Raw genomic sequence first — 55996 nt, 5'->3', positions numbered from 1 at the left:
GCCACCATCGCACGGAGATACTCCTCCGGGGCGCCCAGACCGTAGATGCAGGAGACGGTCGACACCACGACGACGTCCCGCCGACTCAGCAGGGAGTTCGTCGTGGAGTGGCGCAGGCGCTCCACCTCGGCATTGATCGACGAGTCCTTCTCGATGAACGTATCGGTCTGCGGGACGTACGCCTCGGGCTGGTAGTAGTCGTAGTACGACACGAAGTACTCGACGGCGTTGTGTGGCATGAGCTCTCGGAACTCATTGGCGAGCTGTGCCGCGAGGGTCTTGTTGTGAGCGAGAACGAGCGTCGGACGCTGCACCTGCTCGATGAGCCAGGCCGTCGTCGCTGACTTTCCCGTGCCGGTGGCGCCGAGCAGCACGACATCGGTCTCGCCGGCGTTGATGCGGGCGGCGAGGTCGGCGATCGCGGCCGGCTGATCGCCGGACGGCATGTACTCGCTGACGACCTCGAAGGGGCGAACGGATCGTGTGGTCTGCACCGTTCCAGCGTAGGCGGGACCACGGACATCGGGGCGGTCAGCCGCGCAGCCGCTCCCACAGCTCGTCAGTCTGCGCGATCGTGTCCGCGAGAGAGCCCGACGTGTCGATCACCACGTCGGCGACAGCGAGACGTTCCTCGTCAGAGACCTGGGCGGCGATCCGCGCGCGGGCGTCGTGTGCGCTGGCGCCTCGAAGCGCCACGAGCCGACGCTCACGCACCGCGGCCGGCGCATGGGCCACCACGATCGCCTCCCATGGATCGTCGACGCGCGCCTCCACGAGCAGCGGCACGTCGTACACGACCACCGCATCGGGATCGTCGGCGAACGCGCGCTCGAAGCGTTCGGTCGAGGCCTGACGCACCGCCGGATGCACGATGGCGTTCAGACGTTCCCGCGCCGCAGCGTCGGAGAAGACGATCGCGCCCAGTGCGGCACGATCGAGCGACCCGTCGTTTTGGATCACCTCGGACCCGAACTCGGCCGCGATCCGCTCCAGCACTGGAGATCCCACCGACTGCACCTCTCGCACGATGGCATCGGCATCCACGATGACCGCGCCGTGCTCGGCGAGACGCCGTGCGATCGTGGATTTGCCGGACGCGATCCCGCCGGTCAGTGCGATGAGAGGCATGCCTCGAGCATGCCACGACCTCACGCCGGGTCCTGCTCCGCATACGAGAGGCCGCCGAACAGCACGGAGGACTCGACGCTCGTGGCGGACTCGTCGGCCGCGACGCGGGCGCTGTGCACCAGGACCTCCGTCCGATAGCCGACGGTCTCGGTCAGGGCGACCCCGACGCCGACGGACGGGATGACCGCGCGGCTCACGGCGCCGAGTGCTTCCAGCACGCCGCGATAGATCACGGCGGCCTGCCTGCGGGCCTCGGCCGCAGTGGCCGCGCGCGTGACGACGACGAGCGCATCCGCGCCGTCCTCGCCGACGAGCGCGAACGACGGCGCATACCGCCGCACGCTCCGTCTCCAGTGGTGCAGGACGTCGCCCGCGACGTCTGCGCCGAATGCCGTGCGGATCTCCGCCAGATCCGCCACACGCACTGCGACGGTCGAGACCAGCTCGCCGCGCCATCGGGCGCGCTCGATGACATCCGTCATCGCTGTGCGGAGCGTCGCCGCCAGAAGGATGCCGTCGGAAGTGACCCCCCTGCTGGTCATCCACGCGAAGGAGCGCAGCTCGACCTGCGCCGCCCTGAGCACCGAGATGACCACGACGGCGACGACGGTCAGGACGACGGTGAAGAAGTTGGCGACGACCGAGCCGAACGCGTCGAGGAAGAGCGGGCTGTCCGCGCCCGCGACGACGAAGACCACACAGCGAATGAGATAGAAGGTCGCCATCACCAGGAAGACGACGGCGAGCACCGCGGCGGTGCCGAAGCGGCGCATCGGCGCACGGAGCGTCTCGATCGCGGCGAGCGTGGAGAACACGACGAGGCCGATGCCCATGGTCAGCCACCCCGCCCAGTCTCCGCCGTCCGGACCCTCTACGACGACGGCACCGGCCACGGTCAGCGCACCGAGCACGGTGACCGCCGTCGCCGAACCGATCCGCCGCTCGTTGAAACTGCGTGAGCCGAGCCACATCACCGCCGTCGTCGTGACGAACAGCGCGTTGCCCACCGCGATCGGCAGCATCTCGCCGATGCCGGCTGCCCACATGCTGTAGGCGACGGTCGTGGCCATCCCGCACAAGAACGCGATCGACCAGATGCGACCGGGACCGTGATCGCGGCGCAGGATCGTGTCGATGATGAAGACGGCCCCGGCGACATTGCCGACGAGCGCGGTGAACAACGACGCGGTGAACAGATCGACGTTCATCTCGCTTCTCCCGTCTCCTGAAGCGGTGCAGCGGGCGAAGCGACCGAGCGCTCGTCGACGGGAAGCTGCACCATGAAGGTCGAGCCCAGCCCTCGGCTCGTGCGCACGGTGATGTCTCCGCCGTGCGCACGAACGATGTCGCGGCTGATGGACAGACCCAGGCCCGTCCCCTCCACATCCGTCCGCGCACGGAAGTAGCGCTCGAACAGGCGGTCCAGGTCCGGCTCCGCGATCCCCGTCCCGGTGTCTCGCACCAGGATCCAGGTGGAACTGCCGTCTGTGGTGCAGCCGAGGAAGATGGCACCCCCGTCGCGGTTGTACTTCACAGCGTTGCTGACGAGGTTGTCCATGACCTGTCGCAGCCGCAGCGGATCGGCGAACGCACCGGCGGGTTCGATCCCGGAGGTATCGATCGTCAGCGCCCGCTCGGCCGCCCGCGGACGCCAGGCCTCCGCCGTCGCCGCCACCAGTTCTGCGACATCGATCGGTTCGGGCGAGATGGTCATGTCGACGGAGAGGCGCGAGGTGCTGGAGGCGGCGAGGATGTCGGCGACGATCTCGAGGAGCCGCTCGCCGTTTCGGGCAGCGATCTCCAGCGAGTGGCGCGCCTGATCCGGGTCGTCGAGCGTGTCCATCGCGAGATCGAGGTAACCGAGCACCGACGTCAGCGGCGTCCGCAACTCGTGCGAGACGGAGGCGACGAGCCGATCTCGGGCACGCAATGCCGTCATCTCCGGGGTCACATCCCGCGCGATCAGCACGGCTCCCGCATCCGCGCCCTCGCCGTCATGCATCCGGCGCACCGTGATGCTCATGGCGTGACGGCGTTCGTCGGGGTGGCCGAACCACACCACCTGATTCTCGAACACCTCGCCCGCAAGCGCCCGGAGCAGCGGCCGTTCCGCACGGGGCATCGGGGTCACGCCGTCGGCGCGGTATGCGTTCTCGATCTCCCGACTGCGGGACCCGAATCCGGGGATCGTGTTCTGGAATCGCCCCAGCGCCTCATTAACCACGGAGACCGTGCCGTCGGGTGCGATGCGCAGCACACCGAAATCCACCGCGTCGAGCACGTCGATGACGAGCTCCTCCTGACGTTGGGCGCGCTGCAGCGCTCCGCTGAGCAGCGCCGCCTGTTTCTCGAGCAGATGCGCTTGGGCCCGCTGACGTCGTGAGGAGATGTAGGTGGTCGTTGCGACGGCGAGAACGGCGATGGGGAGCAGGAACACCGTGTACCCCCACACGGTCGTTCCCCCCGTCACGACGATGACCGCATAGGTGGCGGTGATGATCGTGAACTGGATGACGAATCCCAGGATGCCCAGCGTTGCCAACCACATCGCGGGAAAGACCCACATGAGCCCGAGCCCGCTCATGGGCTCGGCGACGCGCATGACGGCGATGCCTGCGATGTCCGCGATGGGCAAGACGTAGAGGGCGGTCCGAGGGATGCGGGTCCACGGCGTGGCCAAGGTCGCCACCCCTACGGCGAAGACGATGACGACCCCGACAAGGAACAGGCTCTCGTTGCGAAGCGTAGACGAGAAGATCCCCACCGTCGCCACGACCAGAACCAGCGCGCAGAGCACGAGCTGGTTCAGAACAGCGGTGCGTCCCCGAGCCGCGAATGTGCGTGGCGCACGTGATCCCGCGAGCCTCGCGCGCAGGAATCCGCGTACACCCCTGCCCCGACCGGGAGCAGCGTCGCTGTGCATATCGTGGACACTATCGCTCCGTCGGCTCCCCGGGGAACGCAGGAGCGCCGACCCCCCGCGCCCGCGCGAAGACCACGGAGGTCTCGTCGCTCTCGGACGCCTCCACCGCGGCGATCGTCGCCGCTTCCACGAGCACCTCGGGACCGTAGCCCAGCGTCTGGCTGAGGGCGACACCCACCCCGACACCGGGCACGACGATGCCCCGGGCATCCACGAAGCGCTCGATCACTCCGCGGTAGATGAGCCCCGCCTGGCGACGCGCATCGGAAGGGCTGGATGCAGTGGTGGCGACGAGGATGATGGTCCGGTCATCCGTGGCGCCCACCGCCGCCACGGGCGACGCGAACTCGCGCACCGCAGACCGCAGGACGCGAGTGGTGGCTTCGGCGACCTCCTGCCCGAACGACGCCGTGATCGCTCCGACGTCCTCGACGATCACCGCGATGACGACGACGAGTTCCGTGCGATGCGCAGCACGGCGGAGGATCCGCCGCAGCATCGCGAGGAACGCGGACGCAGCGAGGACCTCGTCCACGGCGGCGGAGCCCGCCGCCTGCTGCGCGGTGACCAGCACGGCGCGAAGCATGAAGAGCGTCAGCGAGGAGACCGTTCCCAGTACCAGGACGACCAGACTCAGCGAGATCGGACCGAACCAGGCCGCGAAGACGGGGCTGTCCTCCCCCGCCGTGAGAGTGACGACGGCGCGCGTCACGTGATACGCACCGAAGAGGGTGGTGGCGCCCACGAAGACCCAGGTCGCGACATGAGGCCTCGTCCGCGGGCCGACGGCATGGATGATCGCCCCCACGCAGAGTCCGGCGATGGCGAGGCTGTACCAGAGGACACCCGTCTGCCCGCCTGCGGCCGGCTTCTCGACGACGGTGACCGCCGCGACGAGGAACGCAAGGGACACGACCATGAGCGCGGGACCGGCGACCTCCTCGCCGTTGTACGCGCGGAACCCCATCAGAACGCAGCCGGCAGCGCCCACCGCGGCTGCGTTGCCGAGCGCGAGAGCCCACACGTTGGTCCACTCGGAGGCGTCGAACAGACCGATCACCACGGTGCTCACGACGGCGATGATCTGCAGCAGGAAACCGATGCCCCACAGCTGGGACCCGCCCCCGTAGCGCCGCGAGAGCGTGGTGGCGATGTAGGTCACAGCGATGGTGACCACAGCGATCGCGGTGAAGATGCCCGCGGTGAGGGGATCGAGCGTCATGTGTCCTGGTCCTCTTCGCGTCGCGATGCGCCCGTTCTGGAGATCGTGATGATCGCGTCCGGATCATCCAGCGACTCGGCGCTCGCCGGGAGCTGCACGCTGAAGGTCGAACCGACGCCGGCCGTGCTGGTGACGATGATGTCGCCACCGTGCGCGCGCACGAGTTCACGGCTGATCGACAGACCGAGCCCCGTTCCCGTCGACGTGTCGGCGACACGGAAGAAGCGCTCGAAGAGCCTGCCCACGTCGCTCTCGGAGACCCCGACGCCGGTGTCGGTGACCGTGATCCAGGTCGTGATCCCGTCCGAGGTCGTGCTGAGCGTGACGCGTCCGCCATCGCGGTTGTACTTCACCGCGTTGCTGACGAGGTTGTCGATGACCTGCCGCATGCGGAGAGGATCGGCGTAGGCCGGCGCCGGGCGCACGCCCGCCATGTCGATGGCGATCGCGCGCTCCGCCGCAGCGGGGGCCCAGGACTCGCCGCTCGCGCGCACCACGTCTGCGATGTCCACATCCTGTTGCGAGATGGTCAGGTCAGCCGACATCTCCGACGTGCTCGACGCCGTCAGGATGTCGGAGACGATCTCCAACAGGCGCGAGACGTTCCGCTCCGCGACGTCGAGGTAGCCGCGCGCGCGTTCTGGCACATCCGGGTCGTCGACCGCGAGCTCGAGGTAGCCGATGATCGAGGTCAGCGGCGTGCGGAGCTCGTGTGAGACCGAGGAAACGAGCGAGTCGCGCGCACGCAGCGCCGTGAGCTCCGCGGTGACGTCACGCGAGACGATGACCGCGCCGTTGTCGGAGCCGTCGACGGCGCGCGTGCGCCGCGCCGTCACGCTGAGCGCTCGGCGGCGCGGTCCGTCGCCGCCGAACCACACGATCTGATTGTCGAAGACCTCGCCGCGGGCTGCCCGCGCGAAGGGGGTGTCCTGCCGGTCCACCGGGGTCACTCCGTCGGCCGCGAAGGCGGCGTGTCCGCCCGAACCGGCCTCCGCGGAGCGGGCGGCGCGTTGCAGTCGTGCGTGCGCCTCGTTCGCGACGGTCGTGGATCCGTCGGCCGCGAGACGGATGACACCGAAGTCGATCGTGTCCAGCACCTCGGCCAGCAGTTCTTCCTGTTTCTGGGCGCGGCGCAGAGTGCGGGCCATGGTGCGGGTCTGACGGGTGAAGAGCCGTCGTTGCGCCGTCATCTGCCGCCCGAGCGCGAGGCTGATGGTTGCGACGACCACGATCATCAGCGGAAGACTGAAGGTCACGTATCCGACGTCCTGCCGGGGGTCGACGATCGCGGTGGTCACCAGGATGGCTGGCGCGACGATGATGCCGACCAGGTAGCCGCCGATGCCGAAGTAGATGGCGAGCCAGATGGCGGGAATGAAGAACAGCACACCGAACCCACCGGTGGGCAGCGATTGGCGCAGCAGCGCGATGCCCAGCAGATCGATGATGGGCACGGCCATGATCCACCACGCAGAGACGCGGGCCCATGGCACCAGGAGCGCCACACCGCCCGCGCCGAGCACGACGATCGCACCCAGCCAGAACAGACCCAGATCACCGGCATAGCCCCACGGCACCGCGATGACGACGTAGACGAGCACGACGGCAGCGAGGCTCAGCTGCAGAGTCGCCGTCGTCCGTGCCCGACCGGTGTCGAGGAAGGGCGGCAATGCGAAATGACGACCGAACCTCCGGATGCGGCGAAGGATGCGCCGCGAGTCGACGACATGCTCGGCGACGGGGTACGCGTCGCCGACGTCGCTGGTACTCATGAATCCGACGTTATCGCGACCCGACGCCACACGCCGACGCGACGTCGGCCTCCGCGCCCGATCGACGACCTCCGAAGGTGGGACGTCATCGAGGGGTCGCGTCGGAAGACGGCGGGTCGTCGGCCGCGTCCGCCGCGGCGTACTCCGCGATCAGACGATGTTCGCCGCTGCGTGAAGGCAGGAGCACACGCACGAGGACGGCGCCGGAGACGATGGCGACGGCGCCGACCGCGTACGACCACAGTGCGCCGTCGACGAGGCTCTGCGTCGCGGCGGCCACGATCTCGGCGCGGTACTGCGGAAACTGCTCGGCCACGTGCAGCGCAGAGGCAAAGGAGGCCTGCAGCGCGGCCTGCACCTCCGCGGAGACCTGCGAGGCGGACGGCGAGGCGGCGATGGCGCGGCCGAACGCACCGGCGAATCCCGTGGCCAGGATGGCGCCCAACAGCGCCTGCATGATGGAACCGCCGAGGTCCCGCTGGAGGTCGGAGGTCGCGGAAGCCATACCCACGCGCATGACCGGCGTCGCATCGGTGAGCGACCGGGATGCGGGAGTCATCGCGAACCCGGCTCCGACCCCGATGGTGAAGAAGCCCGCTCCGATCAGCCAGTAGGGAGTGTGCTCGCGCCAGAACAGCGTCGTCAGGAACCCGACGAACACGAAGGCGTACCCGGCGAGCATCGTCGTCCGCGAGCCGCGTGTCGTGACCATGCGCGCCGACACCGGCGCCGCGATCAGGAGCCCTGCCGCAGCCGGCACGACCGCCAGACCCGCTTCGAGCGTGTCGTAGCCGAGGATGTTCTGCAGGAACTGCTGACCGACGAACATCGCTCCCATCAGCGAGCCGAACACGACCATGCCCGCAAGCGCGGGCACCCAGAACATCCGTCGACGGGCGATCGCGAGGTCGTACAGAGGCGATGCGGCGCTGCGTTGACGCCACACGAAGAAACCGAGCAGCACGGCGGCGAGAGTGAGACTCACGCCCCCTGCGAGGCGTTGCTCGGGTGCGGCGATGATTCCCACTCCGACCACGAGAGCGGCCACACCGAACACAGACAACACGCCGCCGACGTGATCCACCGGTTCGGTCGACTCGCGGATGTGGCTGGGGACGACGGCGAGCACCAGAACGAGTCCGACGGCGGAGATGGGGGCGGCCAGCAGGAAGGCCGCCTGCCAGTGGAAGACCTCCAGCACCAAGCCGGCCGCGACCGCACCGAGCACGCCGGCCATCGCGCTGACGCTGGACCACAGGGCGATCGCGCCCGTACGGGCGGGTCCGCGCGACCACAGAGCGGTGATCAACGACAACGTGGTCGGGTAGGCCATGCCCGCAGCGACGCCGGTGAAGACGCGAGCAGTGATGAGCCACTCGATCGACGGTGCCGCGGCGGCCGCGAAACTGGCGATGACGGTCAGCGCGAGCCCGAGCATCAGCATCTGCTTGCGGCCGTAGCGGTCCGCGAGGGCGCCGAGGTACAGCACGGACATCGCGAGGCCGAGGGAGCATCCGAGCGCGACGAGATTCAACCCGGTCTGGCCGGCGGCGAAGTCGTCGCCGATCTCCGGCAGTGCGATGTTCGCCGCAGCGAGATTGAGGTTGCACACCAGCGCCGCGAGCACGAGGGCGGCGAGCACGAGAGCCGGGCGCGGTGGGACGCCGCCTCCCCCGTCGACGCCCACCGGGCGCTCCCCCGTCATGCGCCCACCCTAGCGGCGTTGCGAGAACGAGAAGAGGGCCGGGATCCGAAGATCCCGGCCCTCTCTCATGAGGATGTCAGTCGATCAACGACCGGACAGCTTCTCGCGCAGAGCCGCGAGGGCCTCGTCGTCGGCGAGGGTGCCCGCGGGGCCCGACTCGCTCGAGTAGGAGGACGAACCGCTGGCCTCGACGGTGCCGACGTTGTTGGCCTCCGCCTCCTGGGCCTTGATGACGGCAGCCTTGTGGGCTTCCCAACGACCCTGAGCAGCGGCGTACTCCTGCTCCCAGGCCTCGCGCTGAGCGTCGAAGCCTTCCTTCCAGGCGTTGGTCTCGGGGTCGAAGCCCTCGGGGTACTTGTACTCGCCGTTCTCGTCGTACTCCGTGACCATGCCGTAGAGGGCCGGGTCGAACTCGGTGCCGTACGGGTCGACCGACTCGTTCGCCTGCTTGAGCGAGAGCGAGATACGACGACGCTCGAGGTCGATGTCGATGACCTTGACGAAGACCTCTTCGCCCACCGACACGACCTGCTCGGCCAGCTCGACGTGCTTGCCCGAGAGCTCGGAGATGTGCACCAGGCCCTCGATGCCGTCTGCGACGCGAACGAACGCACCGAACGGAACGAGCTTGGTGACCTTACCCGGCGTGACCTGGCCGATGGCGTGGGTACGCGCGAAGACCTGCCACGGGTCCTCCTGGGTCGCCTTCAGCGACAGCGAGACGCGCTCGCGGTCGAGGTCGACCTCGAGGATCTCGACCGTGACCTCCTGGCCCACCTCGACGACCTCGGAGGCGTGCTCGATGTGCTTCCAGGACAGCTCCGAGACGTGCACGAGGCCGTCCACGCCGCCCAGGTCGACGAACGCACCGAAGTTGACGATCGACGAGACCGTGCCCTTGCGGACCTGACCCTTGTGCAGGTTGTTGAGGAAGTTGGAGCGCGACTCCGACTGCGTCTGCTCGAGAAGAGCGCGACGCGACAGGACCACGTTGTTGCGGTTCTTGTCGAGTTCGAGGATCTTCGCCTCGAGCTCCTGACCGAGGTACGGGGTGAGGTCGCGGACGCGGCGCAGCTCGATGAGCGATGCGGGCAGGAAGCCGCGCAGGCCGATGTCGACGATGAGGCCACCCTTGACGACCTCGATCACCTGACCGGTGACGACGCCGTCGTTCTCCTTGATCTTCTCCACGTCGCCCCACGCGCGCTCGTACTGCGCACGCTTCTTGGACAGGATGAGGCGACCTTCCTTGTCCTCCTTCTGGAGAACCAGGGCCTCGACGTGGTCGCCGACGTTGACGACCTCATTGGGGTCCACGTCGTGCTTGATGGAGAGCTCGCGCGAGGGGATGACACCCTCGGTCTTGTACCCGACGTCGAGGAGGACCTCGTCGCGGTCGATCTTCACCACGGTGCCCTCGATGAGGTCGCCGTCGTTGAAGAACTTCAGGGTCTTCTCGACCGCGGCCAGGAAGTCCTCGGCAGATCCGATGTCGTTGATCGCGACCTGCTTGGTGGCCGGGGCGGTCGTTGCGGTAGTCATGTAGTGGGTAGTCCTTGTTGGATTGGGGTCTCAGGCTCCGAACGCACGCGCATGCGACGGACGGAGCGGATTGTCTGGTTTCTTGTCACCCTGCGCGCACCATCGGGCGCGCCACACGAGTGACGATCAAGGCTATCAGAGCCGGGCACCGCGATCCAGCACTCCGGAGAGCGCCGTCATGCGGCGTCATCGATCCGCGGCGTCTGCCGCGCGCGTCAGTACGAGCCCGACGCGGTCGCCCCCTCCACCACGGCGCGCGTGCTCGAGAGACCGAGGCGCGTGGCGCCGGCTGCGATCATCGCCTCGGCGTCTTCACGCGTGCGGATGCCACCCGAAGCCTTGACCTCCAGTCGGTCTCCGACGGTCTGCTTCATCAGCTCGACCGCGTGGACGGTCGCACCGCCCGCGGGGTGGAAGCCGGTGGACGTCTTGACGAAATCGGCCCCGGCGCGCTCGGCGGCCTGCGAGACGGCCACGATCGCGTCGTCGCTCAACGCCGCGGATTCGATGATCACCTTGAGCACCACTGGCGAGGGAGCGGCCTCGCGCACCGCGCGGATGTCCGCCTCGACCGCGTCGTAGCGTCCCTCGATCGCCGCACCCACATCGATCACCATGTCGATCTCGTCCGCACCCTCGGACGCGGCCAGTGCGGCCTCGGCGGCCTTGATCTGCGAATGGTGCTTGCCGCTGGGGAAGCCGACGACCACGGCGAGCTTGAGCGGGTCCGGGATGGTCACCGGGAGCACCGAGGGAGACAGGCACACGCTGTAGGCGCCGAGTGCCGCAGCCTCCGCGATCGTCGCCGCGACATCCGCCGCGGTGGCTTCGGGCTTGAGCAGCGTGTGGTCGACGTATCGGGCGATGTTCTCGGTCATGCCTTCATGTTCTCATCCGCAGCGGTCATCGCGGATCGGCCGGGCCTGCGCAGAACCGCCATACGCGCGGCACGCCAGCCGACCAGGAGGACTCCGAGGGTAAGCGATGCGACCACGATGAATGCCGGAGCCGTCCCCTGGCCGACCAGCACGCGCAGCAACATGCCCCCGGCCACCGTGACGATCCAGACGGGCGCTCCCGTACGCAGGACTGCGAACGGCCGTCGCCAAGCGAGCGAGATCCCCCAGCCGGCGGCGAGTGCGACGAGGAACGGCCACGCCGTCACAAGCAGCTCCCCCAGTGGCGACTCGTCGTGACTGGCGCGACCGATGACACAGAAGACGACGACCACCAGGACGTCCGCCACGGCAGCGAGGAGGATCGGTCGACGGAGACGGCGGAGCACGTCTTCAGAGTACGGCGCCCGCCCTCCGGCGACGGCGTACAGTGGTCGGCGTGATTCGTGACATGCAGCCCGCAGGGCGTCAGGAGGTCCCCGGCGCGCATCGCGCCGGCGACAGATGAGGGTCGAGCCCCGCGGGCTCCTCTGCATCTGCGTCGACCGCCGGTCGATGTCCACCCGCCGCTTCGGCGGCACGCACACGAAGGCACCCTCATGATCCCTTTGGACGATGCCCGCATCCGGGCCAGTTTCGTCAACGCGTCCCTGCGCGAGCGCAAGGCCGTTCTTCTTCCGCCGACTCTCGAGACCGTGTCGTGGGACGACCTGGACTATCTCGGCTGGCGCGACCCCAAGCAGCCCAAGATGGGCTACGCGGTCGCCGAGGTCGAGGGCGCTCCGGTCGGCGTGATCCTGCGCGAGGCCGACAGCCGCCCGCGCACACGAGCCCAGTGCGCGTGGTGCAACGACGTCGAGTTGCCGAACGATGTCGTGCTCTTCGTCGCGCGCCGCGCAGGTGACGCCGGCCGCCGCGGCGACACGGTGGGCACCTTGGTCTGCGCCGGCTTCGAGTGTTCCCGCAACGTCCGTCGCCTGCCGCCCTCCGCCTACCTCGGTTTCGACCGTGAAGCGGCTCGACAGCGACGCATCGAGGCCCTCCGCGAAAACGTCACGGCCTTCCTGCGCGAGGTGCGGGGCGCCGGCTGACGCGGATCAGCCCTCGCCCAGACGACGCAGCGCCTCTCCCGTGAGGCGCTGTGTCGTCCATTGATCCATCGGCATCGCGCCCAGTGAGCGGTAGAACGCGATCGCCGGCGCGTTCCAGTCCAGCACCGTCCACTCCAGACGCGAGTACCCACGATCGACGCACAGCGCTGCCAGCGACCCGATCAGCGCCCGGCCGAGTCCGCGCCCCCGCTCCGAATCGGCGACGAAGAGGTCTTCCAGCCAGATCCCGTGCCGGCCCGTCCACGTCGAATAGGTGAGGAACCAGATCGCGATCGCGACGATGTCGCCACCACGTTCCACGACGTGCGCGTAGACGCGCGGTTCTGCGCCGAACAGCGCCTCCGCCAGGGCCTCTTCGGTGTTCGCGACCGCATCCGGTTCGTTCTCGTACGTGGCGAGATCGTGGATCCGAGCGAGAATCCCGGGTTCGTCACCGGGCCGCGCGGCGCGCAGCTGAGCACCGTCAGGCAGATCCAGAGGCAGAGACATGCGTCGAGTCTGACGCATCACATCGGGAGAACGAACTCCCGCGAACGATCCCACTGCTCCGTCCAGCCCAGGCGATCGAAGACAGCGTCCAGCAGCAGCGCTGTGAAGCCCCAGACCAGGAACTCCCCCGCGGCAGCGTCCACGGCGAAAGCGGGACCGCGCCACTCGCGCCCATCTCGCCGTACGACGGTCATGCCCCGTCGAGCGGGATCCAGCAGATCCGCGACCGGGGCTCGGAAGACCGCAGCCGATTCGGCGACGTCCACCACGCGCACCGGCGACGGCTTCTGCCACCAGGCGAGAACGGGGGTGACGACGTGTCGCGAGAACGCGAGGGGCACCGCGGGAAGAGGCCCCAGAACCTCGACGCCTTCAGGATCCAGGCCCGTCTCCTCACGCGCCTCGCGCAGTGCCGCAGCGACGGGACCGTCGTCGCCCGCCTCGAGACGGCCCCCGGGAAAGGCCACCTGACCCGGATGGGCACGCAGTGTCGCCGCCCGCGAGAGCAGCAGCACATCGAGGTCGGCAGACACCGCTTCGTCCGCCGCGCTGCGGGTCGCGGGAAGCGCGTCGAGAACTCCGAACAGCATGAGCACCGCGGCCGCGCGATCTGTCGGCGCGGGGGCGGGAAGTTCGGCGACGTCGAAACTCTCCGCGTTCCGCGCAAGTGCTGCGAGTTCGGCTCGCGCCCCACCCAGAGCTCTCATGTCGCCGATCGGATCGCTGTTCAGTTCAGTGCGCGGGTCGAGCCGGGAATGGAGCCATCGGCGTAGAGCTGCGCGGCCACATCCTGCAACGCGGTGAGCGCGACGCGCTGGGTGGTGGGCCCGTAGGAGATGCGCGCGACGCCGAGCGCCTCGTACTCCGCGGCGGTCAGCGCCCCCGGAAGACCGATGACACTCACCTTGCGCTCGCCGATCCCTTCGACGAGGCGGCGGGCGACGACGGCGTCCAGGATGCCCGGGACGAAGACCACATCGGCGCCGGCGTCGAGGTAGGCGCGACCCCGCTCGATCGCGTCGGCGATGGACTCGTCTACCGGGCGCCCGCCCGCCCGCACGAAGGCATCGGTGCGGGCATTGAGGGCGAACGGCACCCCTTCCGCATCCGCGGCAGCGGTGATCGCGGCGATGCGCGCGACGGCCTCGTCGAGCGGGCGCAGCCTGTCCTCGACATTGGCCCCCACGACACCCACGCCGATCGCGCGACGGACGGTGTCCCCCGCGTCCTCGTAACCGTCGTCGAGATCGGCGGAGACGGGCACATCGCCGGCGACGCGGACGATGCGCGAGACCATGTCGAGAGTCGTCTCGATCGGGATCGTGCCGTCTTCGTAGCCGAAGCTCGCCGCGATGGAATGACCCGCCGTGGCGATCGCCCGCGTCTCGGGCAGGGCGAGGACGGTCCGCGCCGAAACCACGTCCCACACGTTCACGACGCGCAGGATCTCGGACGCGGCGTGCAGCTCGCGCAGTCGCGTCGCACGCTCCGCGATGGTCAGTGACGAAGTACGGGAGGTCATGTCCCTCACGCTAGAGCACGCGTGTCCGGGGGAGGCGGATCGCGTCCGAACGCCGCTCCCGGCGAATCCGACGGGCGGAACCACTGGCGCGTTCTCGAATCGATTCGATAGCCTGGAGGATGCGGTCGTCGAACCGCCGTCTTCCCCGCACGATCCCGAGAGCTTTCGCATGTCCACCTCACTGACCACGGGCAGCCCGTGGCGCGTCATCCTGCTCTTCTCCGTTCCCCTCCTCGTCGGCAACGTCGTGCAGCAGCTGTATCAGGTGGTCGACGCGATCGTGGTGGGACGCCAGTTGGGTGTGGACGCGCTCGCCGCGGTCGGCGCGACAGGCAGTCTCTTGTTCCTGCTCATCGGGTTTGCGTGGGGTCTGACCTCGGGCTTCGCCATTCCCACCGCACAGGCGTTCGGCGCGGGAGACCACGCCGCCGTGCGGCGATCGGTCGCCACCGGCACGGTACTGACGGCCGCGACCAGCGCCGTCCTCACCGTGGGCGCACCCCTCGTATCACGTCCTCTGCTCCAGCTGCTGCAGACTCCCCCGGAGCTGCTGGACAACGCGACCGTCTTCGCCCAGGTCAGCTTCCTCGGCGCTGCGGCCACCATGTTCTTCAACTACCTCGCGGCCGCCATCCGAGCCATCGGCGACGCACGCACCCCGCTCGTCTTCCTCACGGTCGCGTGCCTCCTGAATGCGGGGCTCGTGGTGCTCACGGTCGGCCCTCTCGGGTGGGGAGTCGCCGGAGCGGCGGTGGCGACGGTCGTCTCGCAGGCCGTGTCGGTGCTGCTGTGCCTCGCGTACGTGCGCCGGCGTGTACCGGTCCTTCATCTGACCCGCCCCGACTGGAGAATCAGCCGCGCGGACATCGCTCTGCATCTTCGTCTCGGACTGCCCATGGGGTTCCAGGCCTCCATCATCGCCATCGGCACGCTGGCGGTGCAGGTGCGTCTGAACGAGCTCGGCGCGGATGCCGTCGCCGCCTACACCGCCGCGGCGCGCGTCGATGGACTGGCCGTCGCTCTGCTGCAGTCCCTCGGGCTGGCGGTGTCCATGTTCGTCGCGCAGAACTTCGGCGGCGGCCGTCCCGACCGCATCCGCGCAGGCGTACGTCAAGCGTCCTGGCTCGCCATCGCCGGGGCCGTCGCCCTCGGCGGTCTGCTCATCGTCTTCGGGGCGCCCATCGTGCGCCTGTTCGTCGGAGACTCCGCGCCGCAGGTCGTCGATCTCGCCGCGCTCAACCTGGTCATCAACGGCGCCACCTACACGTTCCTCGGAATCCTCTTCGTCCTCCGCGGTGCGCTCCAGGGCCTGAGTCACACCGTCATCCCCACCGTCACGGGGGTCATCGAGCTCGTGATGCGCGTGGGCGCCGCGATCGCGCTCGGCGCCGCCTTCGGATTCGCCGGGGTCGCCTTCAGCAATCCGCTCGCGTGGCTCGGAGCCGTGGTGGTCCTGATCCCGGCGTACGTGCGCGCCCACCGCCGTCTCGCCCACGATCCCATCTCACGGGTGGACCACGTCTCCCCCGAGACCACGCCCATCCCGGTCGTCGGACCGACGAGCGGATCCATGGTCGTCGACGCGATCGTCACCCGCCCCATCCCGATCGTCCCGACCCGCCCGCGCGGGCGACTGCTGCGCTCACGCCGCCGCTGAGGCGGATCCGCGGCGCGGGACCAAAACGGCGAGCTGCGTTGTTGTACCCGTCGATGCCGCCGACCGGCCGCATCGCAGACCGGCGGATCTACACTCGTGAAAGCCATCACTCGGCGACGATCCGTCCGACAAGGAGCAGTCAGCATGACCACCGACAACGGAACCATCACGCAGATCCCCGGCACCGAGACCGCCGTGCTCGCGGGCGGGTGCTTCTGGGGCATGGAGGACCTCATCCGTCGGCAGCCCGGCGTTCTCGACACCCGCGTGGGCTACACCGGTGGGCAGAACGATCACGCGACCTACCGCAACCATCCCGGACACGCGGAGGCCGTCGAGATCGTCTTCGACCCCACCAAGACGACCTATCGCGACATCCTCGCGTTCTTCTTCCAGATCCATGACCCGTCGACCCTGAACCGCCAGGGCAACGACATCGGCACGAGCTATCGTTCGGCCATCTTCCCGCTCACCGAGCAGCAGGAGCAGGAGGCCCGCAACACCATCGCGGATGTGAACGCCTCGGGCCTGTGGCCGGGCAAGGCCGTGACGACGATCGAGGCGGCGGGTCCGTTCTGGGAGGCGGAGCCCGAGCATCAGGATTACCTCCAGCGGATCCCCAACGGCTACACCTGCCACTTCCCTCGACAGGGTTGGGTGCTGCCGCGTCGCGAGAGCGCCGCGACACAGGCCTGACGCAAGCGGATGCGGCGAGCACACGCCCGCCGCATCCATTGCGCCACTCACCTGCGCATGCGTCAGTTCAAATCGTTCGGGTGGGTGCCGACACGGCCGGATCCGTCACCCGGGTCGAGTGCCGTGATCGCAGCGACCTCGTCGTCGGAGAGCTCGAAGTCGAACAGGTCGAGGTTCTCCGCCATCCGATCCCGGTTGACCGTCTTCGGGAACACGATGTTGCCGACCTGCAGGTGCCAGCGCAGCACGACCTGAGCGGGCGTCTTGCCGTGAGAGGCCGCAGCATCGTGGATCGCGGGGGTCCCGAACAGGTCGTACTTGCCCTGTCCCAGGGGTCCCCATGCTTCGATGTGCACGCCGTTGGCCTTCGCCCAGGCGACCACCTCACGCTGCTGGTAGGCGGGGTGCAGCTCGATCTGGTTGACCGCGGGAACCTTGCCCGTGGCCGCCACGAGGCGTTCGAGGTGCTCGACGAGGTGATTCGAGACGCCGATGGAACGGGCGAGTCCGGCCTCATTGAACGAGACGAGCTGCTCCCAGGCATGCACGTAGTTGTCGTTTGCCGGGGCAGGCCAGTGCACGAGGTAGAGGTCGACGTGATCGAGTCCGAGCTTGGTCAGGCTCTCCTCGAGGGCCTGCTTCGGCTGCGACCCCGCCTGCCGGTCGTTCCACAGCTTCGTCGTGATGAACAGTTCGTCGCGGGGAATCCCGCTGGCCGCGATCGCGCGCCCGACCCCTTCTTCATTACCGTAGATCGCTGCGGTGTCGATGTGTCGGTATCCGAGCTCGAGGGCGTCGGAGACGAATCTCTCCGTCTGAGCGGGGTCGACCTTGAAGACGCCGTACCCGAGCTGCGGAATGTCGTAACCCGAGTTGAGAGAGACCGAGGGGATGCGCCCCGCGTTCGATCGCTTCGCGTCGGCGCGGTGATCTGCGTGATGTTCTGCCATGCGTCCAGCCTACGAAGCGGGCGCGACATGCGGGCCGGGCTTGCGGGATCGAAGGATGTGCAGGAGCAGCGTTTTGCATCGATGACCGGGCCATCCTGACGTCGCTGCCCTGATCGTCGCGCCCGCACGCGTTGACGTCCCGGGACGTCCGGAGAATGATGGAAAGACCCGAACGCCGGTAGATCTACCGAAGGAAGTCTCCTATGCCCGCGCCCCGACCGCTCGTGACCGCGATGGTCGCGTCGGCAGGTGCGCTCGTGCTCTCATGCCTGAGCGCTTTCGCTCTGACCGGTGTCGACGCGGAGACCTCGCCGCGCGCGGCCAGCACCGATCGTGCCCTCCCTCCGATCGCGTTGAACGCTCCCGCATCCCTGGAAGCGGCGATCGGTACGGAGCCGACCCCGATCGCGGAATCCCCCGCGCCCGACGACACCGTTCCTCCGTCGTCCCGCCGCGATCGGAGCACCCCACCGACAGTCGGGCGCGTTCCGCAGCCGGCGCCGGCCCCCGCCCCGGCTCCACCGGCGACCCCCGCTCCGACTCCAGAGCCCACACCGGCGCCGACGGACGATCCCACGCCGTCGCCCGAACCGACGACGACACCGACCCCGGATCCGTCCGACGATGCACCGGAGGAGCCGGCATCCGGCGTTCTCGCTCCCGACGAGTCGACCGAGCTCCTTCCGGGCGGCTGACCGACCGTCATTCCCTCTGGACGACGGTCGCCTCCACCTGGATGTCCGCAGCGATCGACTCCAGCGCCGCCACGATCTCCGTCGCGGGAGTGCCCGCAGGGACCGCGGCCACGATCTCCGCCTGGAACAGCCGCCCGCCCGACATCGCCGCATCCTGCGTCTGCGTCGTCATGCGCACGACGTTGACGCCGCGCTCGCCCAGCGCACTCGTGACCTCGCGGACGATACCGACGCGGTCATTGCCCATCACACGGACGGCGAGTTCGCTCCGCGGCTCGAGGGATCGCCCGGGCGTGACGACAACGATGCTGGCCAACCCCTCCAGGACGCTCAGCGCGTCCCGCAGCTCATCGGCACGGGACGGTGCGACGTCGACCTGGATGACGCCGGCGAAAGTGCCCGCCAGCTCCGCGAGCTCGCTGTTCTCCCAGTTGCCGCCGTGCGCACTGATCACTTCGGCGACCGCGGACACGATGCCCGCACGATCGACGCCGACGACGGTGAGCACAAGGGTAGTCATGGCGCCAGCGTAGCCACCACGCTCAGTCCTCGAAATCCTCCGGCTCGACCTCGTCCAGGAAGCTGCGGAACTCGGCGATGCGCGACTCCTCGTCGCGCGCGGAAGCCTCATCCGACTCCTCCGAGACGGTGTCGAGAATTCCCGCCACCGCGAGGACCTCGTCCGCGACGAAGATCGGAGCGTCCGCACGAGACGCCAGTGCGATGGCGTCCGACGGTCGGGCATCCACCACGCGAGCGCCCCGCGGGGTGTCGAGGGTCACCGCGGCGTAGAACGTGCCGTCGTCGACGCGCGTCACCTCGACCCGCTCGACGCGCGCGGACAGCTCGTCCACGATCGAGAGCATCAGTTCGTGGGCCAACGGTCGCGGTGAGGGGGCACCCTGCACGGCGACGAGGATCGCTGTCGCTTCTTGGGCACCGATCCATACCGGGAGGATCCTGTCCCACGGGCGGACGACCGGCTTCAGCAGGATCACATGCTCCTGCGCGGGATCCAGAGCCACCCCCAGGACGCGGACGCGAACCATGACACCTCCCGATCGTCGATGTGCTGCCATGCTACGCACGGCCGCGGAGGGCGAGGGCCGACGCGAACGGCGAAGATCGATTCATCGGAATGCTTTCTGCCTTCGTATGGTTCTCCTCGATATGGAACGCTTCGGAACACTGTCCTTCGGGCACTACGGCCCTCTCGGCGGCGGCCGCATCCTCACGGCGCGCGACTCGATGCTCCAGGCGATCGACCTCGCCGTGGGCATGGACGAGCTCGGCGTCGACGGCATCTACTTCCGGGTTCACCACTTCGCGCGCCAGCAGGCCTCCCCGATGCCGCTTCTCGCCGCGATCGCCGCGCGCACCTCGCGCATCGAGATGGGGACCGGCGTGATCGACATGCGCTACGAGAACCCCCTCTCCCTGGCAGAGGAAGCGGCCGCGGTCGACCTGATCAGCGACGGCCGGCTCGCGCTGGGCGTCAGCCGCGGGTCACCCGAGTCCGTGGTGCGCGGCTACGAGACCTTCGGCTACACGGGTTCTGAGGACCCCCGGGGTGCCGACATCGCGCGTCGGCATTTCGATCTGTTCCTGCGCGCGATCGACGGCGAACCGCTCGCCGAGCGCGACGCGAACAGCCCCTTCGGCGGCGGAACCGGGATGCAGGCGATCGAACCGCAGTCCCCGGGACTGCGCTCGCGAGTGTGGTGGGGAGCCGGCAACCGCGACACCGCTGAATGGGCGGGACGCGTCGGTGTGAACCTCATGTCCTCGACGCTGCTCACCGAGGCCGACGGCACCCCCTTCGATCTTCTGCAGGCGCAGCAGATCGATGCGTTCCGCGCCGCGTGGCGCGAGGCCGGTCACGCGGGCACGCCCCGCGTCTCGGTCAGTCGCAGCATCTTTCCGATCACGACGGCGGAGGATGCCATGTACTTCGGCGGTTCGCAGGGCGGGGATCAGATCGGCATCATCGACGGCATGCGTTCGACGTTCGGCAAGACGTACGCCGCCGAACCCGACGTGCTGGTCGAGCAGTTGCTGCAGGATGCGGCCATCCAGTCCGCCGATACGCTCATGCTCACCATCCCCAGTCAGCTGGGCGTGGAGTTCAACCTGCGCGTCGTCGAGTCGTTCGCGAAGTACGTCGCGCCGGCCCTCGGCTGGAAGGCCCCGATCACGGCCTGAGCGTCCGCGCCCGCGCGCCGGCAGTCGCCGGAACGGTCAGCCTGTGGCCGGCAGCACCGAGTCCAGCACGACGTCCTCTCCCTGCAGGCTGATCGCGATCCCTGGTGCTCTCGTCCCCAGCCCGCTCGAACGTCGGGCAGGTGCGGCGAGAGCACCAGGCGAAGAGACGCGGACACGTACCCGGCCGTCGGCCATCCCGAATATCGCGACGGCGGCGACGGGCGGCGGAATGCTTGACGGCGTTCACGAGGGCTTCATTGACGGCGTCGATCGCACGGTCGGCCGTCACCGGATCGGTCAGAGCGAGAGCCGCGGCCGCGTCGAACTCGAGAGTGGTCGTGACGACACCGCTCCAGGCGGACAGGAGACTCTCGACGGATCCGGCGAGGCCCGACGCGAGCGCGCTCTTCGGGTCCGACACGCGGTCGAGGATGGCCTCGAAGAGGTCGTCCGTCTGCGTGCGGAACACCGCGACGTCCTCCGCCGAGGGTGACCCATCGTCCGCCTGAGCCGCCAGGATCACGCATCTGCCCTGCACGCGGCCATGGAGCAGGCTCGACGCTCGGGCGAGGCGCTCGCTCGACTGAGCCTGCCTCGCCGCGACGCGCTGCGCGACCCGCGCCAGCACACGGGCCGAACGGTACTCGGCGGAGCGCACGCGCCGCATCGCATCCACGCACAGCGACAGCACCGTCGCTGCAGCGGGAATGGCCACCACACCGACCACGCTCAGCATCCTGACCTCGGGAAAGAGCGCGAAGGTCAGAAGCGCGACGCCGATCCCGGCCAGCAGCCACGTCCCGATGAACACGGCGGGCCGCACGGCGCCGGGGGTCGATCCGCGCAGCCGCGGGAGACGGGTCACCGCTCCCGCGGCGATGTCGAGCAGGCACACGCCGAGGTACCCGATGCCGATGGCAGCGAGCGGTCCGGCGGTGAGCGCGAACGGCAGCGAGGCGACGTTGTAGACGAGCGCCACGATGAGCCAGGGAGTCGGAATCAGCACCACCGGTGCCGCATCGGCCGGTGCGGAGTACCTGTGCTCGTCGAGTGCGTCCGGGAGAGCCCCATCGTCCTCCGCGAGTGCGGCCAACCGGTGGCTCGTCTCGCGCACCCGATCCGCGTAGGTCCGCACGGCGTCGAAGTCCACGCCACCCGCCAGTACCGCCTCCCGGCCCGCGCGCAGCTCGCTCACCGCCTCGGCCAGGACCGCATCCGTCCGAGTCACCTGTTCCTGGGCCCGTGCCAGGCGATCGCCCATCAGCACCAGGGCTGCAGACAGACGCTGTGCGACGAGACGGCGACGCGCGAACTGGGTCGTCGCGACACCGACGACACCGAAGACGACCAGCGTCGTGACGACGTTGGTGAGCGTCCGTGGACCCCACGCCCCTGACGTGGGGATGCCCCACAGCAACACGCTGACGGCGTTGTTGACGGGCGCGCGCACGAGTGCCGCGACGAGCAATGCGGCAAGGACCACGACCGCCCGCACCCGAGGCGCCTTCAGCCGACGCTCGGCGGCAGCGGCCGGTAGCACGATGAGCGAGAGAACGATCCAACCGAGAGCACCGACCAGCACGGCAGCGGCGTACCCCTGCGGTGTCGCATCGGCAATGGTCGGGACACTGATCGTGCTGGCGACGATGAAGGAGAGAAGGGCGCTCCACCGCGTCAGGAACGCCCCGCCGGAGACAGCGTCGGCGCACGTCAGCAAGGCGCGGCGGATCGCCTCGCGCACCCGACGCACCATGCTGCACCCCCTCCGGGGTACGCGCCGCCGGGATCATCGTGCCCCGCATCCGCTCCCCCGGCAAGCACGCCACCGTGCCCGGCGCGCGATCCCGTCGGCACGCGGATGTTGACACGCGCCCCGCGTGGCCGGATCCTCGAGTGTGACCCGCGTACGCCTCGACCTCAATATCTCCCTGGACGGATTCGCCACCACGACCGACCAGACCCCGGAGAACCCCTTCGGCGACGACTGGGGACGTCTCACGGCCGCCTACGTCGCGACGCGGACGTTCCGGCGCCGCGTGCTTCACGACGAGAGCGGAGCGGGCACCACGGGTGTCGACGATGCGTACGCAGCACGCTATTTCGAAGGCATCGGCGCCGAGATCATGGGCGCGGGGATGTTCGGCCTTCACCTGCACGGCGACGACCCGCAGTGGCGCGGATGGTGGGGGGACGAACCTCCGTTCGAGGTCCCTGTCTTCGTCCTCACGCAGCGCGAGCGCCCGACGGTCGAGATGACGAACGGCACCGTCTTCCACTTCGTACAGGACACGCCGGCAGCCGTCCTCGCTCGGGCGATCGACGCCGCGGGCGGCGCGGACGTGCGGATCGGCGGGGGTGCCCGCACAGCACGGGAGTTCCTGGGCGCTGGACTCGTCGATGACCTGCACGTCGGCATCTCGCCCCTCATCCTCGGTGACGGCATCCGACTCTGGGACGACCTACGCGGCTGGGAGGCGGACTACGAGGCGTCCAGCGAGTCGGCGCCGGGTGGTGTCACGCACCTGACCTTTCGCCGCAATCCGCACCTCTGAGCCGAGCGGGCGGTCCTCGCCCGAGGCGGCCTGAGAGCGACTCCGACACGGGATGAGCAGGGGACGCCATCCTTCCGGACGACGTCCCCCGCCTCGCCCCGGGACGCCTCGTTCGCGGCCCGGGGGTGGTCGGCTGCTACGACGACGGGGTCGAACGTCCGATCCGTCGACGGCGCCACACCAGAACCACGCCGAGCGCGAGCACGACGGCGGCGCCGAGGACGACCACCGCGACTCCGGCCGCATCTCGCCCGGTCACTGCGAGAGAGCCGTCCGCTGCCGTCACGGTGACCGGTGCCCATCCGATGACCGACCCATCGGCGCCGGCGACGGCCACGCGATGCGCTCCCAGACTCGTCGTCCCGGGCACGCTGACGCTGATGGTCCTGCCCGCACCGACCGTGGCCTTCCCGAGGTAGGTCGGTGTCGAGAACAGCCAGACATGAACCTCAGTGCCCGACTGAACACCCCCGAGCGTCAATGTCAGCGCCTCGCCCCGCCGCACTGTCGCCGGCGCGGTGACCGCGCCCCGCAGTTGCGCGGTCAGGTCGTCGGCAGAGGGAGCCACGACACCCGTCGGCGCGGTGGGCTGCGTCGACGACGGGCTGGGCGACGGCCCCTGCACGGCGGGCACGATCACCGTCCGCACCGTCTCGATGTTCCCGACGACATCGACCGCTCGATAACCGACGACGCTCGCACCGTCGCCGACCGAGACCACTCCGTCCGAACGCGACCAGGACCCGGTGTCGCCGATCCGATACTCGATCCGGTCGATTCCCGCGTGCGCGTCGACCGCGCTCAGGCGCACGGTGCGCGCCACGGCGTCCGCCGTCGCCGTGGAGACAGGAGCGTCGACGTCGATCGAGAAGGATGCGGTGCCTCCCGACTCGGCGACCGGCTCCCCCGCGACGCTGGCGCGGTAGTCGACGGTGTGTGCTCCGGAGTCGGTGATCACGATCTCGTCCCCGTAGTCCGACCAGCTTCCGCCGTCGATCCGGTACTGGATGTCTGCCTTTGCGCGCTCGTTGAGTGCCAGCGCGATCGACACCGGGGCGGGATACCAGCCTGAGACCTGAGCCGCATCCGATGTCACGTCGGCCGTGACGACCGGGGTCGGCGCGGGCAACTCCTCAAGATCGGCGATTGCGCGATTCAGGGCCTGGGCCGGAGCATCGACCTCGTTCTGCGTCTTCGGCTCCACGACGGACTTCGCCCACGCCAGCGCTGCCTCCACGCTCGCCCATGATGCATCGGTGTAGTCGCGCCGGTCCAAACCGGATGCTTCCCGGATGAGCCAGTCGAGGTCGCTCGTGTCCACGGCGACTCCGTCGGCGCTCAGCACATCGGAGAGGTAGAAGTAGTCGAAGTCGGCATGCCCGCCGGTCGTCTGCTTCGCGTAGCTGAACAGCCCGAAGCGCTGACCCTTGAAGTGCTTGGACTCCCACGAGGCCCGCTTCGGTTGCGCTCCCCCGAGCGCATTCCAGGTGACGCCGTCCCAGCTGTAGAGGAACCGCACGGTGTTGCGGTCTGCACCGGACTTCCGCATGTTCAGGTCGGCCTTCAACAGCACCGTGGTCGTTCCGGCCGGAACGGCCACACTGGCGACGAAGTCCTCCACTGTCGCGATCGACTCCTGGTCGGTGTAGTCGCGCACCGGACGGTTGACGACGCCGAGTGTGAACTGCCCGTTCTGCTTGGTCACGCCGATGTAGCTCACCTGCCGGTTGTAGACGGCAAGCCCTGAGACGTCGCCATCATTGAGCGCGCCGAAGTCGAGCCGGGTCTGGGCGGACGAGGCCGGGGCGAATGTGCGCTGCGAGAGCGTGTTGCGCGCCTCCTCGAAGTACGTCAGTTGATACTGCTTGTTCGCCTTGCCGGTCACGACGCGTCCGTTCGTGAGACGCAGCCAGCCATCGCGATCGGTCAGCGACCAGTACCGGTTGTCCGCGTTGTGCCCCCACTGCCAGGGCAGCGCCAGGTGGGAGCCGTTATCGGCGCCCTCTTCGGTCGTGTAGTGATCGGGGACTGCCCGCTCTCCGACCATCGATACGTCGTCGACGAAGAAGATGTCGGGCACGGTGGCGGAGTCGACGGTCACGATCGAGACCTTCGCGTTGGCGATGTCCAGCTCCGCGGGAATGGTGAACTCACCGGAGACCTGCACGAAGGTCGTCGCCGCCGAGGCCGATCCCTTCGGCACACTGCTCTGCGCCATCACGTAGGAGTGGCCGTTCGTGTCGCTGAGAGTGAGTGCGAAGTTCGCCGGATCCACACCGGCGTCGCGATAGTGCACCCACGCGGAGACCGCGTACGTGGCCCCGCGCTGGAGAGTGGTCACCGTCTGCGCTGCGCCCGCAGCATCCGTCGTGCGACCGTTCACCTTCAGCGACATCGAACCCTGGTGGCGCGTCGAGTAGCCGAGCCCGAGCGTCGTTCCACCCAGGGACTGCCACGCCGTCGTACCGCCCTCGATCGTCCCGTTGGAGATGTGTTCACCTTGCGACTCGGGAACCACGACCTCGGGGGCTGGCACGTTGGGGTTGTGGAAGTCGCGGGGGTCGGCGTCGTTGTCGAACTGGTCCGACGTCACGACGCTCGCCGACTCGGCCTTGCGCCGGTCTGCCGCACTCAGGGTGACCGGCATCGGCTGCGCGCCGGGCAGTGGCACCTGCGAGCTTCCGTATACGCCGGTTCCGAACACAGGCCACGCATCCTTGTCAGCAGCATCCCACGCGACGGGCACGAGGACAGGAACGCGGCCGGTCGGGTAATCGTCGCCGAAGAGCAAAGCCCACTGAGGCGTGGCGGAGTCGCCCGTGCCGATGAATCCGCCCTGCGCGACGAGATTGGAGCCGACGGCGACACGCACTTCGTACGGGTCGGATGCGGCGGCACCCAACAGGCTCTTGGAACGCAGCACGATGGCTTGGCGTCCGTACTTGCCCCAGGCGATGCCGAGGACGTAGTAGTACCCGTTGATGTACTCGACCTGGTTGCCCTCCCAGCCGCTGCCCATGACCTCGGAGGTGGCCAGACCCGTGTTGTTGATCGCGGTGGCCGTGGTCGCCGCGACCCGGTCGCTGATCACGCTGTGCAGATCTGGACTCATCTGGGCGATCTGCATCGAGGAGCTGCCGTAGACGATGTAGGGGGTATCGCCGTCGAAGAAGATGTTCGGATCATGGAAGCTGCGGTTGTAGCTGTGCTTCTCCCACTGCCCCTTCTCGATGTCGGTGGTCGTGTAGAGGTAGGCGTGACCGTTGTTGTTGCTGTTCATCAGCGCGTAGAACGTGCCGTCGTGGTAGCGCAGGGTGCTCGCCCACTGCCCCTGTCCGTAGGCGCTGTAGCCGTTGCGCAACGCGTTGGTGTCGGTGACCTCCATGACGTCGTAGAGGTAGTTGACGATCTCCCAGTTCACGAGATCGTAGGAACGCAGAATGGGGGCGCCGGGGGTGAGCTCCATGGTGGTGGAGATCATGTAGTACGTGTCCCTGCTGGCACCCGCCGTGCCGGCAGGCACGCGGATCGTGGCGACGTCGGGCACGTCGGATCCGATGATGGCGTTCGTGAATGTGCTCTCCGTGGTCTGCGTCGAGGTGAAGCTCTTCCCCTGGCCCGACCAGGGGTCGTCATCGACGGCGCGCGCAGCCGCCGTGCTCACAACCACGCCGGAGACGGTGGTCGCGACAGCGGCGGTCAGTGCTGCCGCTCGGGTCAGGAGCCGCACCGCGCGTTTCCTCGGGTCCATGATCGTCACTGAATGTCTCCCCTTCCGCGCTCCATTGCGCCGCATCGTGTCGCCCTCCGGGCGCCAGACAGTGCCGCCGCACCCAGGCCTCGCCACTGCAGACCACGGCGCCGGACGATCTGTGTCCGGTGAGCGACGCCTGCATGTTAGCGAGAACATTCACCCACGGGCAACACCTTCTCTGACATATGTCGGCCGAACCGGGGCGCGGTGCCGACGAGGACGGCAGGCCGAAGTGAGTCCTAGGCTGATCGGATGCTGGAGATTCGCGCCGTCCGCCCCGAAGACCATGCCGTCTGGCTCGAAGCTCTGGCAGGGGTACGTGGAGTTCTACGCGACCGAGCTCACGGCGGACGTCACGCAGTACGCCTTCGACCGCATCGTCGATCCCGCATCCGGGCTCCACGGCGCGATCGCCTGGCAAGACGGTCGCGCCGTCGGACGCGTGCACTGGTTGACGCACCAGGCGACCTGGTCCAGAGGCGACTACTGCTACCTCGAGGACCTGTTCGTCTCCCCCGACGCACGCGGGAGCGGCGCCGGTCGATCACTCATCGGTCACGTCCGCGACTGGGCGAAGGATGCGGGCTGCACCAAGGTCTACTGGCTGACCGCAGAGACGAACACCCGCGCACGGGCACTCTACGACCAGGTCGCGACCCGCAGCGGTTTCATCCACTACCAGCTGTCGCTCTGAGTCGGACGAGGTCTCGGCTCAGCGCAGGAACTGCGTGGGGTCGAACTCGTCGATGGGAATGACGCGGATGCGAGGCAGCGGCGCATCGAAGGCCTGAGCGTCGTACTCGATATCGAAGAAAGTGACACCGCCCAGGGCGGCGTAGCCCGTGTTGCGGAACTCGTTGAACGCGAGTACTCCCACCCGCCGCTCGCCGTCGGCGAGGGGGGCGAGATCCTCCACGAAGTCGCCGTCATGGCTGACGAGGACGACGTCGTCGTTGCGATCGCGGAGCGCGCGCAGGGTGCGCTGGATGGCGATGTCGACGACCTTCGCATCGGCCGGGCCCGACAGCGGCACCGGCTCGTAGCCGAGCGCCGTCAGGGCCTGGACGAAGGTCATCGGAAGATTCGTGGATGCGTTTAGGAAGAACAGCCCGCGCGCCCGCCCGCCCCAGGTGCGCTCGACGAAAGCGAGCAGGCGGTCCCAGCGTGGACGCTCATCCGGCTGGGGCCGGCGCCCGAGGATCGACCCGCCCAGCGTCGCATCGATGTTCTCGCCGTCGACGAGAAGCCAGGTCGTCGCCTGTGCCTGCGCCATCTTCTCGTCTCCCGTCGCCACCGACTCGCTCACTCCCCCGCCCGCCGGGCGCACAACGCGCCGACTCACGGACGCAGCAGGACCTTCGTCGCCCGGCGCTCGTCCATGGCGGCGTAGGCGCCGGCGGCCTCACGCAGCGGCAGTTCGAGATCGAAGACGAGCCCGGGCCGGATCGCTCCCGAGCGCACGTCGGGCAGCAGCTCCTCGATGTAGCCGCGCACCGGCGCCACACCGCCGTTGACACCCACATTCGAGCCGAACATGGTGCGTACGGGCAGTTCAGGGCCGCCGTTGGGCACACCGACGTACCCGACCATCCCGCCCGGTCGCGTCGAGCGCAGCGCCTGGTCCATGGACTCCTTCGTGCCGACGCACTCAAGGACGCGGTCCGCGCCGATGCCGCCCGTGAGCTCGCGCACCTTCGCGATGCCCTCCTCGCCCCGCTCGGCGACGATGTGCGTCGCGCCGAACTCCCGCGCCAGTGCCTGTCGTTCGGGGTGACGCGACATCGCGATGATCGTCGTGGCACCCAGTCGCTTCGCGGCGATGACGGCGCACAGGCCGACCGCCCCGTCGCCGACGACGGCCACACTGTCGCCGGGGCGCACGCCGGCGGAGACCGCGGCGTGGTGCCCCGTGCCCATGACGTCGCTCAGCGTCAGCAGGCCGGGGATCTCCTCGGGCTCGACAGGGCCCGGGACCACGGCGAGGGTTCCGTCGGCGAGAGGCACGCGCACGAACTCGCCCTGACCGCCGTCGGCGAAGCCGTCCTCTCGCACGTCGCTGCCCCACCATCCGCCGTTGAGGCACGAGGTGCTCACGCCGTTACGGCAGTTCACGCACGTGCCGTCGCACACGTAGAACGGCGCGATGACGAAGTCGCCGGCACGAACGTTCTCGACGTCACCGCCGACCTCCTCCACGACTCCGACGAACTCGTGGCCGATGCGATGAGGACGCTCCGTCGGCGTCACCCCGCGGTAGGGCCACAGATCCGAGCCGCACACGCACGCGGCGACGACGCGGACGATCGCATCGCGCCCGGTCGAGAGCTGCGGGCGCGGGACCTCTTCGACGCGGATGTCACGGGCGGCGTGGATGACGGTTGCGAGCATGTTTCGAGCCTACGTGAGCCGGGGGCCGCGCGGCTCCCCGAGCGGATGCGGCGTCTTCCCCTCCGCAAGCATCGCGACGAGCCGGGCGATGCGCCCCGCTCGCGCTGACGGCGTGGCCGTCGCGACCCGGTGCAGCACTGCGTACCGGTTGGTCGCGTCGAGACGCTCGAAGAGCGCCGCCGCCGCGGGCTCCGCCGCGAGGGCGAGGCGGAGGTCATCGGGCACCTCGATCGTGGCCGAACCGGCGTAGGCACGGTCCCATCGTCCATCCGCTTTCGCGCGGTCGATCTCGGCCTGCCCGCGCGGGCGCATCCGCCCCTGTTCGATCAGACCCGCGACCAGCGTCAGATTGCGCTGGGACCACAACGAGGCGCGGCGTCTCGGCGTGTAGCGCTGCAGGAACGTCGCCTCGTCGCGCCCTCGCTTCTGACCATCGATCCAACCGCTGCACAGCGCCTCCTCGAGAGCGCCGTCGTAGCTGAGGACCGTCGGCGCGGTCGTGCCCTTCTTGGCGAGCACGAGCCACACTCCCTCGTCGTCGTGCTCATGTTCGTCGAGCCACGCACGCCAGGCGGCGGCGTCGGCGACGATCAGCGGGTCGTCCGGGGTGTGCACGCCCCCATCCTCTCGCGCGTCGGCGCGGTGCGGGAGAGGTGCTCAGCGCGCACGGTCGCCCGCGCTGCGCGGCGGATCGACGCTCACATCCAGGGGGTCGAGCCCGCGCAGGGAGGTCCACACGAGCTCTTCGCCCTTGGCCGCGTGTTGGGATGCCCGGACTGCGCGCTCATCAGCCCAGCTGTTGAGGCGATGACCGCGGTGCCCGCGCACGTGTTCCAGGACGACGTCGGGAAGGCCCGCCGCCCGCCGGGCGTCGCGGACCTCGATGAGCTGTTCGAGGATGTCCCGGTTGGCGGTGGGCTTCTTGGCAGAGGTCACCCAGCCGCGACGCGCGTGGCCGTCCATCCACTTCGTGTAGGTGTCGATCGCGTACATGGAGTCCGCTTGCACGATGAGCTCGGGCACCTGGAAGTGGTCTCGGATGGCGTAGAGCAGGCCCAGCAGTTCGCCGATGTTGTTTGTGCCGCTCGGCAGAGAGCCTGCGGCCCACTGGCCGTCCTCGCCGACCCATGCCCAACCCGCGGGGCCCGGGTTGCCCATGCAGGCACCGTCGGTCGCGACGGTGTAACGAGAGGGCACGGCGTCGGTGGAGGACATCCCTCCATCTTCTCAGGCGATCGGTTCAACCCGCCACGAGCTCCGGATGGTGACCGCACGCCGTGCTGCCCTCGCACGCCTCGCATCGCACCACGCGATCCGGGCATCCGGCGACGGCGCAGTCGATCATCCGCGACGTCGCCGCGCCGCATCCGGTGCAGCGCCCGATGTGCTCGGCGCCGGAGCCGAACGTCATCGCCTGCCGTCCGTCGAAGACGTAGAGCGACCCCTCCCAGAGTCCCGTGTTGCCGAACGTCTCGCCGTACCGCACGATCCCGCCGTCGAGTTGATAGACCTCCTGGAAGCCGCGCGCCGTCATCAGGCTCGAGAGCACCTCGCACCGGATGCCGCCGGTGCAGTACGTCACGATCGGCTTCTGCTTCAGGTGGTCGTACCGGCCGGAGTCGAGCTCCGCGATGAACTCCCTCGTCGTCGAGACGTCCGGGACGACCGCCCCGCGGAAACGGCCGATCTCCGCCTCGAACCCGTTGCGGCCGTCGAAGAACACCACCTCCTCGCCGCGTTCCTCGACGAGCTTGTGCACGGCGCCGGGCGTCAGGTGCGTGCCGGTGCCCACCACGCCGTCCGTGTCGACGCGCAGTTCGTCGGGCGCGCCGAAGGTGACGATCTCGTCGCGCACCTTCACGGAGAGTTTCGGGAAGTCCAGACTCCGGCCCTCGTCGTCGAGCCCGCTCCCCTCCGACCACTTCAGATCGAGACCCCGGAAGGGGCCGTACTGCCGCGTCTTGCGCGCGTAGGTCTTCACCGCGCCGAGCTCACCGCCGACCGTGCCGTTGATGCCGTGCTTCGAGATCAGGATGCGGCCGCGCAGTCCCAGCAGTTCGCAGAGGTCGCGCTGCCAGAGGCGAACGGCCTCGGGGTCGGCGATGGGGGTGAACCGGTAGTAGAGCAGGATCTTCGAGATGGCCACCGAGACAGCGTAGGCGCTCAGCCCGCCACGAGCGCCCACACCGCGACGCCCGCCGACAGGACCGCGAGCAGGAGGGCGGTGCCGATGAGCACCGCGTGCACGACGAGGAACCGTGTCGGACGCCCGTCGGCGTCGCGGGCTCGCGCGTCCTTCGCAACACGTCCGTAGAAACGCGGCCAGACCACGACGTTGAAGACCGCGTTGACGAGCAGGAGGACGGCGAGCAGGACGATCATGCCCCGAGCGTAATCGCGCTCAGGCGCGGTGGATGACGCGGCCGCCCATGATCGTGCCGACGATCTCCATCCCACGCAGGGCGGCTGGCTCCATCGCCCGCGGGTCGGCCGCAGTGAGGGCGAGATCCGCGCGCTGGCCGACGGCGATCGTGTCGGGGTTCGATGAACCGCGATGCGTGGATGCAGCGAGAGCGACGTCAACGGAGACGGCCTCGCCGGGTTGCCACGGCTCGCGTCCGTCGCGCGTGCGGGACGCGGCCGCCGCGATCTGGCGCCAAGGGTCGAGCGCGGACACCGGGGCGTCGGATCCGAAGCGTAGGTCGATTCCCGCGGCCCACAGCGAGCGCAGCGGATACGGACGCGCCGTCTGCGTCGCCCAGATGCTGTCGGTCAGATCCCTGTCGTCGAGGGCGTGCTCCGGCTGCACGCTGGCCGCGACGCCGAGGCGGGCCATCCGCGGGATGTCGGCGACGGCCACGAGCTGCGCGTGCTCGATGGTTCCGTGTGCGCCGGTGGCCGCGTACGCATCGAGGGCATGACGCATCGCCTCGTCGCCGATCGCGTGGATCGCGCAGTCGAGACCGGCCGCCGTCGCGCCTGTCATGACCTCGCGCAGAGCGTCGGGCGGGATCGTGAGCAATCCGTGCGGGTGCGGCGCATCGGCGTAGGCGACCGAGCACGCCGCGGTGCGCGTGCCGAGAGATCCGTCGGTGATCGCCTTCAACGGTCCGACGGTGATGAGCTCGCCGTCGTCGCCCCGGAGCGGATCTCCGCTGCGCAGGCCCTCGGCGATGGCTCGGTCGAGCAGATCGGGGTAGACGCCGAACTCCACGCGCAGCAGATCGAAGCCGGCCGAACGGCGGCGCTGCCACGAGGACTCGTTCCACACCATGTCCAGGTCCACCACACCGACGACGCCGCGCGCGGACGCGGCGGCGGCCATCGCCGTCACGGCCGCATCCGACACCCGATCGGGAAGCTCGTTGAGACGCCGCGACATCTCGAATGCCGGCCCCTCGCGCAGGACCCCGTCGTCGGACGAGACGCCCTCGCGGGCGAGGGCTGCCGAGTTGAGCCACACGCTGTGCACATCGGCGTTGATGAGGTAGGTCGGGATGTCCCCCGTCGCCGCATCGAGGACCTCGAGCGACGGCGTGTCGGGCCAGAGCGCATCGCGGAAGCCGGTGCCGACGCGCCGTCCGTCCACGCCCGGGGCCACGCGGCCCATCCGGGCTGCCGCATCCGTCGCCGAGACCGCGTCCCCGAGCGGCTCGCGCAACGCGGCCAAGGCCCATTGCGTCACGTGCACGTGATGATCCCAGAGGCCCGGGATGACGTAGGCTCCCTCGGCGCGATGCACCGCGCCGGTCAGCCGAAGCGCACCGGCGGGCGCGATGTCGGCGATGCGCCCGTCATGGAGGACGATGTCGTAGAGCTCGGTCCCCGGCAGGAGCTCGGCGCCCGGACCCGCGATCCGCACGTCCGCGAGGGCGTCGATGCGTGGCCGACTCATGCCTCGGGCCGTGCTCGCCGCGCCCGGGCCATCTCATCCGCCAAGGCGGCGTTCGCGTGAGGCCCTTCCGCGCGCAGCATGTCGACGATGTGGTCGACCACCTCCACGGGGCGGTTCTGGCTCAGCTTCCGCTTGGCCACGACCGAGGTGGGCGTGAGCCGGAAGCCGACCGTGCCGCGCTCGAGACGATGCACGAACTCTGCGTCGTTCGGACGCTCCCACATCCGGCGCGGAGCCGGCATCGGCGACTCGAAGCGGTCGACGAGACGGTCCAGCACCCGCAGGTTCTCTTCGGTGCCGAGAAGTTCGGGGACGCCGCTCAGGTGCGCGGCCACGAAGTTCCAGGTGGGAACCGCCGGCACGTCGCCGTACCAGCCCGGCGACACGTAGCCGTGCGGACCCTGCACCACGACCATCAGCTCGCGCTCGCCCAGGCCGTGGATCGCGTCGTCGGGCTTGCCGACGTGGGCGACGATGCTCAGGTCGTCCCTGGTGTCATCGAGGAGCACGGCGTAGTGCGACGCGACGAGGCCGTCGGGCCCGGCGCTCACGAGGGTCGCCCACGGGTTGTGGTCGATGAGTCGACGGATCTCGCCCACATCGGTCATCGCGAAGCTCGGGTTCTGTCTCACCGCATCCTCACTTCTGGCACACCGGGCACCAGTAGAGCTTTCGCGCTCCCATCTCCTCCAGCACGATCGATGTGCCGCTGATGCGACAGGGCAGGCCCGCGCGGTGGTAGACCCAGTGGCGGTCGTCGCGATGCGCCATCGCCCTGCGCCACTCATCGGGGGTGAGGTCGTCCATGGTCATCATCTGGCCGGTCTCAACGCCGATGCGCAGCAGTCTCACCCAGTCGCGCCAGAGGCCGCGCACGACCTCCTCGGCCACGTCGCGTCCCGGCGTGTGCGGGTCGAGCCGAGCGCGGAACAGCAGTTCGGCGCGATAGACGTTGCCGATCCCGCTGACGACGCTCTGGTCCATGAGCAGAAGCCCGATCGGCGTGGGCTTGCGTCGGACGACGCTCGTGAAGCGTTCCTCGCCCTCTGCCACGTCGTCGACCAGCGGATCCGGGCCGAGCTTCGCGATGACCGCCTGCACCTGATCCGGGGTCAGCACCTCGCACGCCGTGGGGCCGCGCAGGTCAGCGCACGTGGCCTCCGTGAGCAGACGCAATCGAACCTGGCCCACGACCGGCGGCGGCCACGTCGCGTCGGTGTCATCGAGCCCGGACGTCTGCTCCGACATGCGCACGTGCCCGCGCGCCTTGCGGGGCGCACCGATGGAGGTGAGCGAGTTCTCCCCGGCGGCGTCCACGATGCGTTCGGGATCGGTCCCCCGCTGGTTCGTCTGCCCCATGCGCCCGTTGGCGGACGCGATCGTCGGGTCGACGAGGATCTCACCCGAGAAGTCCCACGCGCCGTACATCCCGAGGTGCACCCGCAGCCACAGATCGCCCTCGAACTCGAGGAACATCTGCTTGCCCACGGCCCGCACCGACAGCGCCTCACGACCGTCCAGCAGCGCCGCCCCCTCAGCGAAGCGGCCCTGCGGACTCGACGCCGAGACGCGATGCCCGACCACGTTTCGGTCGAACTGCCGGGCGATCCGGTGAACGGAATGGCCCTCGGGCATCAGCCCGCTTCCGGGTCGAAGCTGCTGGACGCGTCGTCGAGCACGTCAGGGTGCGCGAGACCCGCACGCGGATCGGGAAGAAGCGAGCCGTCGCGCTCGAAGTCCGCGATCTGCGCGATGCGGCGCACGTGGCGCTCCTCGTTGGAGAAGGGCGTCGCGATGAAGCGGTCGATGAAGGTCGTCGCCTCCTCGAACGTGTGCTGTCGGGCACCGATCGCGATGACGTTCGCGTCGTTGTGCTCGCGCGCGAGCTCGGCCGTCGCGATGTTCCAGACCAGCGCCGCACGGATCCCCGCGACCTTGTTCGCCGCGATCTGCTCCCCGTTTCCCGAGCCGCCGAACACGATGCCCAGCGTCTCGATGCCCGCCGCCTGATCGCGGACGACCGCCTGGGCGGCGCGGATGCAGAACGCCGGATAGTCGTCGACAGGGTCGTACTCCAGAGGCCCGTGGTCGACGACGTCGTGACCGGCTTCGGCGAGATGGTGCTGCAGGCGCGTCGAGAACTCGAGGCCGGCGTGATCCGTGGCGATATGGATGCGCATGCTGCTCATCCTAGGGACGCGCGCACCCGACCCGCACTCACGGGGCGATGCCGGCGGCTGCCGGCTTGAAGCCCGCGCGGATGTTCTCGCAGCAGCCGGGACGACAGACGTCGAACCACGGACCGAGCGAGGTGCGGTGCGGGCGCTGGTCAGCCGGTGTGCCGGCCAGTCGCTCCTCGATCAGATCGACGAGCCCCGACACGTAGGCGGGATCGATGCCGGGCGTCGGCGTGCGGACGGCCCGGATGCCGACCTCCTGCGCCGTCTCCATGGCCTCCGTGTCGAGATCCCAGAGAACCTCCATGTGGTCGCTCACGAACCCGAGCGGCACGATCGCGACGGCGGTGATCCCGGCGGCGGCGAGCTCCGTGATCTCGTCGTTGATGTCGGGTTCGAGCCAGGGCTGGGATGCGGGGCCCGAGCGCGACTGGTAGACGAGCTTCCAACCGATCTCCGGTGCCGACTGCGCCATGACGACCTCGGCGACGGCCAGATGCTGGGCCTCGTACGCCCCGCCGGGGCCGAAGTCCCGGTCGCGCGGGCCCGAGCGCTGCGCGTCGGCGGTCGGGATCGAGTGTGTCGAGAACAGCACGCGGATCTGATCCGCGGGCACCCCGTCGGCCAGGAAGCCCGAGACGGCCTCGCGGACGCCCTCGACGAAGGTGGACACGAATCCGGGGTGATCGAAGAACTGACGCACCTTGTCGATGGTCACCCTCCCGCCCAGGTTCGTCGCGTCCAGAACGCGCGCGAAGTCCTCGCGGTACTGGCGACAGCTGGAGAACGAGCTGTATGCGCTCGTCGCGACCGCCAACAGCGTCGTGTGTCCGGCATCCGCCGCCTCCTGAACGGCCTCTTCCAGGTACGGGCCCCAGTTGCGGTTGCCCCAGTACACCGGAAGTCCGAGGCCGCGGCGCGCGATCTCGGCCTCGAGCGCAGCCTTCAGTGCGCGGTTCTGCGCATTGATGGGGCTCACCCCGCCGAAGTGGCGGTAGTGGTGCGCCACCTCTTCCAGGCGCTCGTCCGGGATGCCGCGCCCCCGCGTCACATTCCGCAGGAACGGGATCACGTCCTCCTGCCCCTCCGGCCCTCCGAAGCCGGCGAGCAGCACGGCGTCGTACGCGGTGGGCTGCTCGACCCAGGGCGGACCGCTTGCGGCGTGCGCCGAGGCGAAGGGCACCGCGGTGTCGGGGGTCTCGGTCTGAAGCGGGGTCTGTTCAGGGGAACTCACGCCAACATCCTCGCACCGCGAAGTGATCAGACCGGAGCGATACCGCCGATGCGCAGCAAAACCGTAGGCTGGAGGTCTCGCCCGTGTCGCCAGCAGCGATGCCGCGCCTTTCACACCCTCACCCCATGGGAGCAAACGCAGTGCCTGGAGAGAACCTCACCCGGATCGAGGCGCAGGAGCGCCGCGCGGTCGTCGACACCGAGTCGTACGAGATCGCGCTGGATCTGACCACGGGAGCGGAGCTGTTCCGCTCGACCAGCACCATCCGATTCGCCGCCACCGAGGGCGCTTCGACCTTCGTCGACCTCATCGCCGAGCGCGTGCACCGCATCACGCTCAACGGCGTCGACATCGACACCTCTGCCTTCGCGGACTCCCGCATCCAGCTGGAGAACCTCGCCGCCCACAATGTGCTGACCGTCGACGCCGACGCGCGGTACACGAACAGCGGCGAGGGTCTGCACCGGTTCGTCGACCCGGTCGACGGCGAGGTGTACCTCTACTCGCAGTTCGAGGTGCCCGATTCGCGGCGCGTGTTCGCCGTGTTCGAGCAGCCCGACCTGAAGGCGACGTTCCAGTTCACGATCACCGCTCCCGCGCAGTGGCAGGTCGTCTCCAACTCCCCCACCCCTGAGCCCGTTCCCGCGGGCGACGGCGTCGCGACGTGGACGTTCGAGCCCACGCCCCGCATCTCGTCCTACATCACGGCGCTCATCGCCGGCCCCTACGAGGTCACACGCTCCGAGCTCACCAGCTCGTCGGGCCGCGTCATCCCGCTGGGCGTGTTCGCCCGCAAGAGCCTCTGGCAGTACCTCGACGCGGACTACGTGTTCGAGAAGACCCGCCAGGGCTTCGCGTACTTCGAGGAGAAGTTCGGTGTCGCGTACCCGTTCGCGAAGTACGACCAGCTGTTCGTGCCCGAGTTCAACGCCGGCGCTATGGAGAACGCGGGCGCGGTGACCTTCACCGAGACCTACGTCTTCCGCAGCAAGGTCACGGATGCGGTCAAGGAGCGTCGTGTCGTCACGATCCTCCACGAGTTGGCGCACATGTGGTTCGGCGACCTCGTCACCATGAAGTGGTGGAACGATCTCTGGCTGAACGAGTCGTTCGCCGAGTGGGCGTCGACGATCGCCACCGCCGAGGCCACCGAGTGGACCGAGGCGTGGACGACGTTCAACGCGATGGAGAAGTCCTGGGCCTATCGCCAGGACCAGCTGCCCTCCACGCACCCCGTCGTCGCGGAGATCAACGACCTGGAGGATGTCCAGGTCAACTTCGACGGCATCACCTACGCCAAGGGCGGCTCGGTCCTGAAGCAGCTCGCCGCGTGGGTCGGCGTCGAGGCGTTCTTCGCCGGCGTGTCCGCCTACTTCCAGAAGCACGCGTGGGGCAACACCGAGTTGCCCGATCTGCTGACGGAGCTGGAGACCACCAGCGGCCGCGATCTGTCGGGCTGGTCCAAGAAGTGGCTGGAGACGGCCGGCGTCAACACGCTCACCCCCGCGGTGGACGAGTCCGTGGACGGCACGATCAGCAAGTTCTCCATCATCCAGACGGCGCCAGCGGACTACCCCACCATCCGTCCGCACCGTCTCGGCATCGGCTTCTACGACCTGCAGGGCGACGCCCTCGTGCGCGTGCACCACATCGAGCTCGACGTCGACGGCGACCGCACCGACGTCGCCGAGCTCGTCGGGCACCGCCGTCCCGACCTCATCCTCCTCAACGACGACGACCTGGCGTACGCCAAGATCCGACTCGACGACCGCTCGCTGGCCACAGCCGTCGCGCACCTGTCGAAGATCAGCGACCCGCTCGCCCGCTCCCTCGTGTGGGGCGCCGCCTGGGACCAGACACGGGATGCGGAGGCGTCTGCCTCCGCGTACGTGCAGCTCGTCCTCGGCAACATCGCCACCGAGACCGAGTCCACCACCGTGCGCACGACCCTCGCGCAGCTGCAACTGACGGCGAACGCCTACGTCGACCCCGCGAAGCGCGATGCCACGCGCGTGGCCGTCGCCGACGGCCTGTGGGACCTCGCACAGGGCGCGGCCGCGGGAAGCGACAGCCAGCTGCAGTTCGTCACCGCCTTCGCCTCTGCCGCGGCGACTCCGGAGCACTTCGCGCGCGTGCGGAGCCTGCGCGACGGTGAGCTCGTCCTCGACGGTCTCGAGATCGATGCGGACCTGTCCTGGGCACTGCTGGTCTCCCTCGCCGCGGGCGGACTCGTCACGACGGCGGACATCGACGCCGCCCTCGCCGCGGACAACACGGCCAAGGGCGGTGAGTTCGCCGCTCAGGCGAAAGCCGCGCTCCCCACGGCCGAGGCCAAGCAGGCGGCCTGGGACGCTCTGGTCGGCTCCGACGACCTTCCCAACACCGTCGTCCGCTCGGCCGCCGCGGGCTTCACGCACCCGGCCGGGCGCGACCTGCTGGCCCCGTTCGTGTCGACCTACTTCGACATGCTGCTGCCGGTCTGGGAGTCGCGCAGCTATCAGATCGCGAACTACCTCATCGTGGGCCTGTACCCGGCGCCCCTCGCCGACGTCGCGCTGCGCGACGCGACGCGCGCGTGGCTCATCGAGAACCGCGAAGCACCGGCAGCCCTGCGCCGTCTGGTCGCCGAGAACCTCGCCGGCGTCGAGCGCGCCCTCTCCGTCCAGGAGGCGGACGCCTGATCCGCTGACCAGAACGCCCCGTCGACCCGCGTCGACGGGGCATTCTGCCGTCTCCGCCCGTGGGACGAGGCGCAGCGGTCGAGATCGGTACCACAGGGGGACGCGGCGGCCCGGCGCCCGCTCGTAGCGTGGAGCCATGATCGTCGCAGAGAACCTCAGCAAGCAGTTCGGGGACAAGCACGCCGTCTCCGATGTCAGCTTCACCGTCCAACCCGGCAAGGTCACCGGCTTCCTCGGACCGAACGGTGCGGGCAAGTCCACCACGATGCGGATGATCGTGGGACTAGACCGCCCGACTCACGGCAACGTGACCGTCGACGGCGAGGACTACCGCAAGATGCGCTCGCCGCTCACCCGCGTCGGTGTCCTTCTGGATGCCAAGGCCGTGCACACCGGCCGCTCCGCCCGCAACCACCTGCGGGCGCTCGCGGCCACGCACGGGATCCCGACCTCCCGCGTCGACGAGGTCATCGCGCTGACGGGCCTCGAATCGGTCGCCAAGAAGCGTGCGGGTGGATTCTCCCTCGGTATGGGCCAGCGCCTCGGCATCGCGGCAGCGCTCCTGGGCGACCCGCAGACGCTGATCCTCGACGAGCCGGTCAACGGCCTCGACCCCGAGGGCGTGCGCTGGGTACGCCAGTTCGTGCGCCACTACGCGAGCGAGGGACGTACTGTCCTGCTCTCCAGCCACCTCATGAGCGAGATGGCGATCACCGCCGACCACATCATCGTGCTGGGCAAGGGCCGTGTCCTGGCAGACGCGCCCGTGTCGCAGCTGGTCTCGGAATGGACGAGCACCCGCATCCGCCTGCGCAGCCCGCGTCTCGCGGAGCTCATCCCCCTCATCTCGGGAGCGGGCATCGAGATCACCCAGACCGAGCCCGGAGCCGCCGATGTGGTCGGCGCGCTGCCCGAGACCGTCGGCGACGCCGCGGCGGCCGCCGGCATCCCCATCCACGAGCTGAGCCCGCAGAGCGGTTCGCTCGAGGACGCCTACCTCGCCCTCACCGGCGAGTCCGTCGAGTACAAGAGCAAGGAAATCGCATGAGCGCCACCACTGCACCCGCACCCGCGCGTCGCACCACCTCGACGGACGGTTCGTACCGCGTCTCCTTCCCGCGCCTCGTACGAAGCGAGTCGCTCAAGCTCGTGACGCTGCGCTCTCCGTGGTGGTCGATCGCGATCGTCGCCGTGCTCTCGATCGGCTTCTCCCTGCTGATGGCGTGGGCGATCACGAGCTTCGACGGCCGACCGCAGGGCGACGACGGCTCGTTGGCCACGATGGTGATCCTCGCGCCCACGACCTTCACGATGCTCCTCGCCGTGATCCTCGGCGCCATCCAGGTCACCGGCGAATACTCGACCGGGATGATGCGCTCCACCCTGACGGCTGCGCCCGGGCGACTCGGATCGCTCTTCGCGAAGACCGTCGTGGTCGCCGGATTCGTGTTCGTGTCCAGCATCATCATCTTCGCCATCGCCGCCGTGGCGACCGCGCCGATCATGGCCCGCAAGGACCTCGGACTCGACTTCTCCAACCCGGAGATCTCGTTGCTCCCGCTGCTCGCCGGCGCCCTCACCATGGCGGTCATCGCGATCATCGGCGTCGCGACGGGCTACATCCTCCGCAACGGTCCGGGCGCCATCGCGCTCGGCGTGGGTCTCGTGTTCGTCCTGCCCATCGTCCCGGCCTTCTTCGCCGCCCTGCCGGGCTGGGAGTGGATCCAGGACGCCGCACGGTTCCTGCCCTCGAACGCCGGCCAGCTTCTGATGGGCACCGGGGGCGGGAGCAACCCGCTCGAGCCGTGGGCCGCCGGCCTCACCCTCGTCGCCTGGGTCGTCGTCGGCCTCGTGGGCGCGAGCGCCGTTCTGAAGAGCCGGGACGCGTAGAGTCGAGCGGATGAGCACGAGCAGTCAGGCCGTCGCCGGGGCGGAGAGCACTCCCCCCGACGACGGCCTGCTGCTGCCCCGTCCTCCCGGGGCCGTCCGCCGGTACTGGGCGCGCCATCCGCGCTTCGCCGACGCGCTCGTCGCGTTCTTCGCCTTCGTCCTCTCGGGGCCGGGCCTCGTGGCTGCCGCTCCCATAGATCCGGCCTGGGCGCCGTTCGGGATCATCGTGTCCATCGCGGTCCCGGCGAGCACCGCGATCGCCCTGCTGTGGCGTCGGCGCTTCCCTCTCGCCGTCTTCCTGGTCGCCGCGCTCCCCTACCCCTTCGCGCCGTATCCCATGCTGCCCAGCGGTGTCGCGCTGGCGATCGCCGTGTACTCCCTCTCGGTGTACCGCTCCAGTCGCGCCGCGTGGGCGAGCGCCGGCATCCTCAGCGGTGCCCTCGTCGTCTCGGGTGCGGTGCGGGTGGTTCTCGGCGAGAGCTGGTCGAGCGCGATCGGCGCGACGATCGCCACGATGGTCATGCTCCTGATCGGGGCGCTCATCGGAGCGAACGTGGGCGGGCGCAAACGATACGTCGAAGCCCTCATCGAGCGCTCCCGTCAGCTCACGATCGAGCGTGATCAGCAGGCACAGCTCGCCACAGCGGCCGAACGCACGCGGATCGCGCGCGAGATGCACGACATCGTGTCGCACTCGCTCACGGTCATCGTGGCACTGTCGGAGGGCGCAGCCGCCACGACCGACACCGAGCGCGCCCGCTCGGCTGCCCGCACCGCCGCCGACACCGCCCGCGGCGCTTTAACCGAGATGCGAGCGATGCTGGGGGTCCTGCGCACGGACGACACGGGCAGCGCGCCGCTCGCGCCTCTCACCGCCCCCTCGCCGCGGGAGGTCGTCGCCACCGCGCAGGGCGCCGGCTACCCGGTCGTGCTGCGCACGTCCGGCCGCACGAGCACGCATGCGCCGACGACGGAGCTCGCGATCGGACGCGTCGTGCAGGAGGGCATGACGAACGCGATGCGACATGCCCCACGCGCAACGGAGGCCGTCGTCGAGATCCGCGAGGATCCGGATGCGGTGCGCATCAGGATCACGAACGACGGTGTCCCTCCCGAACGCGCCGACGACAACCCCGGTTTCGGGCTTCGCGGACTCACCGAGCGCGTCGCCCACGCGGGGGGCACCCTGCGCACCCGACGCGGCGACGGCACCTGGACCCTCGACGTCTGGCTTCCCACCGAGGAGGACACCCGATGACCGATCCCATCCGCATCCTGCTCGTGGACGACCAGGAGCTCATCCGACTCGGCTTTCGCATGGTGCTGGACGCCGAAGAGGATCTGCACGTCGTCGGCGAGGCCGCGGACGGAGCTTCCGCCGTCACGGCCGTCGAGGCGCTGCAGCCCCATGTCGTGCTCATGGACGTGCGGATGCCGGGCGTCGACGGCATCACCGCGACGGAACGAATCGTCAAAGCCCACCCCGACGCCCGCATCCTCGTGCTCACCACCTTCGATCTCGACGAGTACGCGTTCGCCGCGCTGCGTGCGGGGGCGAGCGGGTTCCTCCTGAAAGACGCGCAACGGCACGAGCTCATCTCCGCGATCCACGCCGTGCACCGAGGCGACGCCACGCTCTCGCCGCGCGTGACGCGCCGCATGATCGAGCTGCTCGGCACCCCGCCCGTCCGCAACGCGGCACCGGACCCCACCGAGACGCTGACCGAGAGAGAACGCGAGGTGTTCCTCGCGATGGCGCAGGGCGCCACGAACGCCGAGATCGCGGCGACCCTGTTTCTGGGCGAGTCCACGGTCAAAACGCACGTCGGCCGCATCCTCGCCAAGCTCGGCGCGAGAGACCGCGTGCAGGCGGTCGTGATCGCCCACCGCGCGGGGCTCGTCGATGGCGGCGCCCAGCTCGGTGAGAGCGGTGGTCGGTAGCATCGAAAGGGTGACGCACACCTTCGTCTTCGACCCCAACGATCCCGCGTTCTGGACGAGCGTCGGGTCGTTCTTCACGAACGCCGGCTTCAAGGTGCTCGGTGTCCTCGCCATCATCGTCGGCGCGATCCTCGTGTCGTGGATCCTCCGCGGGGTCATCCACCGGGTCGTGGAGCGCATCGTCTCGGGCGCGAAGAGCAAGGCGCACGTCACCGACACCCAGGCGCTCGATCGCTCCCCGCTCGCGGCCGTGCGTCTCGTCCAGCGCACCCGCACGCTGGGCTCGATCCTGCAGAACATCGTCAACGTGACGATCGTGATCATCGGCATCATCCTGATCGTCAACACGATCGACTCGGGCATCCTGGGCTCCTTCGCGCTGCTGACCGCGGCGATCGGCGCGGGGCTCGGCTTCGGGGCGCAGAACATCGTCAAAGACGTGCTCAACGGCATCTTCATCGTCGCGGAGGATCAGGTGGGAATCGGCGACGTCGTCGACCTCGGACTCGCCACTGGTGTCGTGGAGTACGTGAGCGTGCGCGTCACGCATGTGCGCGACGTCAACGGCACGCTCTGGTATGTCCGAAACGGCGAGATCACGCGCATCGGCAACATGTCGCAGGGCTGGTCCCGGGTGATCATCGATCTCTCCGTTCCCGTCGACGCCGATCTGGATGCGGTCGAGAAGGCGATGCTCGACGCCGCCAAGCAGCTCGCGAAGGATCCCAAGTGGCGCACGCGGATCATCGAGCAGCCCGAGATCTGGGGACTCGAGTCCATCTCTGGCGACGCCCTGGTCATCCGCCTCGTGATGAAGACGCGCTCGAACGCCAAGGACGATGTCGCGCGCGAGCTCCGAGTCCGCCTGAAGCGAGCGATGGATGCCATGGGCATCCAGCTGCCGCTGCTGAACTCGATCATGCTGAGCGGGCTCGAGGGCGCGGGGCGCGTGCGTGGCGCCAATCCTCCCCGCACCAAGCCGATCCCCGTCCCGGCCGACGAGCGTCCGGTGTGGCGTCCGAAGCGGACCGGACGCGGCGCACGCGCCTCCGCAGCCGCACCGCAGGGTGAGACGGTCGCCCCCGCCCCAGCCGCGGAGCCACCTGCCGGTGACGCGCCGTCGACGGCACCCCGCAAGCCCCGAAAGCCCCGCACCCCGCCCGAGGAGTCCGCATGAGCGAACAGCCGGTCAGCTTCTACGATCAGGTCGGCGGCCACGCGTTCTTCACGAAGCTCGTGGACGTCTTCTACGAGGGGATCGCCGACGACGAGGTTCTGCGTCCCATGTACCCGGAGGCCGACCTCGGCCCCGCCAAGGTGCGCATGCAGACCTTCCTCGAGCAGTACTGGGGAGGGCCCACCACCTACAGCGAGCAACGGGGTCACCCGCGGCTGCGCATGCGCCACGCGGCGTTCCACGTCGATCCGGATGCGCGCGACCGTTGGCTCTCGCACATGCGCCGCGCCGTGGACGCGAGCGAGCTGCCGCCCCTGCTCGAGGCGACGCTGTGGGACTACCTGCAGCGCGCGGCATATGCCATGGTGAACACGTTCGAGCCGGCAGGCATCGGCCCCGCAGCGGGGTCGCGACCCACTCTCCCGGTCGATCCCGAGGCGCCCACGAAGGAGTGAACGTGACCGCATCCCACCGCACCGATGTTCTCGTCGTGGGATGGGGGTTGGCAGGGCTCGTGGCCGCGTGCGAGATTCTGCGCTCCGGTCGGTCAGTCACGATCGTCGACCAACAGCCCCGCGTCGATCTCGGCGGACAGGCGTGGTGGTCGTTCGGCGGTCTGTTCTTCGTCGACTCGCCCGAGCAGCGCCGCATGGGCATCAGGGACTCCCCGGAGCTCGCCGAGCAGGACTGGTTCGCCACCGCCGGATTCGACCGGGCAGAGGACGAGTGGCCCGCGCGCTGGGCCCGGGCGTACCTCGACTTCGCGCACGGCGAGAAGCGCTCGTGGCTGCGTCAGCGCGGGGTGTCGTTCTTCCCCGTCGTGGGCTGGGCCGAGCGCGGCGGGTACACGGCGACCGGGCCCGGAAACTCCGTGCCCCGCTTCCACATCACCTGGGGCACCGGTCCCGGTCTGGTCGCCCCCTTCGCGGCCGAGATCGAGGAAGCCGAAGCGGCAGGGCGCCTGCGCATCCTCGCGCGCCACCGCGTCACCGAGCTGGCCACGGCCGACGGCACGGTCACGGGGGCGCGCGGCGACATCCTGGTGCCCGCCGACACCGCCCGCGGACAAGCGACCCCGCACGAGGTCGTCGGCGAGTTCCAGGTCGAGGCAGGAGCCACCATCGTCACCAGCGGCGGCATCGGCGGCAACCACGCCCTCGTCCGCGAGCGGTGGCCGGAGCGACTGGGGAGCGCGCCGCAGACGATGGTCGCAGGGGTTCCCGCCTATGTGGACGGTGCGATGCTCTCGGTCGCGGAGCACGCGGGAGCGACGCTCATCGCCGGCGACCGGATGTGGCACTACGTCGAGGGCCTGCAGAACTGGGACCCGATCTGGCCCCAGCACGGGATCCGCATCCTGCCGGGCCCCTCCTCGATCTGGCTGGATGCGACCGGAAAGCGTCTACCGGCGCCGCTGTTCCCCGGCTTCGACACGCTCGGAACCCTGGCGCACCTGCGCGCCACCGGATACGACCATTCGTGGTTCGTGCTGTCCGAACGCATCGTCGAGAAGGAGTTCACCCTCTCCGGCAGCGAGCAGAACCCCGATCTCACCGACAAGGATCTCTCCCTGCTCGTGCGCTCGCGGCTCGGGAAGGGCGCATCGGGTCCGGTTCGCGCGTTCCTGGAGCATGGCGCCGATTTCGTTCGCGCCGACCGGCTCGACGACCTGCTCGCGGGGATGCGGGCCCTGCCGGGCGGCGATGCGCTCGATCCCGAGCAGGCCCGACGGGAGATCGAGGCGCGTGACCGCGAGATGGACAATCGGTTCACGAAGGATGCCCAGGTCGCGATGCTGCGCTCCGCGCGGGCGTTCCGCGGCGACCGACTCGTGCGCACAGCCCGTCCGCACCGCATCCTCGACCGCACGGGCGGGGGCCTGATCGCCGTCCAGCTCCACGTGTTGACGCGCAAGTCCCTTGGCGGGATCCTGACCGACCTCGACTCTCGTGCGCTCGACGCCGAGGGCCAGCCGATCCCGGGGCTCTACGCCGCGGGAGAGGCCGCAGGATTCGGGGGCGGCGGGGTGCACGGCTATCGAGCGCTCGAGGGGACGTTCCTGGGCGGCTGTCTCTTCTCCGGCCGAGCCGCGGGGCGGGCGGCGGGGCGCGCCCTCTGAGCCGTCAGATTCCCGTCGTGCGTACCGCCGTCATCCCCGACCGCATCGGTACGCGCACCAGGATGTGGCCTCTCGAGAGCGAGAGACGCGTCCATCCGGGGGCCGAGAACAGGCGGGCGTCCTCCTCGCCGAGCACGAACCCCATCGCGACGGCGCCGAACGCTATGGCCCGCAACTGAGAGCCCAGCACCTCATCCGGCTCGCCCCACACGCGGAGCCGAGCAGCCCGCACGATCTCCTCACCGGGGTCGCTCGGCAGCGCGTCCGCCACGGCAGCCATCCCCCACTGCGCGCGTGCGGCCAGCACGTCCGATGCGATGCGGCCCGACGGCTCCCACCCGGCACGCGGCGGGGTCACGCCCGTCCATGCGGGTCTGACGGCCGTCTCGCCGAGCTCGATCGCCGTGTCCGACGCGGCGCTCAGCTGCGCCGCGGGCACGCTGAGGTCGCACTCGAGCTCCGGGTCGACCGGGAGCACACGCATAGCCAGCACCGTCGGCGTCGCGTCGAGCAGGCCCCGCGATGCCAGCACCGCCGTCGACATCGTCAGCACGCCGCCGTTGCCGCGCAGATGCACCGCCGCCTCCCGATCGAGCGCTCCGGCTCGCCCGGCGAAGGTCAGAGCGTCCGCCGCGGCCTCGGAATCGGGGAACAGGAGACGAGCGGACACCCCACCTAAACTAGCAATGCGTGCACGCGGCGAGCCGAGGAGAAGCAATGACGAACAGCGATCAATCCACCGCCGGCACCACTGAGCACGCGAGCGACCCGGTCGGCTCGCTCATCGAGGTCCTCTCGATCGCGTCGAGCGATGCGCGCACCACGGAGGACATCTTCACCGGCGACTCGCACGCCATGCCCCTCGGACGCATCTACGGCGGACAGGTCCTCGGACAGTCCGTGGTTGCCGCATCCCGTACGGTCTCCGAGGACCGCCCCATCCACTCGATGCACGGGTACTTCCTGCGCCCCGGGGACTCCTCGCGGGGGCTGACCTTCTCGGTGGATCGCCTCCGCGACGGCCGTTCCTTCTCCGCGCGCCGCACGCAGGCATATCAAGAGGGCGTGCCGATCTTCTCGATGATCGCCTCGTTCCAGACCGACGACGCGGGCCTCGACCACGCTGAGCCGATGCCCGACGTGCCGGCGCCGGAGGCGCTCGTGCCCCAGGAATCGGACCAACTGCATCCGCTGTCGATGCGCAGTATCAGCGAGCTGCCCGTCGAGGTCCGCCACGTGCCGGGGACGCTGTTCGAGAGCGAAGCGGTGATCCCCGAACCGCACCAGAGCGTGTGGATGCGGCTGCGTCGACCGTTGCCGGCCGATCCCCTGCTGCATCGCGCGATGCTCGCCTACCTCTCCGACATGACGATTCAGGAGTCGATCCTGCGCGCACACGGACTGACGTGGCGCACACCCCGGCTCAATGTGGCGAGCCTCGATCACGCGATGTGGTGGCACCGTCCCGCCGCCGTCGACGACTGGCTGCTCTACACGCAGGACTCCCCCAGCGCACGCGGCGGGCGAGGGCTTGCCACCGGCCGCATCTACACGCGCGAAGGCGAACTGGTCGCGAGCGTCGCGCAGGAGATCATGGTGCGTGTTCCTCCGACGGACGCTCCCGCCGCCTGACATCGCCCACCGCCCACCGCGAGACTGCATTTTGAGCACGAGATCACGGGTAACACCCGTGATCTCGTGACGGAGATGCAGTCTCGCGGAGAGAAGGGCCCGCTCAGCGGCGGCGGGCGTAGGCGATGGGCTGACCCAGGTAGGGTTCCCAGGCCTCGCGCATGCGCTCGGTGAGCCGCATGGGCCGCCCCGTGGTGGCATCGACCGTGACGACGACCGCGGAGGATCGGGCGTAGAGCGTTTGAGGCTGCTCGCCCGTCAACGGGCTGAACACCTCGTAGCAGACCTCCATGCTCGATCCGCCGAGGCTCCCGAACCACAGCTGCACATCGAGCGGCGCACGCTGGTACGGCACCGGATGCAGGTACTCGATCTCCTGGCGCGCGATCAGTGTGAGCACACCGGCCGAGGCCCCCGCCGGGACGACCGCCGTCGGGTACTGCGGCTCTGCGTCGTCCGCCTCCCAGAACGCACGCACGCGCGCCTCCTCCAACAGCTTGAGCATGGAGGTGTTGTTGACGTGGTTGAACGCGTCGAGGTCACCCCACCTCAGGTGGATGGGGATGTGGAGCCGGCGCTCGCCCTCGGTCATGGTCTCTCCCACTCCTCGAATGCAGAATGCGGATCGCCCGTCATGGGCGATCCGCATCCGGCGTCAGTCGCGCGTCAGCTTGCGGTGCGTCGAACGGTGCGGGTTGGCCGCATCCGGGCCGAGGCGCTCGATCTTGTTCTGCTCGTACGCCTCGAAGTTGCCCTCGAACCAGTACCACTGGGCGGGGTTCTCGTCGGTGCCCTCGTAGGCCAGGATGTGGGTCGCGATGCGGTCGAGGAACCACCGGTCGTGTGTGATGACGACAGCACAGCCGGGGAACTCGAGCAGCGCGTTCTCGAGCGAGCTCAGGGTCTCGACGTCGAGGTCGTTGGTCGGCTCGTCGAGCAGCAGCAGGTTGCCGCCCTCCTTGAGCGTCAGGGCGAGGTTCAGGCGGTTGCGCTCACCGCCGGAGAGGACGCCGGCCTTCTTCTGCTGGTCCGGCCCCTTGAACCCGAACTTGGAGACGTAGGCGCGAGAAGGGATCTCGGTCTTGCCCACCGTGATGATGTCGAGTCCGTCGGAGACGACCTCCCACAGCGTCTTGTTGGGATCGATGTTCGCGCGCGACTGGTCGACGTAGCTGATCTTGACCGTCTCGCCGACCTTCAGATCGCCGCCGTCGAGCGGCTCCAGACCGACGATCGTCTTGAACAGCGTGGTCTTGCCGACGCCGTTCGGGCCGATGACTCCAACGATGCCGTTGGGCGGCAGGCTGAAGCTGAGCCCGTCGATGAGGACGCGGTCACCGAAGCCCTTGTGGAGCTTCTTCGCCTCGATGACGACGTTTCCGAGGCGGGGACCGGCGGGGATCTGGATCTCCTCGAAGTCCAGCTTCCGCGTCCGCTCGGCCTCCGCCGCCATCTCCTCGTAGCGCGCCAGACGCGCCTTCGACTTGGTCTGGCGCCCCTTCGCACTCGAGCGAACCCACTCGAGTTCGTCCTTGAGGCGCTTCGCCAGCTTCGCGTCCTTCTTTCCCTGCACGTCGAGGCGCTCGGCCTTCTTCTCGAGGTAGGTCGAGTAGTTGCCTTCGTAGCCGATCAGGCGGCCACGGTCGACTTCAGCGATCCACTCCGCGACGTTGTCGAGGAAGTAGCGATCGTGGGTGATCGCGATGACAGCGCCCTTATAGGACTGCAGGTGCTGCTCGAGCCAGAGCACGCTCTCGGCGTCGAGGTGGTTGGTGGGCTCGTCGAGCAGGAGCAGGTCCGGCTTCTGGAGCAGCAGCTTCGCCAGCGCGACGCGGCGGCGCTCACCACCGGAGAGGGGGCCGATCGCGGCGTCGCCGGGCGGGGTGCGCAGTGCATCCATCGCCTGCTCCAGCTGCGAGTCGAGGTCCCACCCGTCGGCGGCGTCGATCTCCTCCTGCAGCACGCCCATCTCTGCCAGCAGCGCGTCGAAGTCCGCGTCGGGATCGGCCATCAGACCCGAGATCTCATTGAAGCGATCGAGCTTGGCCTTGATCGCGACACCGTCCTGGATGTTCTCCAGCACGGTCTTCGTCTCGTCGAGCTCGGGCTCCTGCATCAGGATGCCGACGCTGTAGCCCGGGCTCAGCTTCGCCTCGCCGTTGGAGGGCTGGTCGAGACCGGCCATGATCTTGAGGATCGTCGACTTACCGGCGCCGTTCGGGCCCACCATGCCGATCTTCGCACCGGGGAGGAACGCCATCGTGACGTCGTCGAGGATGAGCTTCTCGCCGACCGCCTTGCGGGCACGGACCATGGAGTAGATGTATTCGGCCATATCCGCTCCAGTCTAGACGGCGCTCACCCGCCCCGCCGCCGGTCTACCAGTCGATGGCGCGGGTGCGACCGATCAGACACGTGCCGTCGGGAAGGCCCGGCTCGACCACGGTCACCGCCTCCCGCGTTGCAGGTCCCACCTGCCCGATCAAGCACTCCTCACCCCAGCGCACCGAGAACTGAATGCTCTCGGCCGGGTTGTTCACCGTCGACTGATCGGGGGTCACCTGCATCGCCGCCTTGTCGAAGCCGGCAGCCGTGAGGGCGTCGACATAGGCGCGCCCCGAGACCTGATCCGGGCCGGCCCAGACCGCATCCACCACGCTCGTGAACAGCGGCAGATTGTCTTCGGCCGAGCCTTCCGGGACGAGCGTCGGCGTCGGGCTCGGCGCCGGAGTCGTTGCGGTGGGTGTCGAGACCGACACGGTCGGGGTCGGCTCGAGTGATGGCGTGCACGCCGCCAGCAGCACGGCGCCAGCCGCGGCCACGAGAACGAGGGCGGACAGTCGGACGGCGCGGGGCGGGGTCACGGGGCCAGTTTAGGCATCAGAACGGGGTCGACCCGACGCTCACCTCATCACTCAGCGCACCGGGCGCCGCCCACCCGTCGTCGTCGACCGGACCCGCGAGGGGGCTGGGGTCGTGTCCGGCGGAGTCGTCCGAGCGTGCGGCGGTGCGTGTGTATACGGTCGTGCCCCATCGCAGATCATGACCCACCGCCTCCGCCTCGATCTCCGCAGAGACGCCCTTCTTCGTGTCGGTCTCCCACTCCTGCAACGAGAATCGACCGCTCACGACGACCCTTTCGCCCGATCCGATCGATCGGTGGATGTTCTCGGCCAATCCGCGGAAGGCGTTCACGCGGTACCAACTGGTGTTTCCGTCGACCCACTGCGACGTCTGCTTGTCCTGGCGACGTTCGGTCACGCCGACACGGAAGCTGACGACCGCGTCGCCGGAGGGCATCCGCCGCAGCTCGGGCGTCGCCGCCACGTTGCCGACGATCGTGATGCGTTCTTTCATGGTGTCTCCTCCTGATCGGGCACGCAGAACGACGCTGCGGCGCCCGGGTGCCCGACGGGCGCCGCAGCGAAGACAACTGTGCCGGTCCGATCAGGTCGCCGAACCCTCCATCGACCCGGATGCGGCGGACCCGCCGGCCGCATTGCGCTGGGGAGGAGCGAGGATGCCATGTCGGTGGCCATCGATAACGTCAGTGCGACGGGAGGCATAACCGATGAACGCACCGACGAAGACCCAGGCCGCGCCGTCTCTGGTCGCTCTCGGACTGGATCGATGGCGCGTACTCGATGCCGCAGGGGTCGTGGTCGGCGTGGTCGATGCGCTCTCGTGCGCGGACGGAATGCGTTACCGCGCTCGTCGCTACCGATGGTCCTCGCGCGCTTTCATCGACGTCGGCGAGTTCTGGCGACGCGATGACGCCGTTGCCGTGCTCCGACGCGGTTGAGTCCTCAGACGACCGCGTCGAGCGCGCCCTCCCTCATGGGAGCCGCTCCCCCGACGGTACGCCGCCACGCGTGAGCGATGCCGTCGACGGCCCGCTCGAGGTCGGACGCGCCCGCGGTGAAGGGGATGCGCAGGTTCTTCTCGAACCCGCCGTCCACACCGAACCGGGGCCCCGCCGAAAGGAGGATGCCCTCGGCGCGCGCGGCGAGCACGAGCGCGCTGCTGAAAGGCCGATCGAGCTCCACCCACAACGCCACGCCGCCGTCGACCACCGGAACCGTCCACTCGGGAAGCTGCTGTGCCAGGGCCGCGCTGACCGTGTCGCGTCCGGTACGCAGCAGATGCGCGCGCTGCGCGATCACCTGGGGCAGATGCGGAAGGAGAAGCGTCGCGACGTGCTGCTCCCAGTCGGGGGTTCCGAGCTCGATCGGAAAGCGGGCCGCGATGACCCGGCGGATGAGTTCCTCATCCGCCCGGATCCAACCGACGCGGAGGCCACCCCAGACCGTCTTGCCGAACGAACCGACGCGCACGATCTGCTCGTCCTGAGGGTCCGCCCCCCCGAACGGCGGCGGCTCGATCGCACGGTCGATGTCGAGATCGGCCGTGGTCTCATCGACGATGAGCGTCGTTCCCGCACGCTCGGCTGCCGTCACGAACAGCTCGCGCTCGACGCCTGTCATCGAGCGGCCCGTCGGATTCTGGAAGTCGGGCATCAGGTACGCGAGACTCGGGCGGACGCGCGCGAACACCTGCTCGGCGCGGTCCAGATCCCACCCCTCGTCGGGAGTCACCGGAACACTCACCAGCCGAGCACCGGCGGAGCGGAGCGCTTCGGCCGCGTGCGGATACGTCGGACTCTCGATCAGCACCCGATCGCCGCGGCGCACCAGGACGGTCGCCAGGAGGTGCAGAGCACTCTGCGCCCCACTCGTGATGAGGATCTGGGCCGGCGTGGTCGGAATGCCGCGGCGCGTGTACTGGTCCGCCAACGCGGCACGCAGTTCCTCACGTCCGACAACGTCATAGCCGGGGCGCGCAAGGAGCGCCGGCGCCTGCGTCGCGGCTTCGGCGAAGACACCGGCCAGTCCAGGCCATGCCGCCGGGCTGGCCTGCTGGAGGTCGATGGCACGAGGGTCGGAGATCGTCCTGGTGGCGGCGCGCTGCGGCGCTCCCTGGGTGACACTGCCCGAACCGCGAAGGCTCCGGATGTGGCCGCTGTCGCGAAGGCTCCGGTACGCGGCCGCGACCGTCGTCCGGCTGACACCGAGCACCGCGGCAAGCTCCCGCTCCGCGGGCAGCGCGGTGCCGGCAGGAAGGCGGTTGTCGAGACAGAGGAGCCGGATCCCGTCCGCCAGGGCCTCGTACGCGGGTTCGCTCGTGCGCCATCCACCCAGCCGCGCTGCCAGCGCACGCGCACTCACTCGGGAATCCATGCAAGCCAGTCTATCGAGATTGGCCTCTTTACTGGAATCCAATTCGACGGTGTCCTAGAGGGCATGACCTCACGACTGATTCGCCTCGTCGTCGGCTTGGCGATCTACGGCGCCGGCGAAGCACTCATCGTTCGCGCTGGTCTCGGCGTGGATCCGTGGACGGTTCTCGCCCAGGGAATCTCGCTGCACACCGGCTGGGGCATCGGCTGGATCGTCAACCTCCTGGGACTGGCCGTCATGCTCGCCTGGATCCCGCTGCGCCAGCGACCGGGCGTCGGCACTCTCGCCAACATCCTCCTGCTCGGAACGAGCATGCAGCTGGTGCTGGATCTCATGCCGGACGCTCAGGGGATCGTCGTCCAGGCGCTCACACTCCTCGGCGGCATCCTCCTCGTCGCCTTCGCGACCGGTCTGTACATCAGCGCCGGGATGGGACCCGGACCACGCGACGGACTGATGACCGGCCTCCACACGCGTTTCGGCGTTCCCATCTGGATCGCGCGCGGCAGCATCGAGCTGACGGTGCTGGGCGCAGGCTGGCTGCTCGGCGGCACCGTGGGTCTCGGAACCGTCGCCTTCGCACTCCTCATCGGCCCCCTGGTGCACCGCGCCCTGCCGCTGCTGGCGCGCCGTCCGCGCGTGGCGCGCGTGGCGATCAGTGCTGACGGAACTCCGGCCACGCCGAGCCGGGCTTGAGGTGCGCGCGCAGCGCGCCCTTCGCGATCTCCATGCTGGGGTAGCTGCCGAGATGCTCGTCCGCGCCGCTCATCGTGACGACATAGCCCCCGGCATCCTTGCGGATACTGCCCACCACACCGGTGTCCGCGTAGGCCACCCATAGCGCTTCGGTCGTGCTCATGCCGAACCTCCTCGTCCGTGTGGGGCCGACGCTACTCCGTCGGGCGGTCGGGCACCAGGCCCGTCGCGCTACGCTGGAGGATGCGGCCCCCCGTAGCTCAGCGGATAGAGCAGGAGCCTTCTAATCTCTTGGTCGCAGGTTCGATTCCTGCCGGGGGGACCACCGTCTCCGACCCGTCCGCGTCGGAGCACACGAGGAGGAGTGCACGTGAGTACGACCGATGGCGACCGGCTGGTGTGGATCGACTGCGAGATGACGGGCCTCGACCCGCAGATCGACGAGCTCGTCGAGATCGCGATCGTCGTCACCGACTTCGAGCTCAACGTCCTGGACGAGGGGTTCCAGATCGTCATCCGCCCCGACGCTTCCGCGCTGGCGAACATGAACGACTTCGTCACCGAGATGCACCGATCCTCCGGGCTCCTCGAAGAGATTCCCTCCGGTGTCAGCGTCGCCGAGGCAGAGTTCCAGGCGCTCGAGTATGTGCAGCGCTTCGCGCCGATCGAGGGCAAGGCCCCGCTCGCGGGCAACACCATCGGCACGGACCGCGCCTTCCTCGCCCGCTACATGCCCCGACTCGATCGGTGGCTGCACTACCGCAACGTCGATGTCTCCAGCATCAAAGAACTCTCGCGCCGCTGGTATCCGCGGGTCTACTTCAACGCTCCCGCCAAGAACGGCGGACACCGGGCCCTCGCCGACATCCGGGAATCCATCCGGGAGCTGGCCTACTACCGCGAGGCGGTCTTCGTCGCGCAGCCCGGTCCGTCGAGCGACGACGCGAAGTCCGTCGCGGCTCACGTCGTGTCATCATTTGCCTCCGAGGTGTGAGAGAATCGTTTGGTTGCCCGCGAGAGCGGGAGACATGGTGGCTATAGCTCAGTTGGTAGAGCACCGCGTTGTGGTCGCGGGGGTCGCGGGTTCAAGCCCCGTTAGCCACCCCACTTTCTTCCTCCGCAGCGAGGCAGGGTCGTCTGATGCTTGAGATGGATCACGAGAGCTTCGAACGGCTCGTCATCGAGGAGCTCGACCGCCTCCCCGACGACATGGTCGACGGGCTCGACAATGTGGTCTTCGTGGTCGAAGACCGCGCGGATGACATCCAGGGCGAGCTGTTCGGGCTCTACGACGGCTGGGCCCTCACCGAACGCGACCGCTACGGCGTCGGTGAGCTGCCGGATCGGATCGTGGTGTACCGCGAGCCGCATCTGAAGGCCTGCGCCGACGAGGCGGAGCTTCGCGACGAGGTGCACACGACTCTCGTTCACGAGATCGCGCACTTCTACGGGATCGATGACGCACGATTGCACGAGCTGGGGTGGGCATGATGGCCGCGCTGGCGAGTCCCGAGATCGACGAAGCGGTCGATCTCGACGCCGCCGGCGCGCTCGACTCCCATTGGCAGACCGTGGTGTGGAACGACCCCGTCAACCTGATGAGCTACGTCGTCCGCGTCTTCCGCGAGTACTTCGGCTTCTCTCGAGAGGAAGCCACACGACTCATGATGGCGGTGCACCACGACGGACACGCTGTCGTCGCGGAAGGGATGCGGGAGCAGATGGAGCTGCACGCACAGGCGATGCACGACTACGGCCTCTGGGCCACCGTTCGACGGGCGCCCGGCGCATGAGCGACGCGATCATCCTCTCCTTCACCCGCGTCGAAGCGGTACACCTGCGCGGTCTCGTGGGGCAGTTCGTGGATCTGCTCTCGGACGCGGATGCCGCATCCGACCCGGCCGTCGCACGCCTGACGCCCTCGGCCTACCCCGACGATGCTGCGTCGGCCGATCAGTTCCACGCGGCGACCCGGGCGGACCTCCTGCGTCGGAGGAACGCGGAGGCGGGCACCGTTCTCGCGGATCTCGCGAGTGCGGGCGAACTGGACCCCTCCGACGACGATGCTTTCGACGAGGCGCTCGCGCAGATGGAGATCGCGCTCGAGCCCCG

Annotated in this window: 58 protein-coding genes and 2 tRNA genes (2 of these 60 only partly in view); 24 read left to right on the top strand and 36 right to left on the bottom strand. The window is 69.1% G+C overall.

Going from position 1 to position 55996, the window contains the following annotated elements; translation table 11 throughout:
- The 10 genes from uvrB to KYX17_RS15030 form a co-directional block, all read right to left on the bottom strand.
- Positions 1-494, bottom strand: the beginning of a protein-coding gene (uvrB, locus tag KYX17_RS15075; protein WP_243227774.1) for an excinuclease ABC subunit UvrB. The gene continues 1573 nt to the left of window position 1, outside the view; only the first 494 of its 2067 coding nucleotides appear in the window; it begins with the start codon at positions 492-494; its stop codon lies beyond the left edge, outside the window.
- Positions 495-531: 37 nt separating this feature from the next.
- The gene (gene coaE / locus KYX17_RS15070; RefSeq protein WP_243227773.1) at positions 532-1128 is read right to left on the bottom strand and encodes a dephospho-CoA kinase; all 597 of its coding nucleotides are present in this window, start codon (positions 1126-1128) and stop codon (positions 532-534) included.
- Positions 1129-1148: 20 nt separating this feature from the next.
- Positions 1149-2336 carry a diguanylate cyclase gene (locus KYX17_RS15065; RefSeq protein ID WP_243227772.1) on the bottom strand — a complete coding sequence of 396 codons (1188 nt, stop codon included), beginning with the start codon at positions 2334-2336 and terminating at the stop codon, positions 1149-1151.
- Positions 2333-3901 carry an ATP-binding protein gene (locus KYX17_RS15060; RefSeq protein ID WP_243227771.1) on the bottom strand — a complete coding sequence of 523 codons (1569 nt, stop codon included), beginning with the start codon at positions 3899-3901 and terminating at the stop codon, positions 2333-2335. Before KYX17_RS15060 ends, KYX17_RS15065 begins: the two co-directional genes overlap by 4 nt.
- 160 nt (positions 3902-4061) lie before the next feature.
- Positions 4062-5273, bottom strand: a complete 1212-nt coding sequence (locus KYX17_RS15055; RefSeq protein WP_243227770.1) for a hypothetical protein — start codon at positions 5271-5273, stop codon at positions 4062-4064.
- Entirely contained in the window at positions 5270-7045 is a 1776-nt protein-coding gene (locus KYX17_RS15050; RefSeq protein WP_243227769.1) for a cell wall metabolism sensor histidine kinase WalK, read from the bottom strand. Before KYX17_RS15050 ends, KYX17_RS15055 begins: the two co-directional genes overlap by 4 nt.
- An 85-nt stretch (positions 7046-7130) precedes the next feature.
- Entirely contained in the window at positions 7131-8750 is a 1620-nt protein-coding gene (locus tag KYX17_RS15045) for an MFS transporter (RefSeq protein ID WP_243227768.1), read from the bottom strand.
- An 84-nt stretch (positions 8751-8834) separates the two neighbouring features.
- Positions 8835-10292: a 30S ribosomal protein S1 gene (rpsA, locus tag KYX17_RS15040; RefSeq protein ID WP_234075368.1), complete on the bottom strand. Its 1458-nt coding sequence runs from the start codon at positions 10290-10292 to the stop codon at positions 8835-8837.
- A gap of 215 nt (positions 10293-10507) precedes the next feature.
- Entirely contained in the window at positions 10508-11170 is a 663-nt protein-coding gene (deoC, locus tag KYX17_RS15035; RefSeq protein ID WP_243227767.1) for a deoxyribose-phosphate aldolase, read from the bottom strand.
- A complete protein-coding gene (locus KYX17_RS15030; RefSeq protein WP_243227766.1) occupies positions 11167-11577 on the bottom strand; it encodes a DUF3054 domain-containing protein in 411 nt (136 codons plus the stop codon). Before KYX17_RS15030 ends, deoC begins: the two co-directional genes overlap by 4 nt.
- A gap of 210 nt (positions 11578-11787) precedes the next feature.
- Here KYX17_RS15030 and KYX17_RS15025 point away from each other — a divergent pair, with 210 nt between their 5' ends.
- The gene (locus KYX17_RS15025) at positions 11788-12279 is read left to right on the top strand and encodes an FBP domain-containing protein (RefSeq protein WP_243227765.1); all 492 of its coding nucleotides are present in this window, start codon (positions 11788-11790) and stop codon (positions 12277-12279) included.
- A gap of 6 nt (positions 12280-12285) precedes the next feature.
- Here KYX17_RS15025 and KYX17_RS15020 read toward each other — a convergent pair whose 3' ends face one another.
- Genes KYX17_RS15020 through KYX17_RS15010 form a run of 3 tightly spaced genes read right to left on the bottom strand, consistent with a single transcriptional unit; the run spans position 12286 to position 14311 of the window.
- On the bottom strand, positions 12286-12789 hold the full coding sequence (locus tag KYX17_RS15020; RefSeq protein WP_243227764.1) for a GNAT family N-acetyltransferase: 504 nt from the start codon (positions 12787-12789) through the stop codon (positions 12286-12288).
- A 17-nt stretch (positions 12790-12806) separates the two neighbouring features.
- Positions 12807-13496, bottom strand: coding sequence for a CoA pyrophosphatase (locus tag KYX17_RS15015; RefSeq protein ID WP_243227763.1), 690 nt, complete (start codon positions 13494-13496; stop codon positions 12807-12809).
- A gap of 20 nt (positions 13497-13516) precedes the next feature.
- Positions 13517-14311 (bottom strand): isocitrate lyase/phosphoenolpyruvate mutase family protein, encoded by a 795-nt coding sequence (locus tag KYX17_RS15010; RefSeq protein ID WP_243227762.1) that lies wholly within the window; start codon positions 14309-14311, stop codon positions 13517-13519.
- 169 nt (positions 14312-14480) lie between these two features.
- On the opposite strand from KYX17_RS15010, the gene KYX17_RS15005 reads away from it, so the two are divergent.
- Together KYX17_RS15005 and msrA are read left to right on the top strand one after the other, a co-directional pair.
- On the top strand, positions 14481-15968 hold the full coding sequence (locus tag KYX17_RS15005; protein WP_243227761.1) for an MATE family efflux transporter: 1488 nt from the start codon (positions 14481-14483) through the stop codon (positions 15966-15968).
- A gap of 144 nt (positions 15969-16112) precedes the next feature.
- Positions 16113-16664, top strand: a complete 552-nt coding sequence (gene msrA, locus KYX17_RS15000) for a peptide-methionine (S)-S-oxide reductase MsrA (RefSeq protein ID WP_243227760.1) — start codon at positions 16113-16115, stop codon at positions 16662-16664.
- A 62-nt stretch (positions 16665-16726) separates the two neighbouring features.
- Here msrA and KYX17_RS14995 read toward each other — a convergent pair whose 3' ends face one another.
- Positions 16727-17614: an aldo/keto reductase gene (locus KYX17_RS14995; protein WP_243227759.1), complete on the bottom strand. Its 888-nt coding sequence runs from the start codon at positions 17612-17614 to the stop codon at positions 16727-16729.
- Positions 17615-17817: 203 nt separating this feature from the next.
- On the opposite strand from KYX17_RS14995, the gene KYX17_RS14990 reads away from it, so the two are divergent.
- Entirely contained in the window at positions 17818-18309 is a 492-nt protein-coding gene (locus KYX17_RS14990; RefSeq protein WP_243227758.1) for a hypothetical protein, read from the top strand.
- A gap of 7 nt (positions 18310-18316) precedes the next feature.
- On the opposite strand, the gene KYX17_RS14985 is transcribed toward KYX17_RS14990, so the two are convergent.
- Complete coding sequence (locus KYX17_RS14985) at positions 18317-18829, bottom strand: glycine cleavage system protein R (protein ID WP_243227757.1); 513 nt, start codon at positions 18827-18829, stop codon at positions 18317-18319.
- A 22-nt stretch (positions 18830-18851) separates the two neighbouring features.
- The gene (locus tag KYX17_RS14980; RefSeq protein WP_243227756.1) at positions 18852-19358 is read right to left on the bottom strand and encodes a bifunctional nuclease family protein; all 507 of its coding nucleotides are present in this window, start codon (positions 19356-19358) and stop codon (positions 18852-18854) included.
- A 121-nt stretch (positions 19359-19479) separates the two neighbouring features.
- Here KYX17_RS14980 and KYX17_RS14975 point away from each other — a divergent pair, with 121 nt between their 5' ends.
- Positions 19480-20511, top strand: a complete 1032-nt coding sequence (locus KYX17_RS14975; RefSeq protein WP_243227755.1) for an LLM class flavin-dependent oxidoreductase — start codon at positions 19480-19482, stop codon at positions 20509-20511.
- Here KYX17_RS14975 and KYX17_RS14970 read toward each other — a convergent pair.
- Positions 20501-22264, bottom strand: a complete 1764-nt coding sequence (locus KYX17_RS14970) for a hypothetical protein (RefSeq protein WP_243227754.1) — start codon at positions 22262-22264, stop codon at positions 20501-20503. The genes KYX17_RS14975 and KYX17_RS14970 overlap by 11 nt on opposite strands.
- 142 nt (positions 22265-22406) lie before the next feature.
- On the opposite strand from KYX17_RS14970, the gene KYX17_RS14965 reads away from it, so the two are divergent.
- Positions 22407-23063: a dihydrofolate reductase family protein gene (locus KYX17_RS14965; protein ID WP_243227753.1), complete on the top strand. Its 657-nt coding sequence runs from the start codon at positions 22407-22409 to the stop codon at positions 23061-23063.
- Positions 23064-23199: 136 nt separating this feature from the next.
- Here KYX17_RS14965 and KYX17_RS14960 read toward each other — a convergent pair whose 3' ends face one another.
- On the bottom strand, positions 23200-26793 hold the full coding sequence (locus KYX17_RS14960) for a family 43 glycosylhydrolase (protein ID WP_243227752.1): 3594 nt from the start codon (positions 26791-26793) through the stop codon (positions 23200-23202).
- Positions 26794-27103: 310 nt separating this feature from the next.
- On the opposite strand from KYX17_RS14960, the gene KYX17_RS14955 reads away from it, so the two are divergent.
- Entirely contained in the window at positions 27104-27511 is a 408-nt protein-coding gene (locus KYX17_RS14955) for an N-acetyltransferase (protein WP_243227751.1), read from the top strand.
- 18 nt (positions 27512-27529) lie between these two features.
- On the opposite strand, the gene KYX17_RS14950 is transcribed toward KYX17_RS14955, so the two are convergent.
- From KYX17_RS14950 to KYX17_RS14900, 11 genes are all read right to left on the bottom strand, one after another.
- Positions 27530-28090: an NYN domain-containing protein gene (locus tag KYX17_RS14950; RefSeq protein ID WP_243228199.1), complete on the bottom strand. Its 561-nt coding sequence runs from the start codon at positions 28088-28090 to the stop codon at positions 27530-27532.
- Positions 28091-28155: 65 nt separating this feature from the next.
- Positions 28156-29205, bottom strand: a complete 1050-nt coding sequence (locus KYX17_RS14945) for a zinc-dependent alcohol dehydrogenase family protein (RefSeq protein WP_243227750.1) — start codon at positions 29203-29205, stop codon at positions 28156-28158.
- A gap of 9 nt (positions 29206-29214) precedes the next feature.
- Complete coding sequence (locus tag KYX17_RS14940) at positions 29215-29820, bottom strand: YdeI family protein (protein ID WP_243227749.1); 606 nt, start codon at positions 29818-29820, stop codon at positions 29215-29217.
- A gap of 42 nt (positions 29821-29862) precedes the next feature.
- A complete protein-coding gene (locus KYX17_RS14935; RefSeq protein ID WP_243227748.1) occupies positions 29863-30420 on the bottom strand; it encodes a ribonuclease H in 558 nt (185 codons plus the stop codon).
- A 25-nt stretch (positions 30421-30445) separates the two neighbouring features.
- Positions 30446-31351 (bottom strand): rhodanese-related sulfurtransferase, encoded by a 906-nt coding sequence (locus KYX17_RS14930; RefSeq protein WP_243227747.1) that lies wholly within the window; start codon positions 31349-31351, stop codon positions 30446-30448.
- Positions 31352-31368: 17 nt separating this feature from the next.
- A complete protein-coding gene (locus KYX17_RS14925; protein ID WP_243227746.1) occupies positions 31369-31587 on the bottom strand; it encodes an SCO4848 family membrane protein in 219 nt (72 codons plus the stop codon).
- A 19-nt stretch (positions 31588-31606) separates the two neighbouring features.
- The gene (locus KYX17_RS14920; RefSeq protein WP_243227745.1) at positions 31607-33100 is read right to left on the bottom strand and encodes an amidohydrolase; all 1494 of its coding nucleotides are present in this window, start codon (positions 33098-33100) and stop codon (positions 31607-31609) included.
- A complete protein-coding gene (locus KYX17_RS14915; protein WP_243227744.1) occupies positions 33097-33732 on the bottom strand; it encodes an FMN-binding negative transcriptional regulator in 636 nt (211 codons plus the stop codon). Before KYX17_RS14915 ends, KYX17_RS14920 begins: the two co-directional genes overlap by 4 nt.
- A 7-nt stretch (positions 33733-33739) precedes the next feature.
- Entirely contained in the window at positions 33740-34735 is a 996-nt protein-coding gene (locus tag KYX17_RS14910) for an Fpg/Nei family DNA glycosylase (protein WP_243227743.1), read from the bottom strand.
- Positions 34735-35280, bottom strand: a complete 546-nt coding sequence (locus tag KYX17_RS14905) for a ribose-5-phosphate isomerase (RefSeq protein WP_243227742.1) — start codon at positions 35278-35280, stop codon at positions 34735-34737. Before KYX17_RS14905 ends, KYX17_RS14910 begins: the two co-directional genes overlap by 1 nt.
- Positions 35281-35317: 37 nt before the next feature.
- Positions 35318-36511, bottom strand: coding sequence for a ferrochelatase (locus KYX17_RS14900; protein WP_374208952.1), 1194 nt, complete (start codon positions 36509-36511; stop codon positions 35318-35320).
- Positions 36512-36651: 140 nt separating this feature from the next.
- On the opposite strand from KYX17_RS14900, the gene pepN reads away from it, so the two are divergent.
- The 8 genes from pepN to KYX17_RS14860 all read left to right on the top strand — a co-directional run bounded on the left by pepN (position 36652) and on the right by KYX17_RS14860 (position 46319).
- The gene (gene pepN / locus KYX17_RS14895; protein WP_243228197.1) at positions 36652-39192 is read left to right on the top strand and encodes an aminopeptidase N; all 2541 of its coding nucleotides are present in this window, start codon (positions 36652-36654) and stop codon (positions 39190-39192) included.
- A 136-nt stretch (positions 39193-39328) separates the two neighbouring features.
- On the top strand, positions 39329-40240 hold the full coding sequence (locus KYX17_RS14890; protein ID WP_243227741.1) for an ABC transporter ATP-binding protein: 912 nt from the start codon (positions 39329-39331) through the stop codon (positions 40238-40240).
- A complete protein-coding gene (locus tag KYX17_RS14885) occupies positions 40237-41082 on the top strand; it encodes an ABC transporter permease (RefSeq protein WP_243227740.1) in 846 nt (281 codons plus the stop codon). Before KYX17_RS14890 ends, KYX17_RS14885 begins: the two co-directional genes overlap by 4 nt.
- Positions 41083-41092: 10 nt before the next feature.
- Positions 41093-42340, top strand: a complete 1248-nt coding sequence (locus tag KYX17_RS14880) for a sensor histidine kinase (RefSeq protein WP_243227739.1) — start codon at positions 41093-41095, stop codon at positions 42338-42340.
- Positions 42337-43023 carry a response regulator transcription factor gene (locus tag KYX17_RS14875; protein WP_243227738.1) on the top strand — a complete coding sequence of 229 codons (687 nt, stop codon included), beginning with the start codon at positions 42337-42339 and terminating at the stop codon, positions 43021-43023. Before KYX17_RS14880 ends, KYX17_RS14875 begins: the two co-directional genes overlap by 4 nt.
- A gap of 10 nt (positions 43024-43033) precedes the next feature.
- Complete coding sequence (locus KYX17_RS14870) at positions 43034-44200, top strand: mechanosensitive ion channel family protein (protein ID WP_243227737.1); 1167 nt, start codon at positions 43034-43036, stop codon at positions 44198-44200.
- Positions 44197-44655: a globin gene (locus KYX17_RS14865; RefSeq protein ID WP_243227736.1), complete on the top strand. Its 459-nt coding sequence runs from the start codon at positions 44197-44199 to the stop codon at positions 44653-44655. The genes KYX17_RS14870 and KYX17_RS14865 overlap by 4 nt, the downstream gene beginning before the upstream one ends.
- A gap of 2 nt (positions 44656-44657) precedes the next feature.
- Positions 44658-46319 carry an FAD-binding dehydrogenase gene (locus KYX17_RS14860; protein ID WP_243227735.1) on the top strand — a complete coding sequence of 554 codons (1662 nt, stop codon included), beginning with the start codon at positions 44658-44660 and terminating at the stop codon, positions 46317-46319.
- Between the two features lie 4 nt (positions 46320-46323).
- Here the strand turns inward: KYX17_RS14860 and KYX17_RS14855 are convergent, their stop codons facing one another.
- On the bottom strand, positions 46324-46989 hold the full coding sequence (locus tag KYX17_RS14855; protein WP_243227734.1) for a hypothetical protein: 666 nt from the start codon (positions 46987-46989) through the stop codon (positions 46324-46326).
- A gap of 47 nt (positions 46990-47036) precedes the next feature.
- Here KYX17_RS14855 and KYX17_RS14850 point away from each other — a divergent pair, with 47 nt between their 5' ends.
- A complete protein-coding gene (locus tag KYX17_RS14850; protein WP_243227733.1) occupies positions 47037-47951 on the top strand; it encodes an acyl-CoA thioesterase II in 915 nt (304 codons plus the stop codon).
- Between the two features lie 103 nt (positions 47952-48054).
- On the opposite strand, the gene KYX17_RS14845 is transcribed toward KYX17_RS14850, so the two are convergent.
- The 4 genes from KYX17_RS14845 to ssb form a co-directional block, all read right to left on the bottom strand.
- Entirely contained in the window at positions 48055-48543 is a 489-nt protein-coding gene (locus tag KYX17_RS14845) for a thioesterase family protein (RefSeq protein ID WP_243227732.1), read from the bottom strand.
- Between the two features lie 63 nt (positions 48544-48606).
- Positions 48607-50286, bottom strand: coding sequence for an energy-dependent translational throttle protein EttA (gene ettA / locus KYX17_RS14840; RefSeq protein WP_137417106.1), 1680 nt, complete (start codon positions 50284-50286; stop codon positions 48607-48609).
- A gap of 43 nt (positions 50287-50329) precedes the next feature.
- A complete protein-coding gene (locus tag KYX17_RS14835) occupies positions 50330-50815 on the bottom strand; it encodes a hypothetical protein (RefSeq protein ID WP_243227731.1) in 486 nt (161 codons plus the stop codon).
- Positions 50816-50831: 16 nt separating this feature from the next.
- Positions 50832-51308, bottom strand: a complete 477-nt coding sequence (gene ssb / locus KYX17_RS14830; RefSeq protein WP_243227730.1) for a single-stranded DNA-binding protein — start codon at positions 51306-51308, stop codon at positions 50832-50834.
- A 214-nt stretch (positions 51309-51522) separates the two neighbouring features.
- Between ssb and KYX17_RS14825 the strand changes: the two genes are divergently transcribed.
- Positions 51523-51753, top strand: coding sequence for a hypothetical protein (locus KYX17_RS14825; RefSeq protein WP_243227729.1), 231 nt, complete (start codon positions 51523-51525; stop codon positions 51751-51753).
- 4 nt (positions 51754-51757) lie between these two features.
- On the opposite strand, the gene KYX17_RS14820 is transcribed toward KYX17_RS14825, so the two are convergent.
- Positions 51758-53188 (bottom strand): PLP-dependent aminotransferase family protein, encoded by a 1431-nt coding sequence (locus KYX17_RS14820; protein WP_243227728.1) that lies wholly within the window; start codon positions 53186-53188, stop codon positions 51758-51760.
- A gap of 63 nt (positions 53189-53251) precedes the next feature.
- Between KYX17_RS14820 and KYX17_RS14815 the strand changes: the two genes are divergently transcribed.
- The gene (locus KYX17_RS14815) at positions 53252-53884 is read left to right on the top strand and encodes a YitT family protein (protein ID WP_243227727.1); all 633 of its coding nucleotides are present in this window, start codon (positions 53252-53254) and stop codon (positions 53882-53884) included.
- On the opposite strand, the gene KYX17_RS14810 is transcribed toward KYX17_RS14815, so the two are convergent.
- Positions 53844-54047: a methyltransferase gene (locus tag KYX17_RS14810; RefSeq protein WP_243227726.1), complete on the bottom strand. Its 204-nt coding sequence runs from the start codon at positions 54045-54047 to the stop codon at positions 53844-53846. The two genes, KYX17_RS14815 and KYX17_RS14810, sit on opposite strands and share 41 nt — an antisense overlap.
- Before the next feature lie 86 nt (positions 54048-54133).
- On the opposite strand from KYX17_RS14810, the gene KYX17_RS14805 reads away from it, so the two are divergent.
- The 6 genes from KYX17_RS14805 to KYX17_RS14780 form a co-directional block, all read left to right on the top strand.
- Positions 54134-54209: transfer RNA gene (locus KYX17_RS14805), tRNA-Arg, on the top strand.
- Positions 54210-54254: 45 nt separating this feature from the next.
- On the top strand, positions 54255-54878 hold the full coding sequence (gene orn / locus KYX17_RS14800) for an oligoribonuclease (protein WP_308220893.1): 624 nt from the start codon (positions 54255-54257) through the stop codon (positions 54876-54878).
- Between the two features lie 37 nt (positions 54879-54915).
- A tRNA-His gene (locus KYX17_RS14795) sits at positions 54916-54991 on the top strand.
- Positions 54992-55024: 33 nt separating this feature from the next.
- Entirely contained in the window at positions 55025-55375 is a 351-nt protein-coding gene (locus tag KYX17_RS14790) for a metallopeptidase family protein (RefSeq protein ID WP_243227725.1), read from the top strand.
- Positions 55375-55677 carry an ATP-dependent Clp protease adapter ClpS gene (clpS, locus tag KYX17_RS14785; protein WP_249223708.1) on the top strand — a complete coding sequence of 101 codons (303 nt, stop codon included), beginning with the start codon at positions 55375-55377 and terminating at the stop codon, positions 55675-55677. Before KYX17_RS14790 ends, clpS begins: the two co-directional genes overlap by 1 nt.
- Positions 55674-55996, top strand: the 5' portion of a protein-coding gene (locus KYX17_RS14780; protein ID WP_243227723.1) for a DUF2017 family protein. Its footprint extends 169 nt past the window's final position; the window shows 323 of its 492 coding nt (coding positions 1-323); its start codon is at positions 55674-55676; its stop codon lies beyond the right edge, outside the window. The genes clpS and KYX17_RS14780 overlap by 4 nt, the downstream gene beginning before the upstream one ends.

This window comes from Microbacterium sp. CIAB417 (assembly GCF_022788845.1).
Note: the sequence above shows the minus strand (reverse complement) of the source record. Positions and strands in the feature narration are given on the sequence as shown.

What these genes read in the sequence shown, in the direction of transcription:
- KYX17_RS14885 (WP_243227740.1), top strand. Translation starts at nt 40,237, where the DNA reads ATGAGCGCCACCACTGCACCCGCACCCGCGCGTCGCACCACCTCGACG.
- KYX17_RS14955 (WP_243227751.1), top strand. Translation starts at nt 27,104, where the DNA reads ATGCCGTCTGGCTCGAAGCTCTGGCAGGGGTACGTGGAGTTCTACGCG.
- KYX17_RS14790 (WP_243227725.1), top strand. Translation starts at nt 55,025, where the DNA reads ATGCTTGAGATGGATCACGAGAGCTTCGAACGGCTCGTCATCGAGGAG.
- KYX17_RS14815 (WP_243227727.1), top strand. Translation starts at nt 53,252, where the DNA reads ATGACCTCACGACTGATTCGCCTCGTCGTCGGCTTGGCGATCTACGGC.
- KYX17_RS14925 (WP_243227746.1), bottom strand. Translation starts at nt 31,587, where the DNA reads ATGATCGTCCTGCTCGCCGTCCTCCTGCTCGTCAACGCGGTCTTCAAC.
- KYX17_RS14850 (WP_243227733.1), top strand. Translation starts at nt 47,037, where the DNA reads ATGACGAACAGCGATCAATCCACCGCCGGCACCACTGAGCACGCGAGC.
- KYX17_RS14920 (WP_243227745.1), bottom strand. Translation starts at nt 33,100, where the DNA reads ATGAGTCGGCCACGCATCGACGCCCTCGCGGACGTGCGGATCGCGGGT.
- rpsA (WP_234075368.1), bottom strand. Translation starts at nt 10,292, where the DNA reads ATGACTACCGCAACGACCGCCCCGGCCACCAAGCAGGTCGCGATCAAC.
- msrA (WP_243227760.1), top strand. Translation starts at nt 16,113, where the DNA reads ATGACCACCGACAACGGAACCATCACGCAGATCCCCGGCACCGAGACC.
- KYX17_RS14825 (WP_243227729.1), top strand. Translation starts at nt 51,523, where the DNA reads ATGAACGCACCGACGAAGACCCAGGCCGCGCCGTCTCTGGTCGCTCTC.
- KYX17_RS15025 (WP_243227765.1), top strand. Translation starts at nt 11,788, where the DNA reads ATGATCCCTTTGGACGATGCCCGCATCCGGGCCAGTTTCGTCAACGCG.
- KYX17_RS14845 (WP_243227732.1), bottom strand. Translation starts at nt 48,543, where the DNA reads ATGACCGAGGGCGAGCGCCGGCTCCACATCCCCATCCACCTGAGGTGG.
- KYX17_RS14975 (WP_243227755.1), top strand. Translation starts at nt 19,480, where the DNA reads ATGGAACGCTTCGGAACACTGTCCTTCGGGCACTACGGCCCTCTCGGC.
- KYX17_RS14950 (WP_243228199.1), bottom strand. Translation starts at nt 28,090, where the DNA reads ATGGCGCAGGCACAGGCGACGACCTGGCTTCTCGTCGACGGCGAGAAC.
- deoC (WP_243227767.1), bottom strand. Translation starts at nt 11,170, where the DNA reads ATGACCGAGAACATCGCCCGATACGTCGACCACACGCTGCTCAAGCCC.
- KYX17_RS15020 (WP_243227764.1), bottom strand. Translation starts at nt 12,789, where the DNA reads ATGTCTCTGCCTCTGGATCTGCCTGACGGTGCTCAGCTGCGCGCCGCG.
- KYX17_RS15005 (WP_243227761.1), top strand. Translation starts at nt 14,481, where the DNA reads ATGTCCACCTCACTGACCACGGGCAGCCCGTGGCGCGTCATCCTGCTC.
- KYX17_RS14880 (WP_243227739.1), top strand. Translation starts at nt 41,093, where the DNA reads ATGAGCACGAGCAGTCAGGCCGTCGCCGGGGCGGAGAGCACTCCCCCC.
- KYX17_RS14875 (WP_243227738.1), top strand. Translation starts at nt 42,337, where the DNA reads ATGACCGATCCCATCCGCATCCTGCTCGTGGACGACCAGGAGCTCATC.
- ssb (WP_243227730.1), bottom strand. Translation starts at nt 51,308, where the DNA reads ATGAAAGAACGCATCACGATCGTCGGCAACGTGGCGGCGACGCCCGAG.
- KYX17_RS14810 (WP_243227726.1), bottom strand. Translation starts at nt 54,047, where the DNA reads ATGAGCACGACCGAAGCGCTATGGGTGGCCTACGCGGACACCGGTGTG.
- KYX17_RS15065 (WP_243227772.1), bottom strand. Translation starts at nt 2,336, where the DNA reads ATGAACGTCGATCTGTTCACCGCGTCGTTGTTCACCGCGCTCGTCGGC.
- KYX17_RS15045 (WP_243227768.1), bottom strand. Translation starts at nt 8,750, where the DNA reads ATGACGGGGGAGCGCCCGGTGGGCGTCGACGGGGGAGGCGGCGTCCCA.
- KYX17_RS14865 (WP_243227736.1), top strand. Translation starts at nt 44,197, where the DNA reads ATGAGCGAACAGCCGGTCAGCTTCTACGATCAGGTCGGCGGCCACGCG.
- KYX17_RS14890 (WP_243227741.1), top strand. Translation starts at nt 39,329, where the DNA reads ATGATCGTCGCAGAGAACCTCAGCAAGCAGTTCGGGGACAAGCACGCC.
- ettA (WP_137417106.1), bottom strand. Translation starts at nt 50,286, where the DNA reads ATGGCCGAATACATCTACTCCATGGTCCGTGCCCGCAAGGCGGTCGGC.
- coaE (WP_243227773.1), bottom strand. Translation starts at nt 1,128, where the DNA reads ATGCCTCTCATCGCACTGACCGGCGGGATCGCGTCCGGCAAATCCACG.
- KYX17_RS14910 (WP_243227743.1), bottom strand. Translation starts at nt 34,735, where the DNA reads ATGCCCGAGGGCCATTCCGTTCACCGGATCGCCCGGCAGTTCGACCGA.
- KYX17_RS14985 (WP_243227757.1), bottom strand. Translation starts at nt 18,829, where the DNA reads ATGACTACCCTTGTGCTCACCGTCGTCGGCGTCGATCGTGCGGGCATC.
- KYX17_RS14905 (WP_243227742.1), bottom strand. Translation starts at nt 35,280, where the DNA reads ATGCGCATCCATATCGCCACGGATCACGCCGGCCTCGAGTTCTCGACG.
- KYX17_RS15015 (WP_243227763.1), bottom strand. Translation starts at nt 13,496, where the DNA reads ATGAGAGCTCTGGGTGGGGCGCGAGCCGAACTCGCAGCACTTGCGCGG.
- KYX17_RS14990 (WP_243227758.1), top strand. Translation starts at nt 17,818, where the DNA reads ATGCCCGCGCCCCGACCGCTCGTGACCGCGATGGTCGCGTCGGCAGGT.
- KYX17_RS15010 (WP_243227762.1), bottom strand. Translation starts at nt 14,311, where the DNA reads ATGACCTCCCGTACTTCGTCACTGACCATCGCGGAGCGTGCGACGCGA.
- KYX17_RS14970 (WP_243227754.1), bottom strand. Translation starts at nt 22,264, where the DNA reads ATGGTGCGTCGGGTGCGCGAGGCGATCCGCCGCGCCTTGCTGACGTGC.
- KYX17_RS14935 (WP_243227748.1), bottom strand. Translation starts at nt 30,420, where the DNA reads ATGTCCTCCACCGACGCCGTGCCCTCTCGTTACACCGTCGCGACCGAC.
- KYX17_RS14945 (WP_243227750.1), bottom strand. Translation starts at nt 29,205, where the DNA reads ATGCTCGCAACCGTCATCCACGCCGCCCGTGACATCCGCGTCGAAGAG.
- KYX17_RS15050 (WP_243227769.1), bottom strand. Translation starts at nt 7,045, where the DNA reads ATGAGTACCAGCGACGTCGGCGACGCGTACCCCGTCGCCGAGCATGTC.
- KYX17_RS15055 (WP_243227770.1), bottom strand. Translation starts at nt 5,273, where the DNA reads ATGACGCTCGATCCCCTCACCGCGGGCATCTTCACCGCGATCGCTGTG.
- clpS (WP_249223708.1), top strand. Translation starts at nt 55,375, where the DNA reads ATGGCCGCGCTGGCGAGTCCCGAGATCGACGAAGCGGTCGATCTCGAC.
- KYX17_RS14980 (WP_243227756.1), bottom strand. Translation starts at nt 19,358, where the DNA reads ATGGTTCGCGTCCGCGTCCTGGGGGTGGCTCTGGATCCCGCGCAGGAG.
- KYX17_RS14820 (WP_243227728.1), bottom strand. Translation starts at nt 53,188, where the DNA reads ATGGATTCCCGAGTGAGTGCGCGTGCGCTGGCAGCGCGGCTGGGTGGA.
- KYX17_RS14995 (WP_243227759.1), bottom strand. Translation starts at nt 17,614, where the DNA reads ATGGCAGAACATCACGCAGATCACCGCGCCGACGCGAAGCGATCGAAC.